The 45,461-nt window shown below is 37.2% G+C and carries 45 protein-coding genes, 2 tRNA genes, 1 rRNA gene, 2 pseudogenes and 1 other annotated feature; of the genes and pseudogenes, 15 read left to right on the top strand and 35 right to left on the bottom strand.

Annotated features, from left to right (window positions below):
* Positions 1-797: PAS domain-containing protein (locus tag J2S77_RS13180; protein WP_306978077.1), on the bottom strand; the 797-nt coding region annotated here is incomplete at its 3' end.
* A 211-nt stretch (positions 798-1,008) separates the two neighbouring features.
* The gene (locus J2S77_RS13175; RefSeq protein WP_306978076.1) at positions 1,009-1,290 is read right to left on the bottom strand and encodes a hypothetical protein; all 282 of its coding nucleotides are present in this window, start codon (positions 1,288-1,290) and stop codon (positions 1,009-1,011) included.
* Positions 1,291-1,497: 207 nt separating this feature from the next.
* Between J2S77_RS13175 and J2S77_RS13170 the strand changes: the two genes are divergently transcribed.
* The 3 genes from J2S77_RS13170 (at position 1,498) to sda (ending at position 3,059) form a co-directional block, all read left to right on the top strand.
* Complete coding sequence (locus J2S77_RS13170) at positions 1,498-1,749, top strand: hypothetical protein (protein WP_306978075.1); 252 nt, start codon at positions 1,498-1,500, stop codon at positions 1,747-1,749.
* Between the two features lie 601 nt (positions 1,750-2,350).
* Positions 2,351-2,578 (top strand): DUF2188 domain-containing protein, encoded by a 228-nt coding sequence (locus tag J2S77_RS13165; protein WP_306978073.1) that lies wholly within the window; start codon positions 2,351-2,353, stop codon positions 2,576-2,578.
* Between the two features lie 319 nt (positions 2,579-2,897).
* The gene (gene sda / locus J2S77_RS13160) at positions 2,898-3,059 is read left to right on the top strand and encodes a sporulation histidine kinase inhibitor Sda (protein WP_306978072.1); all 162 of its coding nucleotides are present in this window, start codon (positions 2,898-2,900) and stop codon (positions 3,057-3,059) included.
* Between the two features lie 93 nt (positions 3,060-3,152).
* Here sda and J2S77_RS13155 read toward each other — a convergent pair whose 3' ends face one another.
* On the bottom strand, positions 3,153-4,112 hold the full coding sequence (locus J2S77_RS13155; RefSeq protein WP_306978071.1) for a DUF5780 domain-containing protein: 960 nt from the start codon (positions 4,110-4,112) through the stop codon (positions 3,153-3,155).
* 12 nt (positions 4,113-4,124) lie between these two features.
* Positions 4,125-4,364 carry a zinc ribbon domain-containing protein gene (locus J2S77_RS13150; protein WP_306978069.1) on the bottom strand — a complete coding sequence of 80 codons (240 nt, stop codon included), beginning with the start codon at positions 4,362-4,364 and terminating at the stop codon, positions 4,125-4,127.
* A gap of 627 nt (positions 4,365-4,991) precedes the next feature.
* Here J2S77_RS13150 and J2S77_RS13145 point away from each other — a divergent pair.
* Positions 4,992-5,402, top strand: a complete 411-nt coding sequence (locus J2S77_RS13145; RefSeq protein WP_306978067.1) for an NUDIX hydrolase — start codon at positions 4,992-4,994, stop codon at positions 5,400-5,402.
* 138 nt (positions 5,403-5,540) lie between these two features.
* Here J2S77_RS13145 and J2S77_RS13140 read toward each other — a convergent pair whose 3' ends face one another.
* The 4 genes from J2S77_RS13140 to J2S77_RS13125 form a co-directional block, all read right to left on the bottom strand.
* The gene (locus J2S77_RS13140; protein WP_306978066.1) at positions 5,541-5,717 is read right to left on the bottom strand and encodes a hypothetical protein; all 177 of its coding nucleotides are present in this window, start codon (positions 5,715-5,717) and stop codon (positions 5,541-5,543) included.
* Positions 5,718-6,179: 462 nt separating this feature from the next.
* On the bottom strand, positions 6,180-6,383 hold the full coding sequence (locus J2S77_RS13135; RefSeq protein ID WP_306978065.1) for a hypothetical protein: 204 nt from the start codon (positions 6,381-6,383) through the stop codon (positions 6,180-6,182).
* A 698-nt stretch (positions 6,384-7,081) separates the two neighbouring features.
* Positions 7,082-8,536 carry a 23S rRNA (uracil(1939)-C(5))-methyltransferase RlmD gene (rlmD, locus tag J2S77_RS13130; RefSeq protein ID WP_306978064.1) on the bottom strand — a complete coding sequence of 485 codons (1,455 nt, stop codon included), beginning with the start codon at positions 8,534-8,536 and terminating at the stop codon, positions 7,082-7,084.
* Between the two features lie 184 nt (positions 8,537-8,720).
* Positions 8,721-9,242, bottom strand: a complete 522-nt coding sequence (locus J2S77_RS13125; protein ID WP_306978062.1) for a GNAT family N-acetyltransferase — start codon at positions 9,240-9,242, stop codon at positions 8,721-8,723.
* Between the two features lie 308 nt (positions 9,243-9,550).
* On the opposite strand from J2S77_RS13125, the gene J2S77_RS13120 reads away from it, so the two are divergent.
* Positions 9,551-10,504, top strand: coding sequence for an ATP-grasp domain-containing protein (locus J2S77_RS13120; RefSeq protein ID WP_306978060.1), 954 nt, complete (start codon positions 9,551-9,553; stop codon positions 10,502-10,504).
* Between the two features lie 106 nt (positions 10,505-10,610).
* Here the strand turns inward: J2S77_RS13120 and J2S77_RS13115 are convergent, their stop codons facing one another.
* From J2S77_RS13115 to J2S77_RS13095, 5 genes are all read right to left on the bottom strand, one after another.
* Positions 10,611-11,309: an ATP-binding cassette domain-containing protein gene (locus tag J2S77_RS13115; RefSeq protein WP_306978058.1), complete on the bottom strand. Its 699-nt coding sequence runs from the start codon at positions 11,307-11,309 to the stop codon at positions 10,611-10,613.
* An 11-nt stretch (positions 11,310-11,320) separates the two neighbouring features.
* Positions 11,321-12,055: a hypothetical protein gene (locus J2S77_RS13110; protein ID WP_306978056.1), complete on the bottom strand. Its 735-nt coding sequence runs from the start codon at positions 12,053-12,055 to the stop codon at positions 11,321-11,323.
* A gap of 95 nt (positions 12,056-12,150) precedes the next feature.
* The gene (locus J2S77_RS13105) at positions 12,151-13,014 is read right to left on the bottom strand and encodes a phosphotransferase family protein (RefSeq protein WP_306978055.1); all 864 of its coding nucleotides are present in this window, start codon (positions 13,012-13,014) and stop codon (positions 12,151-12,153) included.
* 281 nt (positions 13,015-13,295) lie between these two features.
* The gene (locus tag J2S77_RS13100; RefSeq protein WP_306978053.1) at positions 13,296-14,420 is read right to left on the bottom strand and encodes a S8 family peptidase; all 1,125 of its coding nucleotides are present in this window, start codon (positions 14,418-14,420) and stop codon (positions 13,296-13,298) included.
* Positions 14,421-14,789: 369 nt separating this feature from the next.
* Positions 14,790-15,665: a helix-turn-helix domain-containing protein gene (locus J2S77_RS13095; protein ID WP_306978052.1), complete on the bottom strand. Its 876-nt coding sequence runs from the start codon at positions 15,663-15,665 to the stop codon at positions 14,790-14,792.
* 170 nt (positions 15,666-15,835) lie between these two features.
* Between J2S77_RS13095 and J2S77_RS13090 the strand changes: the two genes are divergently transcribed.
* Together J2S77_RS13090 and J2S77_RS13085 are read left to right on the top strand one after the other, a co-directional pair.
* The gene (locus tag J2S77_RS13090) at positions 15,836-15,997 is read left to right on the top strand and encodes a hypothetical protein (protein WP_306978050.1); all 162 of its coding nucleotides are present in this window, start codon (positions 15,836-15,838) and stop codon (positions 15,995-15,997) included.
* Positions 15,998-16,510: 513 nt separating this feature from the next.
* The gene (locus J2S77_RS13085) at positions 16,511-16,978 is read left to right on the top strand and encodes a hypothetical protein (protein ID WP_306978049.1); all 468 of its coding nucleotides are present in this window, start codon (positions 16,511-16,513) and stop codon (positions 16,976-16,978) included.
* A 52-nt stretch (positions 16,979-17,030) separates the two neighbouring features.
* Here J2S77_RS13085 and betB read toward each other — a convergent pair whose 3' ends face one another.
* From betB to J2S77_RS13065, 4 genes and pseudogenes are all read right to left on the bottom strand, one after another.
* Positions 17,031-18,503: a betaine-aldehyde dehydrogenase gene (gene betB / locus J2S77_RS13080; protein ID WP_306978048.1), complete on the bottom strand. Its 1,473-nt coding sequence runs from the start codon at positions 18,501-18,503 to the stop codon at positions 17,031-17,033.
* A gap of 78 nt (positions 18,504-18,581) precedes the next feature.
* Positions 18,582-20,267: a choline dehydrogenase gene (betA, locus tag J2S77_RS13075; RefSeq protein ID WP_306978047.1), complete on the bottom strand. Its 1,686-nt coding sequence runs from the start codon at positions 20,265-20,267 to the stop codon at positions 18,582-18,584.
* 408 nt (positions 20,268-20,675) lie between these two features.
* The gene (locus tag J2S77_RS13070; RefSeq protein ID WP_306978044.1) at positions 20,676-21,206 is read right to left on the bottom strand and encodes a cysteine hydrolase family protein; all 531 of its coding nucleotides are present in this window, start codon (positions 21,204-21,206) and stop codon (positions 20,676-20,678) included.
* An 87-nt stretch (positions 21,207-21,293) separates the two neighbouring features.
* Positions 21,294-21,544, bottom strand: a pseudogene (locus tag J2S77_RS13065) (IS1595 family transposase); the annotation flags it as partial.
* 399 nt (positions 21,545-21,943) lie between these two features.
* On the opposite strand from J2S77_RS13065, the gene J2S77_RS13060 reads away from it, so the two are divergent.
* The gene (locus J2S77_RS13060; protein ID WP_306978043.1) at positions 21,944-22,177 is read left to right on the top strand and encodes a hypothetical protein; all 234 of its coding nucleotides are present in this window, start codon (positions 21,944-21,946) and stop codon (positions 22,175-22,177) included.
* A 397-nt stretch (positions 22,178-22,574) separates the two neighbouring features.
* Here the strand turns inward: J2S77_RS13060 and J2S77_RS13055 are convergent, their stop codons facing one another.
* Positions 22,575-23,045 (bottom strand): GNAT family N-acetyltransferase, encoded by a 471-nt coding sequence (locus J2S77_RS13055; RefSeq protein WP_306978042.1) that lies wholly within the window; start codon positions 23,043-23,045, stop codon positions 22,575-22,577.
* Positions 23,046-23,236: 191 nt separating this feature from the next.
* On the bottom strand, positions 23,237-23,842 hold the full coding sequence (locus J2S77_RS13050) for a hypothetical protein (protein WP_306978041.1): 606 nt from the start codon (positions 23,840-23,842) through the stop codon (positions 23,237-23,239).
* 832 nt (positions 23,843-24,674) lie between these two features.
* Between J2S77_RS13050 and J2S77_RS13045 the strand changes: the two genes are divergently transcribed.
* Positions 24,675-25,418, top strand: a complete 744-nt coding sequence (locus tag J2S77_RS13045; RefSeq protein ID WP_306978039.1) for an amidohydrolase family protein — start codon at positions 24,675-24,677, stop codon at positions 25,416-25,418.
* Between the two features lie 136 nt (positions 25,419-25,554).
* Here the strand turns inward: J2S77_RS13045 and J2S77_RS13040 are convergent, their stop codons facing one another.
* Entirely contained in the window at positions 25,555-26,787 is a 1,233-nt protein-coding gene (locus J2S77_RS13040; RefSeq protein ID WP_306978037.1) for an MFS transporter, read from the bottom strand.
* Between the two features lie 77 nt (positions 26,788-26,864).
* Positions 26,865-27,098: a binding site (T-box leader), on the bottom strand.
* Between the two features lie 669 nt (positions 27,099-27,767).
* Between J2S77_RS13040 and J2S77_RS13035 the strand changes: the two are divergent.
* Together J2S77_RS13035 and J2S77_RS13030 are read left to right on the top strand one after the other, a co-directional pair.
* Positions 27,768-28,405 (top strand): annotated as a pseudogene (locus J2S77_RS13035) (HD domain-containing protein).
* A 57-nt stretch (positions 28,406-28,462) separates the two neighbouring features.
* Complete coding sequence (locus J2S77_RS13030) at positions 28,463-29,125, top strand: HAD family hydrolase (RefSeq protein ID WP_306978078.1); 663 nt, start codon at positions 28,463-28,465, stop codon at positions 29,123-29,125.
* A gap of 15 nt (positions 29,126-29,140) precedes the next feature.
* On the opposite strand, the gene J2S77_RS13025 is transcribed toward J2S77_RS13030, so the two are convergent.
* The 3 genes from J2S77_RS13025 to groES form a co-directional block, all read right to left on the bottom strand.
* The gene (locus J2S77_RS13025) at positions 29,141-29,605 is read right to left on the bottom strand and encodes a hypothetical protein (RefSeq protein ID WP_306978035.1); all 465 of its coding nucleotides are present in this window, start codon (positions 29,603-29,605) and stop codon (positions 29,141-29,143) included.
* A gap of 285 nt (positions 29,606-29,890) precedes the next feature.
* Positions 29,891-31,525: a chaperonin GroEL gene (gene groL, locus J2S77_RS13020; protein ID WP_306978033.1), complete on the bottom strand. Its 1,635-nt coding sequence runs from the start codon at positions 31,523-31,525 to the stop codon at positions 29,891-29,893.
* A gap of 42 nt (positions 31,526-31,567) precedes the next feature.
* Positions 31,568-31,852: a co-chaperone GroES gene (groES, locus tag J2S77_RS13015; protein ID WP_306978031.1), complete on the bottom strand. Its 285-nt coding sequence runs from the start codon at positions 31,850-31,852 to the stop codon at positions 31,568-31,570.
* Between the two features lie 206 nt (positions 31,853-32,058).
* Between groES and J2S77_RS13010 the strand changes: the two genes are divergently transcribed.
* The 3 genes from J2S77_RS13010 (at position 32,059) to J2S77_RS13000 (ending at position 34,519) form a co-directional block, all read left to right on the top strand.
* Positions 32,059-32,769 (top strand): CPBP family intramembrane glutamic endopeptidase, encoded by a 711-nt coding sequence (locus tag J2S77_RS13010; RefSeq protein ID WP_306978029.1) that lies wholly within the window; start codon positions 32,059-32,061, stop codon positions 32,767-32,769.
* A 3-nt stretch (positions 32,770-32,772) separates the two neighbouring features.
* A complete protein-coding gene (locus J2S77_RS13005) occupies positions 32,773-32,967 on the top strand; it encodes a YdiK family protein (RefSeq protein WP_306978027.1) in 195 nt (64 codons plus the stop codon).
* 196 nt (positions 32,968-33,163) lie between these two features.
* Complete coding sequence (locus tag J2S77_RS13000; protein ID WP_306978025.1) at positions 33,164-34,519, top strand: alanine/glycine:cation symporter family protein; 1,356 nt, start codon at positions 33,164-33,166, stop codon at positions 34,517-34,519.
* 1,196 nt (positions 34,520-35,715) lie between these two features.
* Here the strand turns inward: J2S77_RS13000 and J2S77_RS12995 are convergent.
* The 4 genes from J2S77_RS12995 to J2S77_RS12980 all read right to left on the bottom strand — a co-directional run bounded on the left by J2S77_RS12995 (position 35,716) and on the right by J2S77_RS12980 (position 39,101).
* Positions 35,716-35,940: a DUF3221 domain-containing protein gene (locus J2S77_RS12995; RefSeq protein ID WP_306978024.1), complete on the bottom strand. Its 225-nt coding sequence runs from the start codon at positions 35,938-35,940 to the stop codon at positions 35,716-35,718.
* 384 nt (positions 35,941-36,324) lie between these two features.
* Positions 36,325-36,990, bottom strand: coding sequence for an SOS response-associated peptidase (locus tag J2S77_RS12990; protein ID WP_306978023.1), 666 nt, complete (start codon positions 36,988-36,990; stop codon positions 36,325-36,327).
* Between the two features lies 1 nt (position 36,991).
* On the bottom strand, positions 36,992-38,392 hold the full coding sequence (locus J2S77_RS12985) for an MDR family MFS transporter (RefSeq protein WP_306978021.1): 1,401 nt from the start codon (positions 38,390-38,392) through the stop codon (positions 36,992-36,994).
* Positions 38,393-38,471: 79 nt separating this feature from the next.
* Positions 38,472-39,101: a redox-sensing transcriptional repressor Rex gene (locus tag J2S77_RS12980; RefSeq protein WP_306978019.1), complete on the bottom strand. Its 630-nt coding sequence runs from the start codon at positions 39,099-39,101 to the stop codon at positions 38,472-38,474.
* Between the two features lie 97 nt (positions 39,102-39,198).
* Between J2S77_RS12980 and J2S77_RS12975 the strand changes: the two genes are divergently transcribed.
* A complete protein-coding gene (locus tag J2S77_RS12975) occupies positions 39,199-41,151 on the top strand; it encodes an ABC transporter ATP-binding protein (RefSeq protein WP_306978017.1) in 1,953 nt (650 codons plus the stop codon).
* A 223-nt stretch (positions 41,152-41,374) separates the two neighbouring features.
* On the opposite strand, the gene tsaD is transcribed toward J2S77_RS12975, so the two are convergent.
* The 8 genes from tsaD to rrf form a co-directional block, all read right to left on the bottom strand.
* Positions 41,375-42,388, bottom strand: coding sequence for a tRNA (adenosine(37)-N6)-threonylcarbamoyltransferase complex transferase subunit TsaD (tsaD, locus tag J2S77_RS12970; protein WP_306978015.1), 1,014 nt, complete (start codon positions 42,386-42,388; stop codon positions 41,375-41,377).
* A complete protein-coding gene (rimI, locus tag J2S77_RS12965) occupies positions 42,388-42,831 on the bottom strand; it encodes a ribosomal protein S18-alanine N-acetyltransferase (RefSeq protein WP_306978012.1) in 444 nt (147 codons plus the stop codon). The genes tsaD and rimI overlap by 1 nt, the downstream gene beginning before the upstream one ends.
* A gap of 3 nt (positions 42,832-42,834) precedes the next feature.
* Positions 42,835-43,533 carry a tRNA (adenosine(37)-N6)-threonylcarbamoyltransferase complex dimerization subunit type 1 TsaB gene (tsaB, locus tag J2S77_RS12960; protein ID WP_306978009.1) on the bottom strand — a complete coding sequence of 233 codons (699 nt, stop codon included), beginning with the start codon at positions 43,531-43,533 and terminating at the stop codon, positions 42,835-42,837.
* The gene (gene tsaE, locus J2S77_RS12955) at positions 43,530-43,979 is read right to left on the bottom strand and encodes a tRNA (adenosine(37)-N6)-threonylcarbamoyltransferase complex ATPase subunit type 1 TsaE (protein WP_370871849.1); all 450 of its coding nucleotides are present in this window, start codon (positions 43,977-43,979) and stop codon (positions 43,530-43,532) included. Before tsaE ends, tsaB begins: the two co-directional genes overlap by 4 nt.
* A 12-nt stretch (positions 43,980-43,991) precedes the next feature.
* A complete protein-coding gene (gene thiL / locus J2S77_RS12950; RefSeq protein ID WP_306978007.1) occupies positions 43,992-44,954 on the bottom strand; it encodes a thiamine-phosphate kinase in 963 nt (320 codons plus the stop codon).
* Positions 44,955-45,111: 157 nt separating this feature from the next.
* Positions 45,112-45,188 (bottom strand) — tRNA-Asp (locus J2S77_RS12945).
* A gap of 19 nt (positions 45,189-45,207) precedes the next feature.
* Positions 45,208-45,284, bottom strand: a tRNA-Met gene (locus tag J2S77_RS12940).
* Between the two features lie 86 nt (positions 45,285-45,370).
* Positions 45,371-45,461: ribosomal RNA gene (gene rrf, locus J2S77_RS12935) — 5S ribosomal RNA — on the bottom strand; the annotation flags it as partial.

The raw sequence follows: 45,461 nt of genomic DNA, 5'->3' as shown, positions 1-45,461 counted from the left end.
ACATCTAAGGTGTTTTCTGCTACTAAGCGATAACGTTCTTCACTTTCAGATAATTGCTCTTGCAATTGTTTTTGTTTAGTAACATCGCGTGCAACCACTGTATAACCTGTTATGTTATCATGTCTGTCGATAATAGGAGATATCGCAAGGTTAACGGTTATTTTTTCATCATGTTTAGTTGTGATTGTTGCGTTATAGTCCGTTAAAGCGTCAAATTCATCACTCATGTCATGTAACCACGCTTGAAATAGCGACGGCTTTCCGATGACTTCTTGCCTTTGCCAGCCAAAAATGCGTTCAAATGCAGGGTTAATGTCTACTACAATGCCCTGCATATCAAAAGACTCAATCGCATTTGACGTATGATGAAATAACGATTCAAACATGTTTTTCGTATATTGTAACGATTCATGCGTCTGATACAGGGTCGAAATATCACGTAAAACAATAAAAACACCTATTAAAGCATCTTGTTGGAACATAGGCATGTACTTGATGCTTAAATGTGTTGCGCCTCCGTTCTTTAAATGGACGACAAGTTCCTCTTCACCTGAATATCCTTGTCGAACATCACCAAACAGCTGATTGATACGGTCCTCATTTTCAAATAAACTGTGAAAGCTCTGGTTAACTAATGACTCTTTAGAATAGCCAAGCAGTTCTGTCGCGCGGTTATTAACCTCTATTATTGTTTTATCAATTGATACAACTAATACGGAATCAGGATTATACGCCACAATAGATCGATATGCCTCTAACGATAACGTTTCCGGCACTATTTCATCTTGATCACTCATATTAACCCTCCTTCATGCTAATATAACTAAGACTAACGTTTCATTCCCATATTCAATCATTTTAAAACATTGTTTAGTCATACGATTTTCGAATGCGAATTGATTAATATCCTATAAGGACCTGTCAATTATATATATGTATTGATTATTATACAATCCCTTCATGTTATCTTCCTAACACCATCAACCCTTATACCTTTTTTCTCTCCCTCTATTTTCCCCACTCGCCTTCATACTCATAAATCTCATGATCGGTTGTCCATTGGTTATCCGTGTTACGTGTCTCACATACAAATGGTTCTGTATTTTCACGAACCTCAACCGATGTTTCAGCTGTGTTATCCGCATATGGATTAGCCATATCTTCATGAACTTCATCTAAGACGCGTGGTTCAGGGTTAATCTCTACACTAAATGATTCATCTGTTCCCGCGCTCATGGGAACATCGTCAATCGACCATGATAAGTCAACACCTGCCCACACTATACACACAAATAACCTGACCCATGCTCGTTATAGCATGAATCAGGTTATTGAAAGTTAGCTTACCATCACCTTATCACGCAGACGCACTAAAAGAAAATGTTGGGTTGCTTGATACGACTACTCAAACCTCCAACACCCTCAAACATCTAAAGCATTGTATCACCCAAAGCCATAAACTATAATCGAATCATCACATATTGAAGGAGGCAAATCATGAACCAATCGTACATTGATTTTCCGGATCTTGTTAAGGGATTAAGCGATGAAACCCTGCTCAAAATTGGCAAAGCAACTGGCTCAACTGATTTTGGGGTTCGCTTTTACTACAAGAAACAGCACCCAAAATTTTATAAGAATCGCTTTGCTTTAGAAAAGGCCATTAAACGTATGTGGGCCAATAATGCGTTTAATCATCGAGAGAGAACAGCTCGAATTCTCGACATCGATTTAGAAACGCTTCGTTAACCAAGATGGGGTGGTCACCCCTATACATAACCGCAATCCCCACCAAATCAATATCATCACCGAACATAGCAAACCTAATAACATCTCAAACCTCTAAATCACGTTCCAATCACCATCTCGTTTTCGATTGACTAAAATACGTCATATTATCATCTCACCACATTATACAAATGAAGGGAACAAAACATTTGACAAACAACTAACCGTTTGACCTTATATACTATATGTAGAAATAATTAATATTTAAAAACACTATATATTGATATACACTGCTCCTCTATGTATAATATAAACTGGAAATGAAAAGGAGGTGACAAAGGTTGAGAATCTATGATCAAAGGAGGTGGAAAGATGACGAGAATGAGCAAAGCACAAATAAAAAATAAATTGAAGCAACAGGAGCGAAAGATTGACCGTACTACAAGAGACTTGGAACGAGAGATTAGACGGATTAATCGCCAAACAAGATAAAAAAACCCTTGTCTATGTAACGGCATAAACAAGGGGCATGAAAAAATATTGTTGTCTTATTGTATTACAAAATAATGATAATGTGAAATGCATCCATCCAAAATTAAAAAAAGGGGAGCTATTGATTATTATGTCTAACCAAAATAATATACATGTATTACCTCATGATGACGGTTGGCAGGTGAAGAGAGCAGGTAATACAAGGGCAAGTAAAATCACACAAACACAACAAGAAGCAATAAATTATGGCGAAGACTTAGCCAAAAATTATAAATCAGAACTTATCATACATGGTAAGGATGGCCGTATTCGCGAGAGACGTAGTTACGGTAACGATCCCTACCCTCCGCGTGGCTAAACTTTAACTATAATCTTCATCAAAGCACTTACCTAACATCATTGTTTGAGGTGGGTGCTTTGCTTCATAATTATGTGCTTTAAAACTTAGCTAAAACAATCTACCAAAACTACCGCTCATCCTCTTCCTATCACTACTTCCTAAATCAACACCATCCACATACACCTTGTGCCTGTTTTAACTTCCTTTTTGATCTTTCACATCTAATTTATTACGATTTTGTGACTATATACATGCATCTATTGAACCCAGAAACTTTTTGAGCTATAACCATATAGGGTATTTAAATATTAAACAACACAACAGGAGGTCACAAACCATGTTTCAATTAGACGATCACGCTTTAATCAGGGCCTATCAAGGAGCTAAAATAGCCAAAGCAGAACAAGAATTTATTAATCTATTAGAGAAAGAGTTGCGATACAGAAAGTTTAATCCGGTTGATATAACAATTGATGAAACTCAACCACAAGAGGATTGATATTGATTGATGTTACTTTCAAAATAAAGATGTATCCACGGATATTTCATCAAGATTCATCACTTAACCTTCAGGTAATATGACCTACAGCTATTAATCTCCCAAAGGTTCATCTTTGTACTCTTCAATCCAATAGTCATAATATGGGTTATCCCACGTCGTTCCGTCATAAAAATCAACTGTTTTGACGACTGAAAGTACTTCTTCCGCATCATGTGGTGATTCGATTTCCCAACCATTTTCTCTTCCGAATGTTTCACCTGGTTGAACATTAATGGATTCAGCATTACCTCTAAATTCGTGGACCTTCCCGGATACACTCATGCTCGGTCTTGTTTTTACGGGATAACCATCTTCATCATACACTAAAAATCGCACTTCCATATTTTCAATGGTTTTATCAGATTCATTTCGCAATATCATTTGTAACATATCAGGATAAAGTGCTTTATGTTCTGCCGATTGTTCAACGATATTCGATTCTTGAACCACAACTAACTGATCTGATTTAGCTTTCTTCATTTCCTCAATACGTTCTTGCTCTTTATTTTCTGCTAAACGTTTATCATACTCGTCCAACAAAGTAGCAATATCATCGTTATCATCTAATACACGATCCGCTTTTTCTAATACATTAACAGCCTCTTCAAAGTCTTCCTCATTTGCTAATTGTTTCGCTTCATTCAGTGAATCGCTCTCTAATTCTTGGCTTAACTCATTAATATGTTCCTGTGCTTGTTCATAATTTCCCTCATCCTTTTCATTAACGTCCTGAAATTGCGATATCGCACTATGTATTTCACCATCATTCATGAACGTTTCACCTTCACTAAATGCTTGTCGCGAATCCTCAATCGTTTGAACATGAGTCAATGAATCATCAATCGTTGAGGCATTCATATCGAATTCTTTTAATTCATTAAGCCAAGATTCAGCATCTTCAAATTCAAAGTCTTTCGATATATAACGCTTTTCAATGTTCTCACTTTCATTAAGGACAATGCTTTCAGCTTCACTCATATCCTCTTCACCTTCGAGTTCTTCTTCTAACACGACATGTGCTTCTTAAAACTCACGGTTCTCTAAATGGCTTTCAAAAGCATTTAACGGATTATTCAATATTACAGCAAACGATACGAAAAGCCCTATAACAATAACAACAATAGAGGCCATCAGAATCATTGGCTTACGCTGTCTAATCGTTTCATATTTCGATTCATTGGAAGCAGTGTTTAACTCCTGACCACATTTATTACAAAACTTACTCCCTTTCTTATTCTTATAATCACAATTATCACAAGTCAATATAATCCCCCTAAAATATGCTTTACCCCCTCCTGTTATCTGCTATTTTTCCTAATTTTTTCAACATATTCTTCTGACTATTTAAGTCTAAACAACTATGTTGCACAGCCTTACCCTAAACCAATATAATTATAATGTGGGTTGACATTACTGAATCAGAAGCATTATATTAAGAGCAAGCAGAGATGCGTTGAACATCCTGCTAAGCAATCTATACGTCACAAGGCGTAGGTTGTTGTTACTCTTGACTGTCTTTCTTTGAACTACCTTGCTTGGCCGAGCAAGGTAGTTTTTTGTTTACATAACCATAGGAATGCTGTAACAACCGTTGCTGGCCTTACCTATATGAAAAAAACCAGGGATAACATTAAGTAGTTCCGTTTCGGTGGTGAAACATTCGAAATAGCATAATGTCAATAACTGTTGTCAATGTGCTTTTTCCTATGTGAACCTGTATGTTATTTCCAATGTTGATCTTTTAAACCCAGAGGATAATATTTATTTTATGTTAAAATAAATATCGAATTTGTGAAAGAACGTGCTTAAACTAACGGCGCAATATAGTTGAATAACAGACTGTTATAATTTTGATAATTTAACCCTGAAATAGATAGGAGCGAGTAAGAAATGATTAGAGTGGATGTAGCATATGCGTTTATTTATAAGGAAGATGAGAATAATATCCTTATGGTTAATAACAAGGGTGGAAGTTGGTCTCTTCCTGGTGGTGCAGTGGAACAAGGGGAAACTTTAGAAGAAGCAGTTATTCGAGAGGTTAAGGAAGAAACAAATTTAACAATTGAGGTTGGTGAAATTATAGCTGTCAATGAAGCAATGTTTAAAGAAAACGGTCATCACGCTTTATTTATAACATTTAAAGCAAAAGTCATCGAAGGAGAAATTTCAATTATAGATAAAGATGAAATTTCAGAAATTGAATGGGTAAACATACAAAGAGCTAATGATTTAATGCCTTATCATCCTAATGGTGTTAATAGCCTACTTAAAGCATCATCTCCTTATACATTTCAAGGTTAATAATACTTCATACATATTCAACTATCGTGTGCTTTTGTTCTACAAGAAAATATAAAATAGTACGCTTGGGTATTTGGATTACCCAAGCGTTTTATTTCATCGAAAGGATACTATCCCTAACATGACGATACTATTGCATTACGTTTCTTTTTCCTTTCTCTCATGACGGAGTAACTTAAAAGTGCCCACTGCAGATAAAACGACACCCGCGCCTGCTACAAGATATTGAATAAGACCGACTCCATCAAGAAAGCCTAAAGCGATCATGACTAACATAAGACCGAGCATCGTTAATGGAAGATAAGCATTGTCCATCTAAATCACCTCCAGTTTTAGTGTTATGTTTATCTTAACGTAACATAATCCTTTTGGTTTAAAAAAGGATACATAGACATCATTGGTTGATTTTTATGGAATGAAGGGTGATGTTAACGATGGATGTAAACGTTAAATCCAATCACGGTTGATATATTTGAAAAAAGTTCATATACGTAGTTCAGTTTTAGTATACAAACAATAGATAAATTGTATAAAACGAGGGTTGAATTGCATAGCAATTTGGTGCTCATTTTCATTGCTATACCAATGTTTTCTTACTTTTTGAGTAGTTATTTACACAGGAAAATGCAACCCGATTTCCAAAGCCCAAATAATTAATGAAGAATTGCAAAATCACGTGCAAAAACTAATGCAATTTCACCAACAAAAAAAGAGCAAATTCCATTTCGGAAAATGCTCACCCTTCTTCAACTAACGTTCCCGTTAATTTAAATCAAATCACTTTCTTTTTATCCATTCGCAAAACTTGCTTATCCCAAAAGCAAGACCAAACAATCCCAAACCAAATAAAAGACCTCCAATTAAGTAAGGCGTGAATATTAAAATCACAAAACCAGAATCACCTGGCATTACTTGAGGTATTAAAAAATAATATAATACTCCAAAAATAATAACAGTTAAAGTAGTAATCAAGACTTTCATCGCATTGTTCATCTTATTAAAACACGGACAAATTGCACACTCATTTATCATTACGCAACCTCCCCTATACTTAAAAATTGCATGAAGTAACACCACCCGCTACTCCAATAACAACTATGGGATTTAAAGGACCTGCCCATTAGTTTAAATGCGTTCTTCCACAAATTTTACATTTATTTTAACATAAAAAATACAATTACCTTCTTGTTTTTAAAAAATCAGCATCGCAAATAAGATTTAAATCCACATAGGAAATAGTACATTGACAACAGCTATTAACATTGTGCTATTTGCTTTGTGAATTTGTGTAATAACTCAAGTGTTAATACCCAATAATCGTTAGTTGAATGAACCCTAAACCCCTTACTTCCTATTTCCTAATAAAAACACCGTTTTTATGTCTCTACTATGTGCATTCACAATAAACTCGTAACACTTTCCACCCCTTCAACCCGCTTTCCACCGTCGCCTTTCATAATAAAGTCGTAACACAAACCCCGATTTTTACCGATTTTGTTTCAAAAAATGTGTCATGACTTTATTCACACACACAATAAACTCGTAACACAAAAACGCCTGAGAAACGCAGGACATCAACCTTTTATCCCTTATCTCTCAGACGTCTGTTTCAACTTTATTCTCACGAATTAGCCGATTTGTTATGACTTTTTTATAAATGTTACAACTTTATTGTTGGGTTACATTTTCAACGTCAACTTCGCCACAGACTCAACATGATAAGTTTGCGGAAACATATCAACAGGTTGCATTTCTTCGACTTGGTAGCCGTTTTTAGTAAGGTATTTCATGTCTCGGGCTTGGGTTTCTGGGTTGCACGAGACGTAAATAACTCGACTCGGCTTTAGTTTAACGACGCTTGATAAAAATGCTTCGTCACTTCCTGTTCGTGGTGGGTCTAGGATAACGACGTCTGCTTGGTCACCATGTGCAGCCATTTGAGTCATGAATTCGCCTGCGTCTCCTTGGTAAAAACGTGCGTTTTGGATGCCGTTACGCTTGGAGTTCCGAATCGCATCACGCACGGCGTCTTTATTTGACTCCACACCGATGACACGACCGGCCTGCTGACTTGCGACGAGGCCAATTGTCCCGATACCGCAGTAAGCATCAATCACCGTTTCTTCGCCTGTTAATCCAGCCATTTCGATCGCTTTGCCGTATAGTTTTTCCGTTTGCTCCGGATTAATTTGATAGAATGACTTCGATGAAATCTCAAACTTCAAACCGCACAATTCGTCGGTAATCGTTCCTTTACCAAACAAGACTTTCTCTTGATCACCAAGGACCATACTCGTGTTTTTATCATTTACGTTTAACAAAATCGTCGATATCTCAGGGTGTTCTTTGCGTAGAGCTTTAACGAAATTGTTTTTACCTTTAAACATTTGTGTTCCTGCGATTAGAACGACCATGATTTCGCCTGTCTTCTTACCGACTTTCACTAAAACGTGGCGTAAAAACCCGCGTCCCGTGTCCTCATTATAAGGCTCCATCTTAAATGACTTCATCATGCCTTTGATCGTGCCCACGATCTCATCGGCTTTCGGATCGTGAATCAAACACTCTTCCATCGGGATAATCTGGTGACTGTTTTGGGCGTACAAGCCACCAATAATCTGGCGTTTCCGGTTCATACCGAATGTTGTATGACTCTTATTACGATAATCATACGGGTGATCCATGGTCATAATAGCGTTCGGCTTACCAAACGGCTTCATAAGCGCATTAACCACATCTTGCTTAAAGTGCCCTTGCGCACGGTTACTCATATGCTGAAGCTGGCAACCACCACAATCATAATAATAGGGACAAGATGGTTTCACCCGACTATCAGCGGATTCAAGAATACGTTTAACACTAGCATTCACGAACCGATCCTTTTTCGTGACATAAATTTCAGCCGTTTCGCCAGGGAGTAAATAAGGCACTTCCAACTGCTTACCTTCCCATTCAGCGATTCCTTTTCCATCATTCGTAAAGCCAGTGCACGTCACTTTCGCCGTTTGTCCTTTTTGCGGTGATTTGTCACGCGGTTTTACATTCCCATGCTTAGCATCTTTGGGTTTCGTTTGATTATAACCCGATTGTTTCTGTTGCTTTTTATGATTTTGTTGCTTTTTACGTTTACTCATAGTCACGACCTAACTTTCTTTTTACCTTTGATCTTTTATTATAGCTTATCCCACTTACACAGTAAAATGAGAGCATAATCAACAAATAATTACTCCAGTTATTCAAAGGACTAGACAATAAGAAATGCAATATCGAATAACTCTCTCCCCTTTTCAACTAGCACTCTATATTAGCAAGATCAATTTAGACAAATTTACACATTAAAATATCATCCACATATTCATCCTCATTGAGCTTGAATTCTTTAACTTTTCTGCCTTCCTCAATAAAGCCCATATCTTTATATAACGCAATTGCTTTTTGATTTGTTAAAAAAACACCCAAGGAAACTTTCTCGATAGATTGATGTTGTTCAGCCCAATCCAACAAATGTTTTATCAATAATTTTCCAACCCCCATACTTCTAAAATCTTTCTTCACCATCATTCCAATTGATCCAGTGTGGGAAAGCCTTACTCTGTTTGATGAAAAAAACACGATCCAACCTAATATCGTACCTTGATATACTGCAACCAACATTGTTTCTTTATCGTTTTTTAAAACCTTTTCTACCCAGTCTCTTTGCTGTTCTACTGTCTTATTAAATTCCTCTGATACAGTTGTTAAAAACTTTCCTTCCAAAACCACTTCTTCTTGTATGTGTAATATCCCTGAGGCATCTTCTATTTTTGCTTGTCGAATAACAACATCTTCCCTTATCAACATTACCACTCCATAATTATCACTTTAATCTTGAAAGGTCCTATTTAAAATTAGTGCTTCTCCACCATTACTGCTAAATTTTCAAACAACTTTATTTAACTTATTTTACTATATAAATATTAATCCTATTGTATTCTTTTCTATTATTCACATAGTTTAAACTACATTTTCATAGATAAAGCGCCTCTTTAAAGATACAAATCACTCTTTTATCCAAAACCAAATAACCAAGAGACAAAACTTTTTAATTGGCATTTCATTAAAAATTGAATATACTAGTAAACACATCAGAATTAAGGGAGTTTTTCAATATGGCTCAAAAAATATACGTCATCCATGAAAACGCAGAATGGTCAGAACCCCTCTTCGAAGCACTCGACGCATTAGGCGTGCCTTATGAAGATTGGTTCATAGACCAAGGATCAATTGATTTGTCCGAAGCGCCACCTGAAGGCATTTTCTATAATCGTATGAGCGCATCATCACATACCCGCTCACACCGATATGCACCCGAATTCACTTCAGCAGTGCTCGCTTGGCTAGAAGAACATGATCGTGTCGTCTTAAATGGTAGCCACGCACTCGACTTAGAAATTAACAAAGCAAGACAATATAGCGCTTTGCAAAAAGCAGGCATTCGCACACCGAAAACGATCGTTACTACTGGCAAAGATCAATTGATCGAATCAGCGAAACAGATGGAAGCGCCGTTCATTACGAAACATAATCGTGCTGGAAAAGGGCTTGGTGTGCAACTATTTTATAGCATCGAAGGCTTAAAACAATACGTATACTCAGACGATTTCGAAGAGCCAATCGATGGCATCACATTACTGCAACAATATATTGAATCACCGGATTCATCGATCACACGGTGTGAATTTATTAATGGCCAGTTTTTCTACGCGGTCAATGTCGACACATCAGAAGGCTTCGAATTATGCCCAGCTGATGCTTGCTCGATTGAAGACCAATTTTGCATGACAACCGAGAATACGCGGGATAAATTTCAAATCATCACAGACTTTGATGATCCAATCATTACGCAATACGAGCAGTTTTTAAAGCAAAATAACATTACATTTGCCGGAATTGAATTCATTCGTGATGAAGCTGGATACCTGTACACATATGACGTCAACACAAATACCAACTACAATTCAGACGCTGAAGCTAAAGTCGAACAATTCGGTATGCAAGAAATTGCCAACACACTTGCACATTACCTCAATCAGCAAACAAAAGACGCACAACACGCCGGATAAATAAACAAAATCGCACTGAGGACTTGATCCTAGGTGCGATTTTCTATATCTATGTCGAACATATACCAAAGTTCTACTTATATTCCGATCTAAATTGTATTAACGATCAACCCCGAACTAACTCACGAAACGCCTCATCAGGATTCTGATGCACCGACGTTAAATCACTATAAGATCCTTCAAAAACGATTTTTCCATCATGTAGTAAGAAGACACGGCAGTCGACATGCCCTAGTTCTTGTAACGTATGTGTTGACATGACAACGTATTGACCAGAACTTCTAGCAACAGATTCCAACCGATTTAACACGTTTAACCGCGAGTCGGGATCAACACCTGATGTCGGTTCATCAAATATGTATAGCTTCCGATCTAGTGCACACATCGCCGTCACCATCAACCATCTTCTTTCGCCGAGTGACATATCACCAAGCTTCAAATGCCATAAGTGTTCAGAAAGTGATCGCTCTCTTTCATTCATCCCATTGAAGAAGACAGGATTCTGCACGTCAAATGGTCTCGAGGCCGTCTTCAAAAATAATCGCACCAAATCTTTGCCTTTCAATGCATTCAGGAACGGCACACCTTGGACTTGATAAGCTATTTCAGACTTCTTCACCCATTCGCTCAATTCACCAGCATTTGGTTTTAGCGAACCAGCCATAATATTAAACAACGTCGTCTTACCCGAACCATTCAAACCTAGCACGACATTTAATTGATCAGGTTTTAATTTCACATTTACATTGTCTAGAATCTTTCTCCCGCCCTCTTGATACCGAAAATCCATATTTACGATTTCCACACCAACACCTCCTATTGTCGAATCGTCCTGGATTCTAAATTCGCAAGTTTAATAGTTACTAGGCCAATGATCATATATATGCAACCTACGATGACCAGGGTCAACACATTCGTTACATCCACAACATCAGAAATAATAACCGCTTCAGCTACGCGCAAAATAAACTCAGCCGGATTAATTAGAAACAACGGAGATTGCACCCCAACCATATCGCTCGTTAGATACATTAAAACGATGGTAAGCAAACTAAACGCCGGCGCAATCGAATCCTCCTTAAATGGTAAGGTCATGATCCACGAAAAGAACAGCACTACTGGAATAAAGGTCACAGCAATCAAGAGTAAACTATTCATAATCAACATGAATGGATTCATTTGAAATAGCAAAGCAACGACTAAATTGAACACGATCATCGATACAATCAGAAACAACAAGTTCGCTAAACCTTTTCCGAAAATAATTGAACGCTTTGACCCTGCAATAAAACTAAACATCTTCATAAACCCCTCTTCACGCATCATAAAAAGGGAAACAGCTGTATTAATCACCGCGGAAATTAAAATCATGAGGCTCCAAAAAAAGGCCAATACCAAGTAGGCTTCTTGCTCTTGAGGTCGATTAACAAACCAATCATTATAATTAATAAAGAAAAAAATTAACGGAATGAAGACGACCCAAAATAAAATCATCTTATTATAAACATTTTCTTTTAAAAACAAAATAAAAAATTCATACGTACGGTTCATGTAACCTTCCTTCACAATAATTTATTAAAATAATAGCTCAGTATTCTAAAGATCTATAGATAAAAGTAAGTTCACAATCATTAGATAAAACCATCTCATAACAACCACGTTTTTAATCGTGTTAAATTTTTTTCTAAAAATGAAGCATTTTCTTCAATCCCCCGCCGCTTACACCATCCAATGCTATTAAAAGCATCCGTAAACCGATAGAAAGGTAAAACTTGATCTAAGTCAACCAATGGTCTAATGCTCTTATAACCTTCCTGGAATGCACTATATAAGCTTTCATCATAACTTAAAAAATCACGATAAAGCTTTGTAAAATCAATTTCTGTGGAACCAAACCTTGCACTTTCGAAATCGATCACACCTGTGACTTCATCTTGATCAAAAATTATATTTGCTGGACGAAAATCCATATGTATGAAACTTGGTCCATCAGGAAGGGGAAGACCGTGTTTCATATCTTCAAATCTCTCAACAGCCAGTTTATATAAACGTTCATCCAGAATCTCTCTAACATCTTCAGCGAAACTATAAAATTGTTGTTCGACAAAATGAGACCAGTTCGAGAATTGATTTTGCATACCAACTAACTTTTGGTCTATTGGTGGACGAAGTGAATGCATTCTAGCCTGAAGAACTCCCACTTGATATGCTATTTTTGGTGTAGCATTAGATGTTAATGGCCTCCCCTTTAATTCAGATAATACAAAAGCACCTGGACATTCTGCATCACCTGACCAATAATCCTTCATTTCCGGAATCGAGACCTCACCTTTTAATAGCTCATAAGCATCTAACTCTCGCTGAAACTTCAATTTTGTAAAAGGAATTTTCAAATAAACATTGTTACCATTAGACAAATTGCATTTATAGACTGTTGAGCTACGGGAATCTTCAACTTCATTAATCGATAAAACGTTCAAATCAAATTGATGAATGACACGCTTTAACATCCTAACCCCCCCTATCAAAACTCATTATTACTCTAAATGTAGAATAATAATTTAAATCTATATTACCATAAAAAACCAAAAATACAGCGCCTCATCATCAAATATTTTCAAGATTAGAACTAATACAACATTTCCAACGTCTTAATAACCTACTAAACTCGAATTAACATAAAAATAGGAGTTAGAAATAAAATTTCTAACTCCTACTTTGCGAACTTTACTACCCCAGCCAGTTTTTTATTAAATGTTTAAAAGAGTGAATATCTCATTCTATCAACCTATTACTGACTGATCGCGTCGTATGATTGAACTAAACCATTACCATAGTAATCTGAGTTACCTAAATCTTCTGCTGTTGTTTGTAGTAACGAGCGTAATTCAACATTCGTCAGACCTGGTTTTGCTTCCCAAACTTGTGCTGCAACACCAGCAACATGTGGTGAAGCCATTGATGTACCATCTAATGAATCATAACCATTACCTGGAACAGTACTTTGCACGCCAACGCCTGGAGCCGCTAATTCAACGTCTGGACCATGACTAGAGAAGCTTGCACGATTATTATTCTGATCAACAGCTGCTACGGCAATAACCGAATCATATTTTGCTGGGTAACCAACTGTGTCACCCCAGCCCCATGAGTTACCACTATTACCAGCTGCAGCTACAACTAATAAACCTTCTGAGTATGCCATATCTGAGTACTCTTCTAGAATTGATGAGCTTGAAGAACCACCTAAACTCATATTGATAACGTCCATATCGTTTTGAATAGCCCACTCAATTCCTTCTGCAATCCCAGCATAGGAGCCACTTCCATCATCATCTAACACCTTAACAGCATGTAATGATGCATCTGGAGCAACGCCAACAACACCTGTATTGTTATCGTTCGCACCAATCGTTCCTGCGACATGAGTGCCGTGTCCTTGTCCATCAGCATAAGGTGAATCACCAAACACTGAATGGCCACTTGATACATTTAAATCTTCATGTGACCGATCGATTCCAGTATCTAGAACCGCAACATCAACACCTGCTCCTGTGTAACCATTATTTTGTGATGTATCACCTTCTACATGAGGTACTCCCCAAGGTGTATCTTGAGCGTATGCTTCTGCTTCTGCATTTTCTTCAACAAATTTAATCTGGGGATGATTACTTAATCCATTTGCTTGTCCTTCAGTTAGTTCCAAATGATAGACTGGTAACAAATCAAATTCATGCAAGACCTTATCCTCATCAACACCGAAAGCATTAAGCAAACCTTTCTTAGCCGGGCCATCAAACTGCACCAAGTATTCGTCAGTGCTTTGACCATTACCTTCTTCAGCGAACACCGTATGCATTGGCACTAAAAATAACACCAGCATACTTACGACAACAATTAACTTCTTCACAATCATGTCCCCTTTCCAAATTTTTTGTTATGACTTTTACATCATAACTTTGATTCGCACCACTAACTCCTACACAACATCTGCATGTATAACTTGATTATTCGATGGCTTGCTTTTTCAATTACAAAATAGTAGACTACGTTTGGTTACTTGATTGATAACTTGTTAGCTGAGATTTAAATTGATCAACAATGAGTTATGAAGAAGTTAATGAGTGTTAAAGTTACACTATCACAGACAAAAAAATGATGCGTTTAGAATCACGCATCATGTCACTCAATTATATTTGAAATCCTACTAATTGCTTTCATAAACTAATTAAATATAAAAATAGTAATAATTTATGTCTTTTTTTGTCAAGTTATGTCGAAACTACTAACACTCTTGTAATTTATTCAATTGGTTATCTACTTTTTCCACAAACTTCTCGTGGTCAATCACACCGAACAAACTTTTAGCATTCATAAAACACGTCCGCGCTTCCTCAAGATTATTCAACGATTTATAACAATGCCCCTGAATAAAATAAGACTCACCTAATCCATGAAAAGTGTAATGTCTCTTGCACAATCGAATAGCTTCATCACAACATGCTAAACTTTTATTAATCTGATTTTGTATAAAGTAGACTCTTCCTAAATTATATAATAAACCTGTCTCTAATTTAGTTTCATACAATGGCATTAGCCTTAAGTTGCTTAAGGCTGTTTCATATGAATCAATCGCCAATAAATACTCTTCTTTTTCAGCATATATATTACCTATATTAGATAATATATGCACTTCTCTTTCAGAAGCTGTTTTATTGGTCGTTTTGGCTAATTTCAACGCATCTTGTAGCACCGACAAGGCTTGGTCAAGATTATTTTCGACGTAACGAATCGCAATCGCTTTATGCCAAAGTAAGAATTGATGAAAATGTGCCACCTCCATCAATGGACTATTCTCCTCCGCTTTAACCAAATTCATAAGTGACTGAAAATCTTTAGTTTCAACTAGCACTCTGGCTTGCCGTTCAACTTCCATTATATAATCAAATCTCTCATTATTAGATGCAAACAAAATATAGTCCACATCAACACCGAGTCTCTCTGCTAGCTGATATAAAATATACGAAGCTACATTTTTATTCCCTGATTCAACTTGGCTAATGTAAGCCTGTGTACAGATCCCTTCTGATAATTCCTTTTGTGATAGGCCATAATAGTTTCTAAGATCTTTAATTTTTTCCCCAATCCGTTGTTCGTCCATCCGTGTTTCCTCCTCAGTATTAAAATATAACTATTTTTATATTTTGTGATATCTGTGTTAGATAATCGTATTAAATACACTAAATTATTTGACTATTGCTTATATTTAGTTAATACTGATATTTTTATAATGTTATATAATTTATTTATATATGACAAGGAGGGTTTACCATGAAAAAAGTTTTTTATCTCTTATTCAGTCTTTCTTTAATCGTTTCATTTTCTTCAACGTACTCAGCTGGTGACTTATCAGCTAGTGATTCAACAAGCTTGGGTGACAACTACGTTACGACCAGCGGAGAAATTGAAGATGATTTAGGTACTATTGATTAGCATGAAGTCATAGTCACAATTTTTCAGTACCGAATAACAGGAAACATTTATGAATTTACCAGTTGATTCATTTTATTATGATGTACAGAATCATGTGAGATCGAAAACATGGTTCTGTACTTTTTTATTAATTTTGGAACAATGGTGAGCTAACTAATTAACAGACTTTTTAATACTTATGAAGTGAGACCTTGAGGATAGGTGTTTCGAATTATGAATGTAGTCTATCATACAATTATCATAATCATACTCAAAAATATTCCATTAATCAACTCATGTCGAATCACTTGAGTTTCATTAAATTAAAAATGCAATATGGAAATCTAAGAATAATTAAGCCGTGATTATGTTGCATGGACTGGATTTCTGGATACTAAAAATAAATATAGTTAATTTTTTGAATTATTTGACTTTAATTGGTTTTACTCTTAGGATTGGAGTAACTAACACTACATTCAGTGGTACATTGAAATTCGGTCAAAGTAATATCTATTGAGAAAGGAGGGATTGGTTATGAAAAAAGGATTAATATTCCTATCAATCTTGACTTTGTTTATTTTACCAGCTTGTGATGGTAAAAATGATTTATCTGGAAAAACGTTTGCGATTAGTCACAAAGCAATAAGTCTGATCCCACCAGATGTATCTAGAGAAGAGATTGATGATGATGATTGGTATAAAACTTTTCTGACATTAGAATTTTTGAATGAAAATGAATTCACAAGTACTCAACTTGGAAAAGGCACATATGAATTGGATCGTGATGATAAGGAATTTACAATTCGTTTTGAAAACAACAATGAACACTTAGAAATTGGTTTTAACTTGGAAGAAAGCAAAAAAGACTTTAGTAAGTATTCTGCAGAAATTAATAATCTTGATTTTCAACCGCCAGATGATAATGAAGTAAGCCATTTTCAAAAATTTTATATGAATATAAATTTAGCTATGGAAAATGAGTATGAATTTATAAGAGAATAACAAAAACCCCTTTCACTCTATTCAAAGATGAACAAGTGAGAGGGGTTGCATTTTAGAACCAGTTAAGTGGTTCTGGTTTCGTATTTTGGAGGATGTGTTTTGTTTCAGTATATTCTTCTAAACCGAGCTTACCTAGTTCACGACCAATACCTGATTGTTTATAGCCACCCCATGGTGCGTGTGGGAAGTAAACGTTGAATTCGTTAATCCAAACGGTACCCATGCGCATTTTGGCAGCACAGCGTTCAGCTTTGGCGACATCATTTGTGAATACGCCACCCGCAAGGCCGTAAATCGAGTCATTTGCGAGTTGTACGGCTTCTTCTTCTCGTGTGAATTTCTCAACAGTAATAATCGGACCGAACGCTTCTTCTTGAACGATTTCCATATCTGTTGTGCAGTCCGTGAAAATCGTCGGCAAGTAGAAGAAGCCGTCTTGTAATTCAGGATCGTCTGGACGACTACCGCCAACAGCTAATGTTGCACCTTCTTTAATGCCTGTCTCAACGTATTTCTCGACTTTTGCAAGATGTTCTGCTGAGATCAGTGGTCCCATTTGTGTATTTTCATCAAAACCGCTTCCGAGTTTGAATTGCTTCACGCGTTCTACAAGGGCTTCGACTAGATCGTCGTGAATGCTTTCTTCGACAATCAGGCGCGTACCCGCTGAACAAATTTGACCCGCGTGGAAAAAGACGCCGTTTAATGCTTGATCAACCGCTAGTTCAAAATCAGCATCAGCAAAAATAACATTCGGATTTTTCCCGCCTAGTTCAAGCGCTAAGTTCTTCGCATTCGTGCTTGCAGCTTGCATAATCTTCTTACCTGTCACAATACCGCCTGTAAATGAAATCAAGTCGACATCATGATTCGTTGATAGCTCAGCACCTGCATCATGACCAGCACCAAGGATAAGGTTAACAACGCCTTTCGGTACACCCGCTTCTTCCATCAATTCAAATGTTTTAAGCGTTGTCAGTGGTGTAATTTCACTTGGCTTCATGATCAGTGTATTACCCGCTACTAAGGCTGGTGCTAGCTTCCATGACGCTTGAAGTAATGGGTAATTCCACGGCGTAATCTGACCACAGACACCGACTGGTTCATGAACAACTTTACTAATCGAGTTCGGTAGTGGTGATTCGATGATTTCGCCACCGTTTTTGTCCGCGATTTCCGCGTAATAGTGAAATACGCCTGCGATGTCATCCATGTCGCCACGGCTTTCTTCTACTGTTTTTCCTGTATCTAATGATTCTAAGCGCGCTAGTTCTTCACGGTCACGCTCGATGAAGTCAGCGATTTCACGCACGATCTTACCACGTTCTGTCGCTGGCATTGTCGCCCAATCACCTTGGTCGAACGCTTCACGTGCAGCTGCGATCGCTGCTTGTGCATCGGTTTCATCGCCTTCTGGAACAGTTGCGACGACTTCTTGGTTATACGGGTTAATGATGTCACGCGTTTTACCAGACTTCGCGTCGACCCATTCCCCGTTAATGTATTGTTTCTGTTTTAACGTCATTATGATCAACTCCTATTGGTTAAGGTTTAATATAACATCAAGACGCTGTCAATCAATTAACAGCGTCTTGTCAAAATTTTAAGCTTCAACTGCCCCTGCATCTTTCGGATCGACACCGTGACGGTAATATGGTAGATTTTCAGCTTCTAACGGTTTCTTACCACGGATTAAGTCAGCTGCTTTCTCTGCCAACATTAACACTGGTGCGTGGATATTACCATTTGTGACGTATGGCATAGCTGATGCGTCCACGACACGTAGATTGTCTAAGCCATGAACTTTCATCGTTTTCGGATCGACAACGGCCATTGGATCTGATTCAGGACCCATTTTTGCTGTACATGATGGGTGTAAAGCTGTTTCCGCATCTTTTGCCACCCAATCTAAAATTTCGTCGTCTGTTTGTACATCTGGTCCAGGTGAAATTTCACCACCATTATACTTAGCCATCGCTGGTTGTGACATAATCTTACGTGTTATACGGACCGCTTCAATCCACTCACGACGATCCTGCTCTGTTGAAAGATAATTGTAAACCATGCTTGGATGTTGTTTCGGATCTTTCGAACGGATCTTAAGTGAACCGCGTGCATCCGAATACATCGGACCAACGTGAACTTGAAAACCATGATCCGCTTCAGCCTTTTGACCATCATAACGAACCGCAAGCGGTAGGAAATGATACATCAAGTTCGGATAATCTACTTCTTCGTTCGAACGAATAAAGCCGCCACCTTCAAAGTGGTTCGTTGCAGCTGGTCCTTTACGACCGAAAATCCACTGCAAGCCAATCCAAGGCATTTTCGCTTTATTTAAATTCGGCTGCTCTGAAACAGGCTCTGGACATTCATATTGAATATACGCTTCTAAGTGGTCTTGTAAGTTTTCACCGACACCTGGCAAGTGAACAATTGGATCAACACCAACTGAGCGTAAATGCTCTGCATCGCCGACACCTGATAGTTGAAGTAACTGCGGTGTATTAATCGCACCACCTGATAAAATCACTTCACCTGCTTCAACATAATGCGTTTTCCCGTTTCGCTTATACGTTAACCCTTGCGCACGACGGCCACTGAAGTCAATATGTTGCACGAACGACCGCGTTTTAACCGTTAAGTTTTTGCGTTTCATTGCTGGACGTAAATACGCACGTGACGCTGACATACGGCGGCCGTTACTGACGTGTTTATCAAACGGGCCGAACCCTTCTTGGCGATACCCGTTAACGTCTGGTGTCCGGTTATAACCCGCTTCAACTGCTGAATCGAAAAACGCTTTAAACAATGGATTTTTCGCCGGGCCGCGCGTTAGGGTGAACGGACCATCATGGCCACGATACGGATCATCTTTATCCGCTGCTACCGTATTTTCTAAACGTTTGAAATAAGGAAGGCAATGAGCATAATCCCATTCATCCATTCCTTCATCAGAACCCCAACGCTCATAGTCCATTGGGTTACCACGTTGATAGATCATACCATTAATTGAACTTGATCCACCTAATACTTTACCACGAGCGTGCGAAATACGACGACCACCCATGTAAGGCTCTGGATCTGATTCATACTTCCAATCATATAGACTCTTACCAGCCGGGAATGGTAACGCAGCCGGCATTTGAATTAATAGGTCCCACGCATAGTCACTACGACCTGCTTCTAATACCAAAACACTATTCTTATCATCTTCACTCAGACGGTTTGCCATAATCGAGCCAGCACTACCAGCTCCAACTACGACGTAATCATATCTTTCTGTCATATGAAAACCTCCTAGATTATTTAACTAACATCAGAGTAACGATGAATGACATTTAATATCACTAAAGGGGAGTTGTTTTAATGAAAAAATGATTCACCCATCGTTACGTTAATTTTGTTAAATTATTTTTTAACGAATTTAACAATTTTAATTTAACACACTCTGAGGAGGTTGTAAACTCTATTAGCCACCTTATTAAAACAAACTTATTGTTCGCACTATTTTACGTCCTTAAGTTGTTGAAAAATAAAAAGGTTCACAACCACCTTGTTAGCGGCTGTGAACCTTTTGTTGAATGATATGCTAATAGTTTTGAACGAATGTCTACTATTAAATTGGTTCTGTTAAAGTTTAATGTTGATATTACTTAATTAATAGGGGTTTACCCAAATTGGAAACCCCTATTTTTCAGTATGGACTATCAAATGTGATTTTTTTACTTGGGTAAACATTGGCAAACCAACGTAATACACCATTATGATGGTTTATAATTTGTTGGGCAGTAATATCTTGTGAATCCCAAGTGCTGTGTGTATCTGATGCTAAAGTGACCTTATATTCCATGCTAAAAGCTCTCCTACAAGTTGTATCAACGCACGCTTCTGTTTGAATCCCCGCAATTACTAAATGTTCAATCCCTTGTTTTTTCAGTTCGTCATCTAAAGAAGTATTAAAAAATGAATCAGGAGTAGTTTTTTGAATGATTACATCTTGAGTGTTTGGAGTAATTTTAGGATGAATCTCCCAACCCTTTGTGTCATACTCTAAAGGTTTCCCAGCAGGTGCATTATGCTGTATATAAAAAATTGGTGTCTTAGTAGAGCGTGCTTGAGAGATTAAATCATTTAAATTTTGAAGTAACCTATCCCCTTGATATACAACATTACCTTCTTGAAACATTCCATTTTGAACGTCTATAATTAGAAGTGCTTTCTCCATTATTCCCCCCCCCCTATGAGAAATAATATTTATGATTGTTGTGCTAGCAAGTTCCCTTTAAATAAGGAATAATTTTTATATAGTGAACTAAGATAACCTAAGTGTATCATGCTTTTCTAAGTTTTGTATCAAATTCCCTTTAATCATCAAGTCATTTATAGAGACTTCTTTTCTCTGATGGCGAATGCTTTTAATTCTTGAAACCAAGTAAGGTATTTGTTCAAATATTTGGTGGGAACTCCGTTAAATCGTTGTATCCACCCTTTAAGCCTACGATCGTAATTGTTGACGTTTTGGATGTGATAAAGTCCCTTTGTAAGAACTTTACCATCAGGCTTAAGCAGAATTCGCATAGAGCATCCTTTTACAAAGAAAAAACTATATATAATTACGGCTAAAGATGTGATGAATGTCAGCAGTGGGCCTAGTAATATTGCTCCTTAAATTTCGCAATAATAAAAAGAACCCAAAAACTAACAAACCTAACAATGATCCAGCTACAAGCACAGAACACAACCAACCTCCTCCATCATCCCTAGTTTTCAACATTTAACAGGAAACCCTCCAATAATATCTAATAATGTTGAAAGAGCCAAAACATGTTACATATAAAATGCAACTGGATCTGCATTATTAACCGGCTTAGGTCATAAAAAGCAAAAGACGATGCTTTTGATTTAAGCTATCTACACTACTTTTAAACATCAATATTTTTCAATTCAAAAGGAGGGTGATTATTGAAGAATATAATTAGGATCGGTGGATTATCAGAAGTGTTAATTTCAATAACAGCAATACTGTTAGCTATTGTGGATGATTCTTATACGTTTGGTAATTTTGGTATACTAGCTATATTGGGAAGCATCTTGGGAATTGTGGGTTCTTTTAAAACACAAAACAACGGAAATGGAAATGGGTTTCTGATTGTATCTGGAATTGCATTAGGTGTGTATGGAGTTTGGATTTTTTAGATAGTCCCTGCTACATTAATGTTATTACCTTATTTATGGATATTGTATAAAAAGAATAAAAGTAAAACGTTTTAACTAAGAACATTGCTTGAATAAAAAATATGACGAGAAGTCTGAAAAACGGGATTAAAAGCGGAGAAAAATAACTTAAGTAGTCCAGTTCTAGAGTACAAATAATGAAAATGTATTATTAAATGAGCATTAAATTACATAACAATTTGATGTTCATTTTCATTGTTATATCAATGTTCGTTTATATTTTGATTTGTTATTTATACAGGAAATGTAGCCAAATTAGCAAAGTCAAAATAATTAACGAAGACCTACAAAAAAGAAAATTCCTTATTGGAAATCGCTCACTTTTCCTCAAGTACTGCCACCATTTAGAATAAGAACGTTAACAAGTTTTTTTATAATAAATAAGTGTTGCATTATCGTTTATCTTTTTACTAACTCCCGTTTTGTTATAGCCCATTTTTTCATATAAATAACAATTTCTATCATCTTCTAAAATTGTAGCTAACTCCCAAGTAATTGCTTGAGGAAACAGTTCTTCGATTAATGTTATAGCCTTCTGGGCTACTCCTTTCCCTTGATAAGAAGGTAGAATAAACATCGGGCTTATCCAGAATTGTAAGTTTTCCCTCCATAAAATGCAGATAGCACCTACAAGTTTGTTATCAGCTAATATCTTATAAAAACCACCATCAGGATTATTTATTCTCGTAATCACTCTTTCAACAGGTTCATATGCTGGGTTAGTTTCATAGTCTTTATACTTATGCAAAAGTGGCATAAAAGCTTTAACTTGAATGTCAAAAATAGACTGTGCATCTTTATCAGTTGCTTTCTCTAACCTTACCTCCATAACCGCACCCACTTAATTAATTTAGTTTTTTCATTTCAGTCTAAAATTTCATATGCAAAAAAATAGTCCATTTAAGAGGGCAAATTGCAATTTTCACTCCAAAACTGAACTACTTATCAAATAACTAAGATCTTTTCTGTTTATCCCGGAAAATTTCGTTCTTTATCGTTTTAATCGTCAAAGCTAGTATTTTATTCTTCATCAACCCGAGTAAAATCGCGAACTTTAAACACACCATCGATAAAGTCTAAAGTCAATTCAGTTAATTGAGTGCTGCCGTTACGGAAACTAAATTCGTAGTAAATAGTTGTCGCAAAAAGTTCTTCTTGGCCATTTTCACCCTCGTCACTGTATGCAATAGCTTCATCTATATTAACCGTTTCAAGCTCTTGATCTTCAATAGCTTGAGATGAGGCCTCATTCAAATGTTTTCCAATTTGTTCATACACCTCTTCCTTCGTTTCGGCGTCATTGGAATATGAATCTAAATACATCTCAATCGATTCTTCGCTAATATAATCAGCGACAATCGTTTGATCTTCTTGTTCTACAAACAAACTGAGGATTGTTTTTTGTAATTCGTCTAATGCTTTTAGCTGTTCATCATTAAGAAAATCACGGTATTTGTCTTCTACTTCATGCTCGTACGTTAATGTCTCAAACTCTTCATGCCCTGTTTCTTGTCGGTCACTCACTTGATCATTTGCCATTTCGTCCGCTTCACCTGTATCATTTGTACAAGCAAACAATAAAGATGTACTTAACATGAGGAAAAAAGTTATAAACAGTTGTTTCATGCATTTGTTCCCTCCCATTTAAATGGGGAATAGCACTTAAAGAAGAAGTTTACTTTAATTGAACAGTTACCAATAAAAGTAGCACGGATTGATTGAACTGACAGCTTTTTAACTTAAATTTATTTACTTTCAGTTGCACACTTTTGCACTTTTATTTTGCATTGCACAAGTGTCTTGCTCTTGGTCTTCTTCCTCTCTAACCAATTCCTCATCCATTCCATTGAGAAATTTTTCGTATTCGGACAAAGTCCCCCCCTCCCTTTTTAACCATATTTTATAGTCAGTGTAATTTATACAATCTAACAACAGAATTTTTATTTTAAAAATCTAACATAGAAAATAAACTTTTCCTATTAACACAAATAACAAAAATAACGATAGGTATTAGAAACCATAAATAATCAGTAACAATTTTTAAAATATACATTATGGATTCTAATAAAAATTGATTAATTTCCACTTTGGGCATCTAACCACCTCCTCATTGTATCATTCTACAAATTTCCACCAATTCCTTCCATACTATCTCTTATATTTTCTGCTAGTTTCCATGGTTTATAAATTATGTTTTTATGAAAAATACAGGATCTACAACTGCCCTTTGTTTAGGGATAATCGGTGACGAAAGATATCGTATTTATACAATGATTTTTTGAAATTTCTATCACACAATTGCAAATTTAAGGTAGTATTTAATTGTAACTGAATTTAATATTTCATTCTGCTTTTTCAACTAACTGAGGTGTTTGTTTAATCAAACAATCTGGCTTGAATGAGACAAACATTAACAGCGTATTAACCTTTGAATTATATTATGAAATGGGGAATTATGGTGAAAATTTTTGATGCACATTTTCATATTATTGATTTTGACTTTCCAATTATAGAAAACCAAGGGTATACTCCCCCGAGCTATGTTGTATCAGATTATCAACATGAAACTACTAATTTAAATGTGCAGGGCGGGGCAATTGTATCTGGTTCTTTCCAAGGGTTTGACCAAGACTACTTGTTGAATGCACTTAAACAAATGGGTCCGACATATTGTGGTGTAACGCAATTACCGTTTGATGTGACAGATGAAGAAATCATAGACCTACATAACAAAGGAGTCAGAGCACTACGATTTAACATTAAACGAGGTGGTTCAGAGGATTTATCAAAACTCGACTATTTTGCAAGAAGGGTTTATGACTTAGTTGGTTGGCATAGTGAGCTTTATATTGATGCAAAAGAGTTACCTAGTATTGCATCGACTATTGAAAGATTACCTGCTATTTCTATTGACCATTTAGGGTTATCAGAAGAAGGGTTAACACCTCTGTTGAAATTAGTTGATAAAGGTGTACGTGTCAAAGCAACAGGTTTTGGGCGAGTAGATCTAAATGTTGAAAATGCTCTAAAAGCTATATATAAAGTAAATCCCGATTCACTTATGTTTGGTACAGATTTGCCATCAACAAGAGCAAAGAGACCTTTCGAATATGCTGATATTGAACTAATTCAACGATCATTTGACGAACGTGCTACTGAAAAGATTTTTTACACTAACGCGTTCGAATGGTATTTCAAGTAATTCTATTCACATTATGTTCCAATCTTAAATAAGTTTTAATCGGATAATATACCCTCCCTAAGTTATCTTGGGCTAGATTAGATACTCCTTCATCTGTATAATTTCATCTTCCAGATAAGGAATAAATAGGGGCACTTTAGGGTTCTGTAGAAGTAAACTTGAACTTTGAGGACTGCAGGTTGAATACAAACATCACTAATGTAACTACTAGCATCATTAATGTTCCAATAATAACAACTAATTTTATTGAAATTAATTGAGCTGCAAACCCAAATAGAGCAGTCACAACAATTATAAGAAAAGCCTCGATTAAACCATAAACACTTCCAACCCTCCCCATAACTTCAACAGGAATATTATTCTGATAGAAAGTATGGAAACCAGCATTGGCAAATGCAAGGAAGAACGATAATACGAAAAAACCTATAGCAGCAACTATAAATGTACTAGAGAATGCGTAAATAATATATCCCACTGACACAAGTAAAGTTCCAAAACCTAAAAGCATAGAAGTCGTGAATTTTTTTGCGAAAACAGCATTAACTGAGGCTCCTACAGCAATGCCTGCACCAGCTATACTAACTAAAAACCCGTATTTGCTATCCGTTAATGAAAGTACTTCTTTAGCAAAAGCCGCCTCTAGGGAATCAATGGCGGTTGCCATTACCATCATACAGCCAAAAAGCAAGTATATAGTCATAGTAAATACATGGGCCTTACTGAAGCTGGATACAACTTGCCAATCTCTTTTTAGCAAATTTAAACTAAATTTACTTTCCTCAATATCTGCTGCTCTACCTTTTTCTAAGTTCGGCATTATGGTAGTTATTAATCCCGATATAAATATCGCAATGGCAGTCATATATATTGCGAAAAAAGGAGTACCATTCATAAACATTAATCCTGCTATCGCCGGACCAATTAAAAAACCTCCAGAGTCTATCAAGCTTCTTAATGAATTAAAACGTCTCCTTTGGTCTCTAGGAATAAGTTTAGTTATGTAAGTCATTGAGGTTGGTTCAAACATTGAACTGGCCATGTTAATAATAAAAACTAAACTGTATATTGCCCACACTGTCGGAAGTATAGGCAATATGGCTATAAAAAATGCTCGGAACACATCAAGTCCTATCATTAAGTTTCTTTTATTCAACCTATCTATTACACTACCAGCCCACCCATTTGTAAAAAGTGTTGCCAATGGCTTTAAAATATAAAGGATTGACACAGCAAGTGGAGAACCAGTCATATCAAGTACAATAAGATTTAATGCAATTAAGTAAATCCAATCACCCACATTGGAAACACCTATTCCAAATAATAAAATTGAAGGGTATTTCCAGCTCTCTAATAGACTTTTGGGTTTCATAACTAAACTCCTTCTTCAATAACTTAATTATTTCTTCTTTATAAAATAAAAAACTCGTCCCTAAGACATTCTCATGTCTTAGGGACGAGTCATCGCGGTGCCACCCCAGTTTATTAATTAATTATAATTAACCTTTACTGATACAATTAAATGTATCTACTTTATAACGGAAGCTACCGTCACGCTATCACATAACCTGATCCAACGTGATGCTCTAAGGTTTGATTCAATAATCAATTCTTACTCCTTTTCAGCAAACGGAGCTCTCTGTGAAGAATTTAAATACCTACTGTCCTCTTCATTGCATAAATATGAAATTTTCAATATTTGATTATAAATATTACCAAATATATCTAAAGTAATCAATACAACTTATATAACTAGATTTGAAATTCATCGATTAACCTTAGAATGTGCTCATTATTGAGGCTCTTAAGTCGTTCGAAGTTGGACGGTCTATCGGCAACAAAGATGATCTCTATGACAAAACCGTTGCTCAGTACACGTTTAAGTAATCCTAATAGCCTTTGTCGGGGGACACCTTGAATCGATGGATTACTTAACACCTACAGAGTTCAAGTCAAAAACTGTAGCGTTTTTGTCTATTTTTTGTTAACTAATGTAACAAGTCATGAAAATAATATGCACCATTCTTCTATATTAAGTCACCTTCAAAATTCTATTCTAGATAAGAAGTTTGATTATAATTAATTATTTTCCACTCATCTTCAATATAATGAAAATTACTAAAACAAGCATTGTTAAGTCTTGTCTTACCCGATTTCTAAAATGTAAGGCTATTTGTAATACAAATAGTATAAATATAATAAGGGAATTTCAAGATGATTAACATTTATATGGTAAAATAAGTTAAAGAGTGTTATTCAACTTACAAAGCAGTTTAGTTTAAGAAGGAAAATTATACTTTAGTAGAGAAGGGATAATTTACAGATTTTCAATTAGAAAAGGAATGTGATCCCGTGAAATATATATTGGACAGAAGTTATGCATATGAGCTTATTGAGTGGGCATATAACCAAAACCCAGGACCGTGGTTTAAACATTCGGTGAATGTTGCAAAAGCGACTGAAAATATTTTAATTGAATTAAATAAAAACGGATATGATTTTGACGTTGATTTAGGTTACAATGCGGCTCTCTTACACGATATAGGTAGGTATAAAGGATTTACCAAATCTGTTATTCATTCGATGGCTACATTTTTTTCAAGGATTTAGGCTTTACTGGCAATGCAATTGTTTGTGTTACTCATTCATTTCCTTGTATGAATGAACATATAGAAGAAGCAGCTGATTGGGGCCTTGTCCCTGAACATATGAAGTTAAAGTTGGTTGAGATTCTTAATGAGAACAGCACATATGATATTTATAATAAAGTAATCACTTTGTGCGATGCTCTTGCTGATTCCGAGGGCTTTACTACACTTGAGAAAAGATTAATATCGGTTGGATTACGGCATGGAACAACTATACATACTTCGCTTCACTGGAAAGGATTTTACAAAATTAAAAATGAACTAGAAGGGCTACTCAATAAAAGCATATACAAACTTCTCCCAGGTGTAGAAGATTCAATATATACAAGTACAGATCATTAATTATCCGAGGCAATTTTTAATTCGAAGATACATTATTTTGATAAAGGTTGTGTAGATATTAAAGCGATTATTTTTGATTTTGATGGTACACTTGCTGATACTTTGCCAGTTTGTTTTTATGCATTTCAATCTGTATTTAAGGACTTTGACAACAAAGAGGTAACACCAAATGAAATAAAGGCTATGTTCGGACCATCTGAGACTGAAATCATCAGAGAAAATCTTATGGATTCAAATCATGACAAAGCAATTGAATTATATTATGAGAAGTATAGTGAAAAACACCAAGAACTTGTTCCTAAGAATGAGGAGATTAACGATTTACTCCTGTTTTTAAAAAGAGAAGGTTATAAATTGGGGATTGTAACAGGAAAAGCTTGCAGAAGTTTATTTATCTCTTTAGATTGCCTTAATATGAAAAACTTATTTGATGTGATAATCACTGGTGATGATGTTTCTACACCTAAACCTCATCCAGAAGGATTGGAAAAGGCATTGGCACAGCTTAATATAGATAACACCGATACTATATTTTTAGGAGATAGTGACGCTGATATTTTGGCTGGTAAACAAGCTAACATACATACTATCGGAGTACAGTGGTTACCAAACTATCAGACATTAGAGTTTGGTGTTCAACCAGATCAAATGTTAAGTAACATAAATGAATTCGTACAAGCGCTAAAAATTACAGGTGTGAACAACGGTAAAGGTATGTAAACAAATTAGATTTATTCAAGTAACGTGGGCGTTAGTTGAATAGCCTTCTGCAATAGAAATCAACCATTCTTTGTCTTTTTCATTTTTTGTGAATAGATATTTATAACTTTGCTTGTCGGAACTTCTCCACTTTAATACATAATCTTTATCTTTTGAAATCCAAACCATGTCAGCTATTTTATCGTTTTCAATCTTCTCCGAAGGTCTATTATCAAACCATGATGATGCAATCATAAACGTAATGCTATGACTTTCCTTTTCGTAAAACACTTTAGTTTCTGGGTGTGTAAAGCCATCATGATCATACGTTATTTTTTTAATTACATATCCCTTTGGCATTGCAGGCGTTTTAAATTCACCAATTTCTTGTTCTGCATCTTCCTTCTTTTCAAATGTAAGATGTTGATCCCCGCTACATGCACCGAAAATAACAAATGAAAATAACAGTAGTATTTTAATTACCTTCACTTTATCCCCCACTTCCGGTTCTCACCTCTCCTTCAATTCTACTCTCTAGTTAATTGAAAGACGTTCCTCAACTTATTTTACTATATATGTTATTATCATAAAAATTTCTCAAGTAATTATACAACTCACATATCAAATCATCATACATTTTCATACGCAAAAAGTAGTTCAATTAGGGGTGCAAAATTACAATTTGCACCCCTAAACTGAACTACTTACCTACAGTATTTTTTACTTTTCTCTTACTTTTAATTATTAGGTCATAAACCTTGGTTTGTATAGGTTTATTCGTCTTCCTTACATCATGCCTGGCATGCCGCCCCCCATGCCGCTCATGTCTGGTGCGCCGCCACCGTCATTCTCGCTTGGAATGTCAGCTACGACCGCTTCAGTTGATAGGAACATAGCGGCTACGGATGATGCATTTTGTAGGGCTGAACGGGTTACCTTCGTTGGGTCAACGACGCCGTTATCAACCATGTTCATCCATTCGCCTGTTGCAGCGTTGAACCCGACGCCAATGTCTTGACCTTTCAGACGTTCAACGACGATTGAACCTTCTAGACCTGCGTTGTGTGCAATTTGGCGAACTGGTTCTTCTAGTGCACGAAGTACGATGCTTGCGCCTGTTGCTTCGTCACCTTCTAAGTCAAGATCAGCGACTTTGCTGTGGATGTTAACAAAGGCTGTTCCACCACCAGCTACGATGCCTTCTTCAACAGCTGCACGTGTTGAGTTAAGCGCGTCTTCAATACGTAGTTTCTTCTCTTTCATTTCTGTTTCAGTTGCAGAACCGACTTTAACGACTGCAACGCCACCTGCTAGTTTTGCTAGGCGTTCTTGTAGTTTTTCTTTATCGAAATCAGAAGTTGTTTCTTCTAATTGAGCGCGTAATTGGTTAACACGAGCTGCTAGTTTATCGTTATCACCAGCACCTTCAACGATTGTCGTATTATCTTTCGTAATAACGACTTTCGAAGCACGACCCAATTGATCGATTGTTGCGCTCTTCAGATCGAAACCTAAGTCTTCTGTGATGACTTCAGCGCCTGTTAGGGTTGCAATGTCTTCAAGCATTGCCTTACGGCGGTCACCGAATCCTGGTGCTTTTACAGCAACGGCATTAAATGTGCCACGTAGTTTGTTCACAACCAATGTCGCAAGTGCTTCACCTTCAACGTCATCTGCAATGATAAGTACTGGCTTGCTTTGTTGAACCACTTGTTCTAAGACTGGAAGTACTTCTTGAATGTTTTGGATTTTCTTATCTGTGATGAGGATGTACGGATCTTCTAATTCCGCTTCCATTTTATCTTGATCAGTCACCATGTAAGGAGATGCATAACCACGATCGAACTGCATACCTTCAACGACTTCTAATTCTGTATTAAAACCTTTTGATTCTTCGATCGTAATAACACCGTCGTTACCCACACGTTCCATTGCTTCAGCAATGAGTGAACCGACTTCTTCGTCACTAGCTGAAATCGAAGCAACTTGTGAAATTGACTCGCGACCTTCGATTGGGTTTGAAATTTTCGCTAGTTCAGCCGTCGCTAGTTCAGTCGCTTTTTCGATACCACGACGAATGCCAACTGGGTTCGCACCTGATGTTACGTTTTTCAGACCTTCACGGATCATTGCTTGCGCAAGAACGGTCGCAGTTGTTGTACCGTCACCTGCGATTTCGTTTGTTTTCGAAGCTACTTCTGAAACGAGTTGTGCACCCATGTTTTCGAAGTGATCTTCTAATTCAATTTCTTTAGCGATTGTGACACCATCGTTAGTAATAAGTGGTGAACCGAATTGTTTGTCGAGTACAACATTACGTCCTTTTGGTCCTAATGTCACTTTCACAGCGTTTGCTAATGTATCAACACCGTTAAGCATTGAGTTACGTGCGTTTTCACTAAACTTAATTTCTTTAGCCATGATCATAACCTCCTTAAGATTTTACCGATTTAAGCGTTTGCTTTATTGAACGACTGCTAGAATGTCATTTTCGCGTAAAACTAAGTATTCTTTGCCGTCTTTTTCGATTTCAGTTCCGGCAAATTTAGAATAGACAACGCGGTCTCCTTCGCTAACTTCTAGTGCAATCTTTTCGCCGTTATCTGTTACGCGGCCAGAGCCGACAGCAACGACTTTACCTTCCTGCGGTTTTTCCTTAGCTGAGTCTGGTAGGACAATGCCCCCTGCTGTTGTTGATTCTTCCTCAACTAATTCGACAATAACGCGATCTCCTAGTGGTTTTAACATGATCAAGACCTCCTCTTAATTGATATGTTGAATCAGTTTATTAGCACTCAAGTTAGTCGAGTGCTAAATCCACTTATTATAATAATCAATCAGAAAAAATTTTGCAAGTAAAAACATTAAAATTTTTGTTTCTAAGTATTAATTAGTATAGAATAACGTTTAGATAGATTGTAATTTACAGAATAAGCGAGAAAGGGACGATCATTTTGCCAAGACGTTATTGGGGAATACTAATTATATACATTGCAGCTCAACTGCTACCAGGTGTTATTTTAGGGTTTATATACCAACCTGAGCTTCCACCTCAAGATGTGGGTGTGCTTTGGACGATTGTAAGTTTAGCGCTTGCAACAGTTTGGATTTTCACTTTATTACGAAAAGATATGGCGGAACTTAATCACCGCAGCGGGCTTTCAACCGGTGAGATTGTCAAATGGTCAATTATTGGTGTATTCTTAGCTTACGGTACACAAATAGTCGCTAACTTAATCAATATTTATGTACTTGGAATTGATCAGGGCTCACAAAATACGCAAGAAATTATTCAGATTATCGAAGCGAATATATGGTTTATTCTATTACCGATTATATTCGCACCAATCTTGGAAGAGATTATTTTCCGTAAAATTATATTCGGCGAAATTTATAAACGGACGAACTTTATCATTGCGGGTCTACTATCAGCCTTAATTTTTGCGGCGTTGCATATGGACTTTACGTTTATCTTAACGTACACGGCGATGGGCTTTGCCTTTGCGTATTTATATGTCAAAACAAAACGCATTATAGTACCGATTATTGCGCATATGGCTATGAACGCGTTTGTCGTTATCATTCAATTAAGTGTGGATGTTGAAGACCTTGAACGACAACTAGAAGATATGGAAAATGCGTTAATGATTTTCTTTGGAGGATAAGACATGAAGATTTCACAAACAGCTTTAGCTTGGATTTATGTACTGATGGGCGTTTTATTTGTCTATTTAGCAGTAGAAACAGCTGAAACAACGATATGGAATTTTGGAACCATGGTCTTCGCTTTTATTGCAGCGGTTGACTTTGGTGTTGCGATTCGCCTATTCACAGTCAAACAAGCTATGAAGAAAAGTAAATAAGATTCAACCGTCATGTATCGATCACATGACGGTTTTTTTAATGGATAAGCTCGCATATTCTTTCTCTTCTATTCATATAATTTATCAACCTAACACGTCCCATTAATCTAAATTTTCAAAATACTATTGTCGAAATAACTATTTTTATATATGATGTTGTTATAGGTTGTAAATTTTATTTATAGGGAGGAATACGATGCAAGAGCAAGTGATTAGCTTTTTAGAAGCAGTAAGCGGTATCGTATGGGGACCTTGGTTGCTCATACTCCTAGTCTTTACTGGTGTGTTACTAACTGTGCGTCTTGGTTTCTTACAGTTTAAGACACTACCATATGCATTGAAATTATCTTTTAGTCCTAAAAAGCAAGACAAGACCTCAGAAGGGGATATTTCCCACTTTCAATCCTTAACGACAGCATTAGCTGCGACAATTGGTACGGGTAACATTGCCGGTGTTGCTACAGCCGTTGTATTAGGTGGTCCTGGTGCGGTCCTATGGATGTGGATCTCAGCCTTATTCGGGATGGCAACGAAATACGCTGAGGCAATTTTGGCAGTTAAATACCGTGTGAAAGATCCAAACGGTAATATGTCTGGTGGCCCAATGTATTATATTGAGAAAGGTTTAAACATGAAATGGCTAGCGGTCTTATTTGCCATCTTCGGTGCCGTTGCCGCGTTTGGTATCGGTAACATGGTTCAATCTAACTCAGTATCAGATGCATTAGAATCAACGTTTAACGTGCCTGTGATTGCAACAGGTGTGATCTTAACCGTACTAGCTGCACTTGTGATTGTAGGTGGAATTAAGAGTATCGGCCGTGTAACGGCTTATATCGTACCTTTTATGGCTTTATTTTATGTAATTGGTGGCTTAATCATCTTATTCTCTAACTTAGGCATGGCTGGTGAAGCAGTTGCACTTATTTTCACAGATGCCTTTACAGGTGAAGCAGTAGCTGGTGGTGCAATCGGTGCTGTCATTCGTTGGGGTGTTGCTCGAGGCGTGTTCTCAAACGAAGCTGGTCTCGGTTCTGCACCAATTGCTGCAGCAGCTGCACGTACAGACTATCCAGGTCGTCAAGCGCTTGTGTCCATGACGCAAGTCTTTATCGATACGATTGTCGTTTGTTCGATCACAGGTATTACTATTGTTATGGCTGATATGTATATGGGTGGCGAAGAAGGTGCAAGTTTAACAGCAAGATCATTTGAAACGTTCTTAGGTTCAACTGGATCTATGATTGTATCACTCGGTCTAGTATTCTTCGCCTTCTCAACGATTCTCGGTTGGTCTTACTATGGTGAGAAATGTTTCGGTTACTTAACGAAGCATAAAGGCTTAACGGGTTATCGCATTGCCTTTATTGCATTAATCTTCGTTGGGGCTGTCGTACAACTTGATGTTGTATGGGCATTCGCTGACGTCATGAATGGTCTAATGGCTGTACCGAACTTAATCGGTCTCCTGCTCCTTTCTGGTGTCGTTGTTAATGAGACACGGAGATTTATTAAAGTTAAACAGGAAGAAGAAGCAAACGAACAATCATAATGATTCGAAGGCGCTGATTCGTCAGCGCCTTTTTATTTTAAGTAAGGAAGCAATCAGGACTAGAAAAGGAAATTTTATATGGTAAAATAAGTTAAAGAAGATGGGTTAATGATTAGAATATCTATATAAGGAAGGTTGAAGAAAAATATGCTTGATTTAATGGATCATAGACCGTTTTTAAAATATTGTTTTCTTGTCATCATTAGCACTATGATTGTCTTTTCTGGATACTACTCAGCTCAAATGTTACTTGGTAATCTTGATTGAGCGATCCTTAGAAATTACAAAAAAGGGCTTAGATTTTTTCTAAGTAGTTCAGTTTTGGAGTACAAACAATAAAAATCCATTATAAAATGAGCGTTGAATTGCATAGTAATTCAACGCTCATTTTTCATTGTTATATCAATGTTCATTTGATTTTGAATAGTTATTTACAGAGGGAAATAGAACCTAATTTGAAAACCTACAATAATTATTGTTGTCCTGCAAAACCACGTGCAAAAACTGATGCAATTTCAACAACAAAAATAAAGAGCAAATTCCTAATTGGAAAATGCTCATACTTTTTCAAATTCTCCATTGCTTTTATTGAACTAACGCCCCATTAATTACAATATTTTATTGTCTGGAACCCCATATTAATCCTCTTATTATAGAGTCAATAAGCCATTCATTTTTATCTAATATTAGGTGACTTACAATCATTGAAAGAAGATACGCTACCGTTGGGTTATTTGTATTAAATATATTAGCTACAATTAAAAAAAGTATAGTAGATACAATTATTAGAACTAATAAATACCAAATTCCTTTCCCCACAATATTCACCTTCCATTTAAAATTTTCTTTATAAACATTGCTACCAGTTAGTTAAGTAACATTATTTAACTTATTTTACCATATAAATGTTAATTATCCTAAATTACCATCGAATATGTAAACAATATGCATTACAAATTACCATACATTTTAAATAACAATTTAATATGTAGAAAGTAGTTCAATTAAGGGTAAAAATTGCAATTCTGTACTCCAGAACTGAACTACTTAGATTATTTCTAAGTCCCTTTAGCATGGAATGTTCTACTTCAACAATGTTTATGACAATTATGTGTGTTTGTCTGTTTGCACTTCTGAACGAAACACTTTAGCCTCTAGTCAATTAACTGGGACGTTTGTTAAGCAAGGCATGTCTTTCATTCTTTGTTAATATGATCTGGATTAGCTTGTGCTGGATAGGATGTATCTATGTCTGATACTATGGCTTTAACTTTATCTCCTATAGTGAAATTTGAGCTATTAGTCTCCAAATAGATTAAATCCTCTTCTTGTTCCTTTAACTCTTCAACACTTTGATCCTGCAATTGTTCATAACGATCTTCTGTTATATTATCAACAACTAAAGATTCGATCCTCTTCAATCTCTACAACATACCCCTCAACCTCAATACTGTCCTCACTATTTGAGCATCCAACTAAAAAGACAGAAATCATTAAGAACAAACCATAAATTTTATATTGATTTAAGCTCTTCATCTTCACACTCCATTTGTCGATTAACCAACTAATCTGCACGATAAGGGGACAAATTACGCTATTGCATTCCAAAACTGAACTACTTTTGATCAGGAATTTTCCTTCTTCGATATGTTCTTAGTTATACTTGCGTCAAATTTTAAAGCTCTTGCGTCATTTTGTACAAGTGTTGCTTCAAAATTAAAAGACGTTGCGTCACTTTTGAGTTTGCTTGACTCAAATTTGAGAAGTCTTGAATCATATTTCGGATCACTTGACTCAATTCTCCACTACAAATTAACAGGATCAATACAACTAGGATCATTGTGCTTCGGATTGTTCACATACGTGCTCACGACGTCGTACGTCAGCGGTAAATCTTTTTGAGTATAAAGCCAATCTTTCATGTCACTAGCATCTTGTTGCGCAAAATTGATCCATTCTTGCTCTTGATCAGCTCGCAACATAACAGGCATGCGGTGATGAATTTCAGCCATATCATCATTTGCTTCCTTTGTTAAGATCGTGCACGTTACCTTTTCTCCCGCTTCAGTCTGCCAGCGATCCCACAATCCAGCAAAGGTGAATAGTTCCTGATCAGGTGAGTAAATTCGAACAGGTTGCTTTTGCCCATCAATCTTCATCCATTCATAGAAGCTATCCGCTACAATTAAACAGCGTCGTTTCGCCAATAACTTTTTGTAACTTGGTTTTTGATCAGCGGTTTCGAGTCGGGCGTTAATCATGTTGTGTCGCATGGATTCGTCTTTTGCCCATGATGGAATAAGCCCCCAACTCATCTGTCCGATTCGATTTTGCTCACCATCGTTAACCACAGCGATCACATCTTGTGTCGGTGCCACATTATAGCTTGGTTCCCATGCAATGGTCCCATCTGGTTCGAATCGCTTCGCCAACATATCTGGTCCAACTGTTAATGTAAAACGTCCACACATATTAAGTCTCCTCCTCATCGACACCTTTCATTTTATAAGCCGCTGGAATCGCTAGAGCAATAATAACACCTGCTACGATAAATGCTTCATTTAACGCTTGTAGTGTTGCTTCTTGTGTTGAGAAGTCGTCTAATAACATCATATGACCGCGTCTTATTTCATAATAGACTGAGAAAAATACGATCCCGAGCGATGATGAAAATTGGCGAATCAAGTTATTCATCGCTGACCCTTGGGCTACCAAGTTTTCTGGAATTTTGTTCATGCCAGCAGTTGTCGCAGGCATATTACCAAAGCCAAGTCCAGCTCCATGAATTGCCTGAATGACGAAAATAACCCAAACAGCTGTAGATAACTCCACAAAACCATAGGCAAAACTCGCTAATGACAAAATAATTAAGCCTGTTGGAATAACGAGTTTAGGCCCTTTTTTATCGAGAATTTTTCCGCCGACATTCATAAATATTCCACTTAGCAGTGAGCTCGGTAAGAAAATTAAGCCGGTCATGACAATCCCGAGCATGAATGCCTCCTGGATCAAGTACGGGACAAGGAACAATGTTGAAAATAACCCAATTGAAGCAGCAGATGTGACTAAAATTGAATAGCGATAGGTTTTAATTTTAAATACTCGCAAGTCAAGAAGTGGCTGTTGCTGTCTCAATTCATGGCGAATGAACAGGGCAATAAAGATAATCCCTACTGCGAGCAATAGCCCATTAGTCAGATTAACTAATCCTTCGATTTCACGTCCTTGACCAAGAACATACAGTACAGGTCCAACACCAAGCGTGACCATTAAAAAACCGAGTCCATCGAATTTCAGTGACGGGTCTGATTCGGTTGGTTTTAAATATTTTGTTGAGAAGAATAAACTTAACAAAGCAAACGGAATATTAAATAAGAATAAATAAATCCAATTTAGATTTTCAGCAATTAAACCGCCGATTGTCGGTCCGATCGCCGGTGCAATCATCACCGAAATGCCGTATGTACCGACCGCAAATCCGCGTTCATTTTTAGGAAAGGCATTGAAAATCAGTGCCATCGCGTTCGGCAACATTAAGCCACCCGCAATTCCTTGAACGGAACGCGCGATAATAACCATGGTCAAAGTTTGTGACATAGCACCTAAAATCGAGCCCACAATGAACAGACACACACCAATAATATAGACCTTTTTACGACCAAAACGGTCACCTAAATAACCAGTTAACGGCATCGTCATACCCATCGCGATCATAAAGATGGTTAAGATCCAACTGACGCCGACTGCATCGGAATCAAAAATCTTCATAAATTCCGGCAAAACTGGATTCAACATACTATTGTTTAAAATAACCGTAAAGGTTCCGAACAGCACGGCTAATACAACTAGCCATTTATTCGACACGTTCGACATATTGGTATCTCCTTTGATTTTTCGTCTCACGAACTATTGTACTGTTTTACTAGGTTAATTGAAAGGTAATATGATCAGTTTATTGCTCATTTTTTAAGAAATAAATGAGTGACTGTAGTTCAACGGATAAATCAATGTGACGGACACGAACATCATCCGGGACAGACAACCGAGCAGGTGTGAAGTTCAAGATCCCTTCAATTCCTGTTTCGACCAATCGTTCGGTCACTTCTTCAGCTGCATGCATCGGAACAGTTAAAATTGCAACATTAATATTCGTACGACTGAGCTCCTTTTCAAGGTCATTCACACTGTAAATCGGCACACCTCCGATGGTTGTCCCAATTTTATCGTCATTTGTATCGAAGGCAATTTCGATTTTGGTGTTATTATTTTTAATAAAATTATAGTTAAGCAGTGCCGTTCCTAAATTCCCCACGCCAACCAAGGCGACGTGCGCAATTTCATCTTGGTCGAGTACTTTACGGAAAACATAAATCAAATGCTCTATGTCATAGCCATAGCCTTTACGCCCAAGCTCACCAAAATAAGAAAAATCTTTTCGAATAGTGGCAGAGTCGACTTTGACAGCATCACTCAGTTCCTTGGATGAAATACGTTGTTTCCCTTGTTGTTGCATGGAATTTAAGTGGCGGTAATATAACGGCAAGCGTTTGGCCGTTGCTTTTGGTATTTTTTGATCAACCATCGTTTAGGTATCTCCTTTATAAAAACGATTTAAAATCGTCATGCATTGCTTTATAGTAAGACTATAAGATAAACTAGGTCACGTTGAGGTGAATATCATGATCGTAATGCAATTAGATAATATCGGCAAATCGTTTGGTGCTGATACTATTTTATCGAAAATTAAATTAGAAGTACATCATCGTGACCGAATCGCAATCGTCGGCCGCAATGGAGCAGGAAAATCTACCATACTTCAAATTATGGCAGGCGAAGCATCATACGATGAAGGGGATATATATAAACCAAAAGACGTCTCGATTGGCTACTTAGCGCAGCACTCTGGACTCGATTCATCCGAAACGATTTGGAATGAAATGCTTTCAGTTTTCAGTGAAATCGTAAAGCTTGAGTCTGAATTACGCGAATTAGAGATGCAAATGGCTAATCCAGAGGGCTTTGACGATGATGAGTCCTATCAGCAATTATTGGCCACTTATGATCAAAAACAAAACGAATTCCAAGCTATGGGTGGCTTTGACTACGAAGCTGATATCAAGTCCATTTTACAAGGCTTGAATTTCGGGACTTTTGATTATCAAACACCGATTAATGACTTAAGTGGCGGACAAAAGACGCGGCTTGCGCTCGGTAAATTGTTACTCGCCAAGCCTGATGTCTTAATCTTAGACGAGCCGACGAACCATTTGGATATCAATACATTAAACTGGCTTGAAAACTATTTAAATAGTTATGAAGGTGCTGTCGTGATAGTCTCACACGACCGTTACTTCTTAGACCAGACTGTTAATGTGGTGTATGAAGTCGCGTTTCAATCATCTAAGCGATATAACGGGAATTATAGCTATTATTTACAAAAGCGACAAGAAGATTATGAGTTGCAACTCAAGCATTACGAGAAGCAACAAAGTGAAATTAAACGACTAGAAGATTTCGTCCAGCGTAATATTGCGCGAGATTCAACGAGTAAGCGTGCGCAAGCAAGACGGAAACAATTAGAGAAGATGGAGCGGATCGAACGGCCTGATTTAGACGATGCATCCGCTAAGTTTAGTTTCGATATCAAACAAAAGAGTGGAAACGACGTGCTTAAGGTCAATCAATTAGAAGCGCGTTACGGAGCAGTCGACGAACCGATTTTTCAAAATGTGACCTTTAATGTAAATCGTGGTGACCGCATTGCAATTGTTGGTCCGAATGGTGTCGGTAAAACAACATTATTAAAGGCTATTTTAAAACGAATGGAGTTTGTCGATGGTGTTATTCAAGTCGGGACTAACGTCGAATTCGGCTATTACGACCAGGAACAAACGACACTCAATCGTTCCAAAACGGCCTTAGATGAGTTATGGGATGATTACCCACTGATGAATGAGAAAGATGTTCGGACTGTACTCGGAAACTTCTTATTCACAGGTGAGGAAGTTTTAAAAACAGTCAGTATGCTAAGTGGCGGTGAAAAAGCGCGAGTATTATTAGCCAAACTCATGCTTCAACAAGCCAACGTACTCATTATGGACGAGCCGACGAACCACTTAGACTTGGATAGTAAAGAAGTACTGGAAGCGGCATTAGCTGATTTTCCTGGCACGATTATATTCGTCTCACACGATCGTTACTTCATCAATCGCATCGCAACACAAGTGCTCGAAATGAATCACGACGGTGTGAAAACGTATCTTGGTGATTATGATTACTATTTAGAGAAGAAACAAGAAGAAGCTGAAATCCAAGCCATGGAAGAAGTTAAACAGGAACAACAGTCATCTGTAAACACCACGAAATCACAATTCGAGCAAGATAAACAAGTTAAACGTGATCTTAGAAAGTTAGAACGTCGAATTGAAACGATTGAGTCATCCATTCAGGAACATGAACAAGTCATTGAAAATGAACAATCACGTATGAACGATCCAGATTTAGCTGGTGATTATTCAACTTTACAAGAGATCAATGATACCATCCAAGAAAATCAACAAGCTATTGATGACCTGATGGAAGAATGGGAAACACTGCAAGAACAATGGGACATGTACGAATCAAGTCATTAATTAAAACCCGTCCAATCAAGATGAAGTTTTGCTTCGTCTTAGATTGAACGGGTTTTATTTATCAACAGGCAATTTTCTTGATAAACTGGGTTTTCAACAGAGTTATGCACATTATCAACAACTTGTGGGCTATTTATCCACAGAATTATCCACTTGCTCACAGCCTGTTTTGTCCATCTTTAATAAAAAAATTCCACAGCTTGGTGTAAAAGCTGTGGAAGAATTATTCCATCATTAATCCTGGATTGGCATTAAGATCTAACCCTGCAAAATCACCTTGGTGATACTGAATCGAAGCAGCCGCTCCAATCATTGCTGCATTATCAGTGCATAAATAAAGCGGCGGAATATATAATTCAATGCCACTACCTTCGAATTTTTCCTGTAATCGTGCTCGCAGTGATTGATTGGCGGACACACCACCAGCAACAATTAATTGCTTCACATTATGTTCTAAGGCAGCTTGATACGTTTTGTTAACTAAGACATCAATGACGCTTGCTTGAAAGGATGCCGCAACATTTTCGCGATCAATTGGTTCATTCTTTTGGCGTTTCTGATGGAGTTTATTAATGACCGCTGTTTTCAAGCCACTAAAACTAAAATCATAAGACCCTTCTTCTAAATAAGAACGTGGAAACTGATAAGTATCCTCGCCTGATTGAGCAAGCTGATCAATTTGAGGTCCACCTGGATAAGGAAGTTCTAAGGCTTTTGCGACTTTATCATACGCTTCCCCTGCTGCATCATCACGTGTCTCACCAATCAATTGATAATCACCATGTTCATTCATATAAATTAGTTCAGTATGACCTCCAGAAACGACGAGGGATAAAAGCGGAAATTCAAATGGCTGCTGTAGTCGATTGGCATAAATATGGCCCGCAATATGGTGAACACCAATTAACGGCAAATCATGTGCATAAGCAACCGCTTTGGCCGCATTAACTCCGACTAATAATGCACCAACTAATCCTGGTCCTTGCGTGACAGCGACAGCATCTATATCATCAAATGTTACATCTGCTTCATCCATTGCTTGTTCAAGCACAGCAGTCATTTGTTCAATATGATGTCGAGAAGCCACTTCAGGCACTACCCCACCGAATTTCTGATGGATATCCATTTGTGTAGCCACAACATTTGATAATAACTCTGTTCCACCTTGAACAACTGCTGCCGCTGTCTCATCACAACTCGTTTCAATAGCTAATATGATTTCATTGTGTTCAGTCATTATAAGTTCACCCACATTACATAAGCATCTTCTTGATCTGGATAATAATTTTCACGTCGACCAACAATTTTTAAGCCAAACTTTTGATACATGTTTTGGGCAACATGATTTGATTGCCTGACTTCTAAAGACAATTCTTCTGCACCCGTTTGTCTGGCTAATTTAAGGACATGGCGAAATAATTTTTCCCCATATCTATGCCCTCGTTCACTCGGCAAAATAGCGATATTCGTTATTTGTGCTGTTTCTAAAACAATCCAAACTCCACAGTATCCAATGATCCGATCATCTTTCTCTAAAACAAGATAGTATGAAAAGCGATTTTTGACCAAATCAACTTCAAAGGCATCTCGTTTCCACGGTGAAGCAAACGACGCATGTTCTACAGCCATGACATCATCTAAATCTGTGACTTCCATTTTACGTACACGTACTTCTGACATGATTTATCGTTCCTTTTGGCGCTTTTCCAACCATTTCGATTCTGCCTCGACCATGCGATGATATTGCGGGGCCAGCGCATGAACAGATATTGGCTCTTCTGACATCGCTAAATAAGCAAGCATACTCGCTTTCGGATATTGCAAGACAGAATCAATCAACCGAACATTTTTTCCTAAAGTATCATAAATTTCATCTGTAAATTGATGACTTGTTGAACTCGTTATAATGACATCACGATTCATCTCTTTTAGAGTCTTTAACCAATCAGTCATCTCAACATTGCGGTCGAATTGAATAGTCTCAATTCCTGTATTAGTCCGTTCATATAAACCAGCATAGACATTCCCACGACGTGCATCAAAGAAAGGCGCGATGAGTTTATGTTGATCGGTCACTTGTGCTGCTAATACTTTCAAACTCGATAGGGCTACGATCGGGATATCGAGTGACCATGCTAAAGATTTTGCAGAAGACATTCCAATACGAAGACCTGTATACGAGCCAGGTCCTTCTGCAATAGCGATTAGCTGTAGATCCTTAGGTTTCAAGTCTGCTTGATTCATCACATAATCGACCGCTGGCATCACTTGAATCGAATGATTTCGTTTCATATTAATCGTAAGTTCTGCCGCCAATATGCCTTCTTTAAGTACAGCCACACTCATGGGCTGATTCGAGGTATCAATTGCTAGTACATTCATAATTTGATCTCCTCACATAGTCTTTCAAACCGATCACCATATGGTGTTAAAGTGATTAAACGTTTGTCATCACCTGTTTTTTCAATATAAATTCCTAAGCGCTCAGACGGTAAAAATTCTTCTATAAACTGTGACCATTCAATCACAGTCACGCCGTCAGCATCAAAATAATCATCAAATCCAATATCCTCTTCACTATCTTCTAATCGGTAAACATCCATATGAAACAAAGGTAAACGCCCTCGATACTGTTTCACGATTGTAAAGGTTGGGCTGTTTACAGTCCGTTTCACATCTAACCCTAACGCTAAGCCTTTTGTGAATGTCGTCTTACCAGCCCCTAAATCACCATCAAGGGTCAGAACATCATTAGCTTGTAGCCGTTGTCCAATTCGTTCTGCCAATTGTTTAGTCGACTCTTCCGATGACATTGTAAACTGAAACATTTTAACCACCTATTACTGATGCTCATATCCACTGGACGTGAGAAGATGAGCTTGATTATTTTGATACAGAAATACTTGAGGCGTAGATGAAGTCATCGAACTCACGGTTCCAATTCTTTTTACTGGAATGGAGTATGTATTACATAAATCTTCAAGCTTGTTCCATTCTTCGTTTGAACAAGTCCCGACTAATTCGAAGTCTTCGCCTGCTGTTAAAGCATATTTTAATTGCTTGTTTTTTGACAGATGCTGCATATCTGGATGAATCGGCAAAGCATCTGCTTCAATCGTGATATTAACCTGTGAAGCTTCTGCTAATTCATTTAATTCTGTCGCGATCCCATCACTTATATCGTTTAAAGCTAAACGAGTTAAGTTTTCGCTTACATATGTAAAGGCTAATCTTAGTTTTGGCTGTTTATGCTGATTCGCAAAGCGATTAGAATGACTAGGGTTCTTTTGTAATAAATCAAACCCATAACCAGCTTCACCCAAGTAACCAGTTGTAAACACGATATCCTTTGGTTTGGCATGCTGACGTAATCGCTTATATTGAGGTAATACAGATCCATATGCCGTAATTGAAATCATTAATTGGGACCCACCAGTCGTGTCACCACCAATTAAGTCCATATGTGCTTCTTTAGCCAACTCACCCATACCTTCATAAAGTAAAGTCATATCTTGAACTTGATAATGAGAAGGAACAGTTAAGCTAACCAAATAATAAAGTGGTCGACTACCCATAGCAATTAAGTCACTTATATTGGCTGCTAATACACGATACCCCACTTCATATAACGACATATAATCTAAAGAAAAATGAACATCTTCCACCATAGCATCTGTTACGATCACTAATTCATGACCAACAGGTGGCTTAATCACTGCACCATCATCACCAAACCCTTTAATAACAGAGGGTTGCCTATAAGACTTTGGTTTAATCGCTTGAAGCCATTCTCGCTCCTTCATACAAATCCCTCATTCGAATGATTATATACGTATCATAGCAAAAATCGCTCCATAAAGAAAATCTTTTCAGCTTTGATTAATCATAATATAAATGCGATAAAAGACATAAAAAAACCTTGCGATCAATGTCACAAGGTGTAAATGGTCTGAAATAAAATGGCGGTCCGGACGGGACTCGAACCCGCGACCTCCTGCGTGACAGGCAGGCATTCTAACCATCTGAACTACCGGACCATTTTATTGAAATTTAATTTGGTTGCGGGGGTAGGATTTGAACCTACGACCTCCGGGTTATGAGCCCGACGAGCTACCAGACTGCTCCACCCCGCGATATTGACTGTCAGCCTTCTAAAAAGACCTCAGCTTAAAATGAATAATTAATATTTTGCAGATCTTACATACATGAAATATTTCAAGCCCGGCGGCGTCCTACTCTCGCAGGGGAAGAACCCCAACTACCATCGGCGCTAGAGAGCTTAACTGCTGTGTTCGGCATGGGAACAGGTG

The organism is Alkalibacillus salilacus, from assembly GCF_030812915.1.
GTDB classification, from domain to species: Bacteria; Bacillota; Bacilli; order Bacillales; family Alkalibacillaceae; genus Alkalibacillus; species Alkalibacillus salilacus.
Note: the sequence above shows the minus strand (reverse complement) of the source record. Positions and strands in the feature narration are given on the sequence as shown.

What these genes read in the sequence shown, in the direction of transcription:
- J2S77_RS13120 (WP_306978060.1), top strand. Translation starts at nt 9,551, where the DNA reads ATGGCTCAAAAAATATACGTCATCCATGAAAACGCAGAATGGTCAGAA.
- rimI (WP_306978012.1), bottom strand. Translation starts at nt 42,831, where the DNA reads ATGTCAGAAGTACGTGTACGTAAAATGGAAGTCACAGATTTAGATGAT.
- J2S77_RS13135 (WP_306978065.1), bottom strand. Translation starts at nt 6,383, where the DNA reads ATGAAAGTCTTGATTACTACTTTAACTGTTATTATTTTTGGAGTATTA.
- J2S77_RS12980 (WP_306978019.1), bottom strand. Translation starts at nt 39,101, where the DNA reads ATGGTTGATCAAAAAATACCAAAAGCAACGGCCAAACGCTTGCCGTTA.
- J2S77_RS13110 (WP_306978056.1), bottom strand. Translation starts at nt 12,055, where the DNA reads ATGAACCGTACGTATGAATTTTTTATTTTGTTTTTAAAAGAAAATGTT.
- betA (WP_306978047.1), bottom strand. Translation starts at nt 20,267, where the DNA reads ATGACAGAAAGATATGATTACGTCGTAGTTGGAGCTGGTAGTGCTGGC.
- thiL (WP_306978007.1), bottom strand. Translation starts at nt 44,954, where the DNA reads ATGAAGGAGCGAGAATGGCTTCAAGCGATTAAACCAAAGTCTTATAGG.
- J2S77_RS12985 (WP_306978021.1), bottom strand. Translation starts at nt 38,392, where the DNA reads ATGTCGAACGTGTCGAATAAATGGCTAGTTGTATTAGCCGTGCTGTTC.
- tsaE (WP_370871849.1), bottom strand. Translation starts at nt 43,979, where the DNA reads ATGTTTCAGTTTACAATGTCATCGGAAGAGTCGACTAAACAATTGGCA.
- tsaB (WP_306978009.1), bottom strand. Translation starts at nt 43,533, where the DNA reads ATGAATGTACTAGCAATTGATACCTCGAATCAGCCCATGAGTGTGGCT.
- groL (WP_306978033.1), bottom strand. Translation starts at nt 31,525, where the DNA reads ATGGCTAAAGAAATTAAGTTTAGTGAAAACGCACGTAACTCAATGCTT.
- J2S77_RS13085 (WP_306978049.1), top strand. Translation starts at nt 16,511, where the DNA reads ATGAAAAAAGGATTAATATTCCTATCAATCTTGACTTTGTTTATTTTA.
- J2S77_RS12975 (WP_306978017.1), top strand. Translation starts at nt 39,199, where the DNA reads ATGATCGTAATGCAATTAGATAATATCGGCAAATCGTTTGGTGCTGAT.
- J2S77_RS12990 (WP_306978023.1), bottom strand. Translation starts at nt 36,990, where the DNA reads ATGTGTGGACGTTTTACATTAACAGTTGGACCAGATATGTTGGCGAAG.
- J2S77_RS13000 (WP_306978025.1), top strand. Translation starts at nt 33,164, where the DNA reads ATGCAAGAGCAAGTGATTAGCTTTTTAGAAGCAGTAAGCGGTATCGTA.
- J2S77_RS13090 (WP_306978050.1), top strand. Translation starts at nt 15,836, where the DNA reads ATGAAAAAAGTTTTTTATCTCTTATTCAGTCTTTCTTTAATCGTTTCA.
- tsaD (WP_306978015.1), bottom strand. Translation starts at nt 42,388, where the DNA reads ATGACTGAACACAATGAAATCATATTAGCTATTGAAACGAGTTGTGAT.
- sda (WP_306978072.1), top strand. Translation starts at nt 2,898, where the DNA reads ATGTTTCAATTAGACGATCACGCTTTAATCAGGGCCTATCAAGGAGCT.
- groES (WP_306978031.1), bottom strand. Translation starts at nt 31,852, where the DNA reads ATGTTAAAACCACTAGGAGATCGCGTTATTGTCGAATTAGTTGAGGAA.
- J2S77_RS13095 (WP_306978052.1), bottom strand. Translation starts at nt 15,665, where the DNA reads ATGGACGAACAACGGATTGGGGAAAAAATTAAAGATCTTAGAAACTAT.
- J2S77_RS13100 (WP_306978053.1), bottom strand. Translation starts at nt 14,420, where the DNA reads ATGATTGTGAAGAAGTTAATTGTTGTCGTAAGTATGCTGGTGTTATTT.
- betB (WP_306978048.1), bottom strand. Translation starts at nt 18,503, where the DNA reads ATGACGTTAAAACAGAAACAATACATTAACGGGGAATGGGTCGACGCG.
- J2S77_RS13005 (WP_306978027.1), top strand. Translation starts at nt 32,773, where the DNA reads ATGAAGATTTCACAAACAGCTTTAGCTTGGATTTATGTACTGATGGGC.
- J2S77_RS13050 (WP_306978041.1), bottom strand. Translation starts at nt 23,842, where the DNA reads ATGAAACAACTGTTTATAACTTTTTTCCTCATGTTAAGTACATCTTTA.
- rlmD (WP_306978064.1), bottom strand. Translation starts at nt 8,536, where the DNA reads ATGAGTAAACGTAAAAAGCAACAAAATCATAAAAAGCAACAGAAACAA.
- J2S77_RS13055 (WP_306978042.1), bottom strand. Translation starts at nt 23,045, where the DNA reads ATGGAGGTAAGGTTAGAGAAAGCAACTGATAAAGATGCACAGTCTATT.
- J2S77_RS13140 (WP_306978066.1), bottom strand. Translation starts at nt 5,717, where the DNA reads ATGGACAATGCTTATCTTCCATTAACGATGCTCGGTCTTATGTTAGTC.
- J2S77_RS13145 (WP_306978067.1), top strand. Translation starts at nt 4,992, where the DNA reads ATGATTAGAGTGGATGTAGCATATGCGTTTATTTATAAGGAAGATGAG.
- J2S77_RS13070 (WP_306978044.1), bottom strand. Translation starts at nt 21,206, where the DNA reads ATGGAGAAAGCACTTCTAATTATAGACGTTCAAAATGGAATGTTTCAA.
- J2S77_RS13105 (WP_306978055.1), bottom strand. Translation starts at nt 13,014, where the DNA reads ATGTTAAAGCGTGTCATTCATCAATTTGATTTGAACGTTTTATCGATT.
- J2S77_RS13040 (WP_306978037.1), bottom strand. Translation starts at nt 26,787, where the DNA reads ATGAAACCCAAAAGTCTATTAGAGAGCTGGAAATACCCTTCAATTTTA.
- J2S77_RS13125 (WP_306978062.1), bottom strand. Translation starts at nt 9,242, where the DNA reads ATGTTGATAAGGGAAGATGTTGTTATTCGACAAGCAAAAATAGAAGAT.
- J2S77_RS13165 (WP_306978073.1), top strand. Translation starts at nt 2,351, where the DNA reads ATGTCTAACCAAAATAATATACATGTATTACCTCATGATGACGGTTGG.
- J2S77_RS13170 (WP_306978075.1), top strand. Translation starts at nt 1,498, where the DNA reads ATGAACCAATCGTACATTGATTTTCCGGATCTTGTTAAGGGATTAAGC.